Origin of the sequence: Pseudomonas sp. MWU13-3659 (genome assembly GCF_023757525.1) — a bacterium.
Taxonomy (GTDB): Bacteria; Pseudomonadota; Gammaproteobacteria; order Pseudomonadales; family Pseudomonadaceae; genus Aquipseudomonas; species Aquipseudomonas entomophila_E.
The window spans coordinates 1-55,943 of sequence record NZ_JAMSHW010000030.1 but is presented as its reverse complement, the minus strand read 5'-3'; the positions used below and the strand labels follow the sequence as shown (position 1 = coordinate 55,943).

At 64.8% G+C, this 55,943-nt stretch carries 54 protein-coding genes and 1 pseudogene (1 of these 55 running past the window's edge); 34 read left to right on the top strand and 21 right to left on the bottom strand.

The window, feature by feature from the left end:
* Window positions 1-323, bottom strand: the 5' end (the start) of a protein-coding gene (aptA, locus tag NGM28_RS24415; RefSeq protein WP_213659444.1) for an omega-aminotransferase AptA. Its footprint begins 1,024 nt before the window's first position; the window shows 323 of its 1,347 coding nt (coding positions 1-323); it begins with the start codon at window positions 321-323; the stop codon falls past the left edge of the window.
* A gap of 119 nt (window positions 324-442) precedes the next feature.
* Between aptA and NGM28_RS24410 the strand changes: the two genes are divergently transcribed.
* From NGM28_RS24410 to NGM28_RS24385, 6 genes are all read left to right on the top strand, one after another.
* Window positions 443-1,360, top strand: coding sequence for a LysR family transcriptional regulator (locus NGM28_RS24410; RefSeq protein ID WP_011532047.1), 918 nt, complete (start codon window positions 443-445; stop codon window positions 1,358-1,360).
* Window positions 1,361-1,449: 89 nt separating this feature from the next.
* A complete protein-coding gene (locus tag NGM28_RS24405) occupies window positions 1,450-2,112 on the top strand; it encodes a TetR/AcrR family transcriptional regulator (protein WP_240066547.1) in 663 nt (220 codons plus the stop codon).
* A 9-nt stretch (window positions 2,113-2,121) separates the two neighbouring features.
* Window positions 2,122-2,706: an IMPACT family protein gene (locus NGM28_RS24400; protein WP_213659441.1), complete on the top strand. Its 585-nt coding sequence runs from the start codon at window positions 2,122-2,124 to the stop codon at window positions 2,704-2,706.
* A gap of 403 nt (window positions 2,707-3,109) precedes the next feature.
* Window positions 3,110-3,796 carry an SDR family oxidoreductase gene (locus NGM28_RS24395; RefSeq protein ID WP_240066549.1) on the top strand — a complete coding sequence of 229 codons (687 nt, stop codon included), beginning with the start codon at window positions 3,110-3,112 and terminating at the stop codon, window positions 3,794-3,796.
* A gap of 120 nt (window positions 3,797-3,916) precedes the next feature.
* Entirely contained in the window at window positions 3,917-5,272 is a 1,356-nt protein-coding gene (locus NGM28_RS24390) for an 8-oxoguanine deaminase (protein WP_252091863.1), read from the top strand.
* Window positions 5,273-5,354: 82 nt separating this feature from the next.
* On the top strand, window positions 5,355-6,305 hold the full coding sequence (locus tag NGM28_RS24385; protein ID WP_252091861.1) for an adenosine deaminase: 951 nt from the start codon (window positions 5,355-5,357) through the stop codon (window positions 6,303-6,305).
* Here the strand turns inward: NGM28_RS24385 and NGM28_RS24380 are convergent.
* On the bottom strand, window positions 6,302-7,012 hold the full coding sequence (locus NGM28_RS24380) for an ArsR/SmtB family transcription factor (protein WP_240066552.1): 711 nt from the start codon (window positions 7,010-7,012) through the stop codon (window positions 6,302-6,304). The genes NGM28_RS24385 and NGM28_RS24380 overlap by 4 nt on opposite strands.
* A 398-nt stretch (window positions 7,013-7,410) precedes the next feature.
* Between NGM28_RS24380 and NGM28_RS24375 the strand changes: the two genes are divergently transcribed.
* A complete protein-coding gene (locus NGM28_RS24375) occupies window positions 7,411-7,608 on the top strand; it encodes a hypothetical protein (protein WP_213659436.1) in 198 nt (65 codons plus the stop codon).
* Here NGM28_RS24375 and NGM28_RS24370 read toward each other — a convergent pair.
* Window positions 7,559-8,740: a multidrug effflux MFS transporter gene (locus tag NGM28_RS24370; RefSeq protein WP_252091859.1), complete on the bottom strand. Its 1,182-nt coding sequence runs from the start codon at window positions 8,738-8,740 to the stop codon at window positions 7,559-7,561. The two genes, NGM28_RS24375 and NGM28_RS24370, sit on opposite strands and share 50 nt — an antisense overlap.
* A gap of 194 nt (window positions 8,741-8,934) precedes the next feature.
* Entirely contained in the window at window positions 8,935-9,132 is a 198-nt protein-coding gene (locus NGM28_RS24365; protein WP_213659434.1) for a heavy-metal-associated domain-containing protein, read from the bottom strand.
* A 146-nt stretch (window positions 9,133-9,278) separates the two neighbouring features.
* On the opposite strand from NGM28_RS24365, the gene NGM28_RS24360 reads away from it, so the two are divergent.
* From NGM28_RS24360 to NGM28_RS29065, 5 genes and pseudogenes are all read left to right on the top strand, one after another.
* Window positions 9,279-9,665: a hypothetical protein gene (locus NGM28_RS24360; RefSeq protein WP_240066554.1), complete on the top strand. Its 387-nt coding sequence runs from the start codon at window positions 9,279-9,281 to the stop codon at window positions 9,663-9,665.
* A 54-nt stretch (window positions 9,666-9,719) separates the two neighbouring features.
* Window positions 9,720-12,119, top strand: coding sequence for a heavy metal translocating P-type ATPase (locus NGM28_RS24355; RefSeq protein ID WP_252091857.1), 2,400 nt, complete (start codon window positions 9,720-9,722; stop codon window positions 12,117-12,119).
* Window positions 12,116-12,520: a Cu(I)-responsive transcriptional regulator gene (gene cueR / locus NGM28_RS24350; RefSeq protein ID WP_240066556.1), complete on the top strand. Its 405-nt coding sequence runs from the start codon at window positions 12,116-12,118 to the stop codon at window positions 12,518-12,520. The genes NGM28_RS24355 and cueR overlap by 4 nt, the downstream gene beginning before the upstream one ends.
* A 255-nt stretch (window positions 12,521-12,775) precedes the next feature.
* A pseudogene (locus NGM28_RS29070) lies at window positions 12,776-13,864 on the top strand (HAMP domain-containing protein); the annotation flags it as partial.
* 90 nt (window positions 13,865-13,954) lie between these two features.
* The gene (locus NGM28_RS29065) at window positions 13,955-14,722 is read left to right on the top strand and encodes a methyl-accepting chemotaxis protein (protein ID WP_502943892.1); all 768 of its coding nucleotides are present in this window, start codon (window positions 13,955-13,957) and stop codon (window positions 14,720-14,722) included.
* Window positions 14,723-14,847: 125 nt separating this feature from the next.
* Here NGM28_RS29065 and NGM28_RS24340 read toward each other — a convergent pair whose 3' ends face one another.
* Both NGM28_RS24340 and NGM28_RS24335 read right to left on the bottom strand, forming a co-directional pair.
* Window positions 14,848-15,627 (bottom strand): AraC family transcriptional regulator, encoded by a 780-nt coding sequence (locus NGM28_RS24340; RefSeq protein ID WP_252091853.1) that lies wholly within the window; start codon window positions 15,625-15,627, stop codon window positions 14,848-14,850.
* 119 nt (window positions 15,628-15,746) lie between these two features.
* Window positions 15,747-17,024, bottom strand: coding sequence for an acetyl-CoA C-acetyltransferase (locus NGM28_RS24335; RefSeq protein ID WP_252091851.1), 1,278 nt, complete (start codon window positions 17,022-17,024; stop codon window positions 15,747-15,749).
* Between the two features lie 114 nt (window positions 17,025-17,138).
* Between NGM28_RS24335 and NGM28_RS24330 the strand changes: the two genes are divergently transcribed.
* The 7 genes from NGM28_RS24330 to NGM28_RS24300 all read left to right on the top strand — a co-directional run bounded on the left by NGM28_RS24330 (window position 17,139) and on the right by NGM28_RS24300 (window position 23,904).
* Window positions 17,139-18,491: a 3-oxoacyl-ACP reductase gene (locus tag NGM28_RS24330; protein ID WP_252091849.1), complete on the top strand. Its 1,353-nt coding sequence runs from the start codon at window positions 17,139-17,141 to the stop codon at window positions 18,489-18,491.
* 2 nt (window positions 18,492-18,493) lie between these two features.
* Entirely contained in the window at window positions 18,494-19,345 is an 852-nt protein-coding gene (locus tag NGM28_RS24325; RefSeq protein WP_252091847.1) for a MaoC family dehydratase, read from the top strand.
* Between the two features lie 97 nt (window positions 19,346-19,442).
* A complete protein-coding gene (locus tag NGM28_RS24320; RefSeq protein WP_213659425.1) occupies window positions 19,443-19,748 on the top strand; it encodes a MazG-like family protein in 306 nt (101 codons plus the stop codon).
* On the top strand, window positions 19,745-20,494 hold the full coding sequence (locus tag NGM28_RS24315; RefSeq protein WP_252091845.1) for a methyltransferase domain-containing protein: 750 nt from the start codon (window positions 19,745-19,747) through the stop codon (window positions 20,492-20,494). The genes NGM28_RS24320 and NGM28_RS24315 overlap by 4 nt, the downstream gene beginning before the upstream one ends.
* A 20-nt stretch (window positions 20,495-20,514) precedes the next feature.
* A complete protein-coding gene (locus tag NGM28_RS24310; RefSeq protein ID WP_252091843.1) occupies window positions 20,515-21,150 on the top strand; it encodes a DUF4136 domain-containing protein in 636 nt (211 codons plus the stop codon).
* A 20-nt stretch (window positions 21,151-21,170) separates the two neighbouring features.
* Complete coding sequence (locus NGM28_RS24305) at window positions 21,171-21,731, top strand: DUF4136 domain-containing protein (RefSeq protein ID WP_252091841.1); 561 nt, start codon at window positions 21,171-21,173, stop codon at window positions 21,729-21,731.
* 220 nt (window positions 21,732-21,951) lie between these two features.
* Entirely contained in the window at window positions 21,952-23,904 is a 1,953-nt protein-coding gene (locus NGM28_RS24300; protein WP_252091840.1) for a pilus assembly protein TadG-related protein, read from the top strand.
* On the opposite strand, the gene NGM28_RS24295 is transcribed toward NGM28_RS24300, so the two are convergent.
* Window positions 23,889-26,525 carry a PAS domain-containing sensor histidine kinase gene (locus NGM28_RS24295; RefSeq protein ID WP_252091839.1) on the bottom strand — a complete coding sequence of 879 codons (2,637 nt, stop codon included), beginning with the start codon at window positions 26,523-26,525 and terminating at the stop codon, window positions 23,889-23,891. The two genes, NGM28_RS24300 and NGM28_RS24295, sit on opposite strands and share 16 nt — an antisense overlap.
* On the bottom strand, window positions 26,522-26,965 hold the full coding sequence (locus tag NGM28_RS24290) for a TadE/TadG family type IV pilus assembly protein (protein WP_252091838.1): 444 nt from the start codon (window positions 26,963-26,965) through the stop codon (window positions 26,522-26,524). The genes NGM28_RS24295 and NGM28_RS24290 overlap by 4 nt, the downstream gene beginning before the upstream one ends.
* 75 nt (window positions 26,966-27,040) lie before the next feature.
* On the opposite strand from NGM28_RS24290, the gene NGM28_RS24285 reads away from it, so the two are divergent.
* Window positions 27,041-27,511 carry an A24 family peptidase gene (locus NGM28_RS24285; RefSeq protein ID WP_011532023.1) on the top strand — a complete coding sequence of 157 codons (471 nt, stop codon included), beginning with the start codon at window positions 27,041-27,043 and terminating at the stop codon, window positions 27,509-27,511.
* A gap of 145 nt (window positions 27,512-27,656) precedes the next feature.
* Window positions 27,657-28,406, top strand: a complete 750-nt coding sequence (locus tag NGM28_RS24280; RefSeq protein WP_240066595.1) for a response regulator transcription factor — start codon at window positions 27,657-27,659, stop codon at window positions 28,404-28,406.
* 76 nt (window positions 28,407-28,482) lie between these two features.
* Here the strand turns inward: NGM28_RS24280 and NGM28_RS24275 are convergent, their stop codons facing one another.
* The 8 genes from NGM28_RS24275 to cpaB are packed head-to-tail and all read right to left on the bottom strand — an operon-like array spanning window position 28,483 to window position 35,923.
* A complete protein-coding gene (locus NGM28_RS24275) occupies window positions 28,483-28,743 on the bottom strand; it encodes a DUF3613 domain-containing protein (protein ID WP_252091837.1) in 261 nt (86 codons plus the stop codon).
* 12 nt (window positions 28,744-28,755) lie between these two features.
* Window positions 28,756-29,457 carry a tetratricopeptide repeat protein gene (locus NGM28_RS24270; RefSeq protein WP_240066569.1) on the bottom strand — a complete coding sequence of 234 codons (702 nt, stop codon included), beginning with the start codon at window positions 29,455-29,457 and terminating at the stop codon, window positions 28,756-28,758.
* Window positions 29,458-29,468: 11 nt separating this feature from the next.
* Entirely contained in the window at window positions 29,469-30,356 is an 888-nt protein-coding gene (locus NGM28_RS24265) for a type II secretion system F family protein (protein WP_240066570.1), read from the bottom strand.
* Window positions 30,357-30,358: 2 nt separating this feature from the next.
* A complete protein-coding gene (locus tag NGM28_RS24260; protein WP_252091865.1) occupies window positions 30,359-31,240 on the bottom strand; it encodes a type II secretion system F family protein in 882 nt (293 codons plus the stop codon).
* Window positions 31,237-32,493: a TadA family conjugal transfer-associated ATPase gene (locus NGM28_RS24255; RefSeq protein ID WP_240066571.1), complete on the bottom strand. Its 1,257-nt coding sequence runs from the start codon at window positions 32,491-32,493 to the stop codon at window positions 31,237-31,239. The genes NGM28_RS24260 and NGM28_RS24255 overlap by 4 nt, the downstream gene beginning before the upstream one ends.
* Window positions 32,490-33,680 carry a CpaE/TadZ family protein gene (locus NGM28_RS24250; RefSeq protein ID WP_240066572.1) on the bottom strand — a complete coding sequence of 397 codons (1,191 nt, stop codon included), beginning with the start codon at window positions 33,678-33,680 and terminating at the stop codon, window positions 32,490-32,492. The genes NGM28_RS24255 and NGM28_RS24250 overlap by 4 nt, the downstream gene beginning before the upstream one ends.
* On the bottom strand, window positions 33,677-34,957 hold the full coding sequence (locus tag NGM28_RS24245; RefSeq protein ID WP_430624224.1) for a type II and III secretion system protein family protein: 1,281 nt from the start codon (window positions 34,955-34,957) through the stop codon (window positions 33,677-33,679). Before NGM28_RS24245 ends, NGM28_RS24250 begins: the two co-directional genes overlap by 4 nt.
* Before the next feature lie 18 nt (window positions 34,958-34,975).
* Complete coding sequence (cpaB, locus tag NGM28_RS24240; protein WP_240066573.1) at window positions 34,976-35,923, bottom strand: Flp pilus assembly protein CpaB; 948 nt, start codon at window positions 35,921-35,923, stop codon at window positions 34,976-34,978.
* Between the two features lie 287 nt (window positions 35,924-36,210).
* Between cpaB and NGM28_RS24235 the strand changes: the two genes are divergently transcribed.
* The gene (locus tag NGM28_RS24235; RefSeq protein ID WP_240066574.1) at window positions 36,211-36,393 is read left to right on the top strand and encodes a Flp family type IVb pilin; all 183 of its coding nucleotides are present in this window, start codon (window positions 36,211-36,213) and stop codon (window positions 36,391-36,393) included.
* Between the two features lie 41 nt (window positions 36,394-36,434).
* Window positions 36,435-36,842, top strand: a complete 408-nt coding sequence (locus NGM28_RS24230; RefSeq protein WP_240066575.1) for a response regulator — start codon at window positions 36,435-36,437, stop codon at window positions 36,840-36,842.
* A gap of 168 nt (window positions 36,843-37,010) precedes the next feature.
* Here the strand turns inward: NGM28_RS24230 and NGM28_RS24225 are convergent, their stop codons facing one another.
* From NGM28_RS24225 to NGM28_RS24205, 5 genes are all read right to left on the bottom strand, one after another.
* Window positions 37,011-38,675: a ShlB/FhaC/HecB family hemolysin secretion/activation protein gene (locus NGM28_RS24225; RefSeq protein ID WP_252091835.1), complete on the bottom strand. Its 1,665-nt coding sequence runs from the start codon at window positions 38,673-38,675 to the stop codon at window positions 37,011-37,013.
* An 87-nt stretch (window positions 38,676-38,762) separates the two neighbouring features.
* Window positions 38,763-39,050, bottom strand: coding sequence for a YceK/YidQ family lipoprotein (locus NGM28_RS24220; RefSeq protein WP_252091833.1), 288 nt, complete (start codon window positions 39,048-39,050; stop codon window positions 38,763-38,765).
* Entirely contained in the window at window positions 39,047-39,676 is a 630-nt protein-coding gene (gene ubiX, locus NGM28_RS24215) for a flavin prenyltransferase UbiX (protein WP_240066578.1), read from the bottom strand. The genes NGM28_RS24220 and ubiX overlap by 4 nt, the downstream gene beginning before the upstream one ends.
* Entirely contained in the window at window positions 39,673-41,022 is a 1,350-nt protein-coding gene (gene mpl / locus NGM28_RS24210) for a UDP-N-acetylmuramate:L-alanyl-gamma-D-glutamyl-meso-diaminopimelate ligase (protein ID WP_240066579.1), read from the bottom strand. Before mpl ends, ubiX begins: the two co-directional genes overlap by 4 nt.
* 66 nt (window positions 41,023-41,088) lie before the next feature.
* Window positions 41,089-43,065: a sigma-54-dependent Fis family transcriptional regulator gene (locus tag NGM28_RS24205; RefSeq protein WP_252091830.1), complete on the bottom strand. Its 1,977-nt coding sequence runs from the start codon at window positions 43,063-43,065 to the stop codon at window positions 41,089-41,091.
* Between the two features lie 266 nt (window positions 43,066-43,331).
* On the opposite strand from NGM28_RS24205, the gene exaC reads away from it, so the two are divergent.
* The 11 genes from exaC to NGM28_RS24150 all read left to right on the top strand — a co-directional run bounded on the left by exaC (window position 43,332) and on the right by NGM28_RS24150 (window position 55,761).
* Entirely contained in the window at window positions 43,332-44,852 is a 1,521-nt protein-coding gene (gene exaC, locus NGM28_RS24200; RefSeq protein ID WP_240066581.1) for an acetaldehyde dehydrogenase ExaC, read from the top strand.
* A gap of 179 nt (window positions 44,853-45,031) precedes the next feature.
* Window positions 45,032-46,480, top strand: coding sequence for an ethanolamine permease (eat, locus tag NGM28_RS24195; protein WP_252091828.1), 1,449 nt, complete (start codon window positions 45,032-45,034; stop codon window positions 46,478-46,480).
* A gap of 49 nt (window positions 46,481-46,529) precedes the next feature.
* Window positions 46,530-47,924, top strand: a complete 1,395-nt coding sequence (locus NGM28_RS24190) for an ethanolamine ammonia-lyase subunit EutB (protein WP_252091826.1) — start codon at window positions 46,530-46,532, stop codon at window positions 47,922-47,924.
* 8 nt (window positions 47,925-47,932) lie between these two features.
* Window positions 47,933-48,751 (top strand): ethanolamine ammonia-lyase subunit EutC, encoded by an 819-nt coding sequence (eutC, locus tag NGM28_RS24185; RefSeq protein ID WP_240066584.1) that lies wholly within the window; start codon window positions 47,933-47,935, stop codon window positions 48,749-48,751.
* Window positions 48,752-48,859: 108 nt separating this feature from the next.
* The gene (locus tag NGM28_RS24180; protein ID WP_011532002.1) at window positions 48,860-49,318 is read left to right on the top strand and encodes a GNAT family N-acetyltransferase; all 459 of its coding nucleotides are present in this window, start codon (window positions 48,860-48,862) and stop codon (window positions 49,316-49,318) included.
* A gap of 260 nt (window positions 49,319-49,578) precedes the next feature.
* Entirely contained in the window at window positions 49,579-50,226 is a 648-nt protein-coding gene (locus NGM28_RS24175; protein WP_011532001.1) for a DedA family protein, read from the top strand.
* A 7-nt stretch (window positions 50,227-50,233) separates the two neighbouring features.
* A complete protein-coding gene (locus NGM28_RS24170; protein ID WP_252091824.1) occupies window positions 50,234-51,049 on the top strand; it encodes a M90 family metallopeptidase in 816 nt (271 codons plus the stop codon).
* A gap of 93 nt (window positions 51,050-51,142) precedes the next feature.
* Entirely contained in the window at window positions 51,143-51,670 is a 528-nt protein-coding gene (ppa, locus tag NGM28_RS24165) for an inorganic diphosphatase (protein ID WP_003255365.1), read from the top strand.
* Between the two features lie 160 nt (window positions 51,671-51,830).
* Window positions 51,831-52,529: a LexA family transcriptional regulator gene (locus NGM28_RS24160; RefSeq protein ID WP_252091822.1), complete on the top strand. Its 699-nt coding sequence runs from the start codon at window positions 51,831-51,833 to the stop codon at window positions 52,527-52,529.
* A 932-nt stretch (window positions 52,530-53,461) separates the two neighbouring features.
* On the top strand, window positions 53,462-54,418 hold the full coding sequence (locus tag NGM28_RS24155; RefSeq protein WP_252091820.1) for a reverse transcriptase domain-containing protein: 957 nt from the start codon (window positions 53,462-53,464) through the stop codon (window positions 54,416-54,418).
* Complete coding sequence (locus NGM28_RS24150; RefSeq protein WP_252091818.1) at window positions 54,418-55,761, top strand: ATP-dependent nuclease; 1,344 nt, start codon at window positions 54,418-54,420, stop codon at window positions 55,759-55,761. Before NGM28_RS24155 ends, NGM28_RS24150 begins: the two co-directional genes overlap by 1 nt.
* Window positions 55,762-55,943 lie beyond the last annotated feature (182 nt).

The following is a 55,943-nucleotide window of genomic DNA, read 5'->3' as shown; positions in this document are numbered from 1 at the left end:
GGCGCGAGGTTGGCGATCTTCTCGGCCAGCTGGAACGACAGCGGATGACCGAACTGGAAGGCCGGGGAATAGTCGAGGGTGGCGACCTGGCGGGCCACCGCTTCGCTGATTTCCTTGCGGGTATGCCCGGCACCGCAGGTCCACAGGCCCGACAAGGCGTCGAAGATCTTGCGGCCTTTGTCATCGACCAGGTAATTGCCTTCGGCCGCCACGATCAGGCGCGGGTCGCGCTGGAAGTTGCGGTTGGCGGTGTAAGGCATCCAGTGGGCATCCAGCTTGAGCTGGCTGGCCAGGCCGGCCTGGGCGTTTTCGGGCATGTTCATCGGCGGTTCCTCGGAAGACGATTAGGCAACGATGGGGTGTTGTTGCGGCTAAGTTGTCACGGCGATAAAGTTCGAAAAACCCAGCATTTCTAACCTTCAGTCAGCGGACAACTAAACTAATGAGCCGACGCCCCGATCCCCTCGCCCAGGTCAGCGATTTCGACATCCGTCTGTTGAAGATCTACCGCAGCGTCGTCGAATGCGGCGGCTTCTCGGCGGCGGAGAATGTGCTGGGCATCGGCCGTTCGGCGATCAGCCAGCAAATGAACGACCTCGAGCAACGCCTGGGCCTGCGCCTGTGCCAGCGGGGCCGCGCCGGCTTCTCGCTGACCGAGGAGGGTCGCGAGGTCTACCACTCGGCGCTGCAACTGCTCAGCGCCCTGGAGACGTTCCGCACCGAGGTCAATGGCCTGCACCAGCACCTTCGTGGCGAGCTCAACATCGGCCTGACCGACAACCTGGTCACCCTGCCGCACATGCGTATCACCCACGCCCTGGCTGAACTGAAGGACCGTGGCCCCGACGTGCATATCCAGATCCGCATGATCGCACCCAGCCAGGTCGAGCAAGGGGTGCTCGACGGCAGCCTGCATGTGGGGGTGGTACCGCAGACCAGCCCACTGTCCGGGCTCGAATACCAGCCTCTTTATAGCGAGCGCTCACTGCTCTACTGCGCGGTCGGCCATCCGCTGTTCTACGCCGACGACCAACAGATTGATGACGCGCGCCTCAACAGCCAGGACGCCATCGCCCCGACCTTTCGCCTGCCTGCCGATATCCAGGCCCACTACCAGGCGCTGCACTGCACCGCCAGCGCCTCGGACCGCGAAGGCATGGCCTTCCTCATCCTCACCGGGCGCTACATCGGTTACCTGCCTGACCACTACGCCATGTTCTGGGTGCAGCAAGGCCGCCTGCGCGCACTGAAGCCCACGCAACGCTTCTACGACCTGAGCCTGAGCTGGGTGACCCGCAAGGGGCGCAGGCCGAACCTGGTTCTGGAAAGCTTCCTCGAGAGCCTGTCTGCGACACGTTGATGCCTGTGCCTGACGCTAATGCTTGTCACTTCGGCACAGGCAGGTAATCTGTCCAGCATTCGTTGTCACCGACCCGTCCGGAATCGTCCATGACCCTAGAAGTCCCTGCGCATCGCTCCCCCGCCTCGGGCAAGCCCGCCGGCCGCATCCGCCAGAAGAACGAGCAGGCCATCATCCAGGCCGCCGAAGACGAATTCGCCCGCCACGGCTACAAAGGCACGAGCATGAACACCATCGCGCTCAAGGCCGGGCTGCCCAAGGCCAACCTGCACTACTACTTCACCAACAAGCTGGGCCTGTACATCGCGGTGCTGAGCAACATCATCGAACTGTGGGACAGCACCTTCAACGCCCTGAGCGTCGAGGACGACCCGGCCGAGGCACTGAGCCAGTACATTCGCACCAAGATGGAATTCTCCCGGCGCAACCCACAGGCCTCGCGAATCTTCGCCATGGAAGTGATCAGCGGCGGCGAGTGCCTGAGCGAATACTTCAGCGCCGACTACCGCGAATGGTTCCGTGGCCGCGCCGCGGTGTTCCAGGCCTGGATCGACGCCGGCAAGATGGACCCGGTGGACCCGGTTCACCTGATCTTTCTGCTCTGGGGCAGCACCCAGCACTACGCCGACTTCGCCACCCAGATCTGCCAGGTTACCGGCCGCACCCGCCTGACCAAGCAGGATATGGAAGACGCCAGCAACAACCTTATCCACATCATTCTCAAAGGCTGCGGCATCACCACGCACGCCTGACCCGGACCTATGCCTTCTACCCTGCTCGACCTCTGCGAGTTCCGCGAGGACATCCGCAAGAGCCGCTTCATCACCCTCGCCGGCCCGATCAGCAGCGCCGCCGAAGCGATGGCCTTCATCGAACGCCACAGCGACCTGGCGGCCACCCACAACTGCTGGGCCTGGAAGCTGGGCGGCCAATATCGCAGCAGCGACGATGGCGAACCCGGCGGCACCGCCGGGCGGCCGATCCTCGCCGCCATCGAGGCCCAGGACTGCGACCAGGTGGTGGTATTGGTAATACGCTGGTACGGCGGTATCCAACTGGGCACCGGCGGCCTGGCCCGCGCCTATGGCGGTGGCGCCAACAAATGCCTGCAGCAGGCGCCCAAGCGGCTGCTGGTGCAACGCAGCGAGTTCAGTTGCAGTTGCACCTTCAGCGAACTGGCGCTGGTCAAGCTGCGCCTGGCGGAAGTGGACGGCCTGGTGCTGGACGAACAGTTCACCGCCAACGGCGTGGACCTGCGCATCGCTTTTGGCGATACCCACCTGGACACACTGCAACAACAGTATGCGGACATCAGCCGCGGGCGCATCCTGCTGGAACGGCAATGAACGTTGCCCACATCTACTGTGGGCCTGCCTGTGGATAAGCTTGGGGCATTCTTATGTAGCCCTTATGCTTCAAGGCCTCCAGAAGGTTGAGCATATTTTGATCACAATTGCGTGACATTGATCCAAGTGACTGAAAGCCGGCGAGTTATCCCCAATTCAGGCGGCCTGGACACCCAGAAACTGGCATTTCCACGCGACTTGGCTTGCACACAATAACTGTGGAGCAGCTTGTGGATAACCCGTTGACCACCCCGGCAAAGGCCGGTGGCATCGGCTTCCCAGCCAGCCGCTCATTTTTTGATCAGCAGGGGGACGCCTGGGCTATGCTCGTCACCCTGGCTCGCCGCAACCCTGTGAACAGCATTGCCTGTGTATAAGGCTCATCATTGAAAGGAGCATCGAAATGACCCCGAACAAGACCGCCCTGATCATCGGCGCCTCCCGAGGCCTTGGCCTTGGCCTGGTGCAACGCCTGCACGAGGACGGCTGGAACATTGTCGCCACCGTGCGCGACCCGCAGAAACCGGGTGCCCTCGGTGACGTTCCCGGTGTTCGCATCGAGCGCCTGGAGATGAATGACACCGCCCAGCTCGACAGTCTCAAGCAGCGCCTGCACGGTGAAGTGTTCGACCTGGTATTCGTCAACGCCGGGGTGATGGGCCCTCTGCCGCAAGACCTGGAGCGCGTCCAGGTACAGGAAATCGGCGACCTGTTCATGACCAACGCCGTGGCGCCAATCCGTGTCGCCCGCCGCCTGGCCGGCCAGGTTCGCGAAGGTAGCGGCGTGCTGGCATTCATGAGCTCGATCCTGGGTAGCGTGACCATCCCCGACGGTGGCGAGATCTGCCTGTACAAGGCCAGCAAGGCCGCGCTCAACTCGATGATCAACAGCTTCGTGGTCGAGCTGCAACGCCCCGACCTGTGCGTGCTGGCCATGCACCCGGGCTGGGTGAAGACCGACATGGGCGGCGAGAACGCCGAGATCGACGTGGCCACCAGCACCCGCGGCATGCTCGAGCAGGTCAAGGCGCACAGCGGCAAGGGCGGGCTGCGCTTTATCAACTACAAGGGCGAAGCGCTCACCTGGTGAATTGAAAGCCGCGTGGCGAGGCAGTAGACTCGAAACCTCGCCCCCGCGGCGGACCTGGATCAGCAGACAGGGCAACACTGAGCTGGCTAACCTGAACCCACTTTCAGAGGAGCCGGCAACATGCCTGCGACCCGCATCTGGTTGAAATCCCCGCTCGCCATCTTCACCGCCAACAATCAGGACGCCCGTGGCGGCCTGGTGATCGAAGATGGCCGCATTACTGAACTGCTCGCCGCCGGCCAGGCCCCCAGCGCGCCCTGCGACCAGGTCTTCGACGCCCGCGAGCACGTGGTGCTGCCCGGCCTGATCAACACCCACCACCACTTCTACCAGACCCTGACCCGCGCCTGGGCGCCCGTGGTCAACCAGCCCCTGTTCCCCTGGCTCAAGACCCTCTACCCGGTCTGGGCACGCCTCACGCCAGCCAACCTGGAACTGGCCAGCCAGGTCGCCCTGGCCGAGTTGCTGCTGTCGGGCTGCACCACCGCCGCCGACCACCACTACCTGTTCCCCGAAGGCCTGGACAACGCCATCGACGTGCAGGTCGAGGCGGTGCGCAAGCTGGGCATGCGCGCCATGCTCACCCGCGGCTCGATGAGCCTGGGCGAGAAGGACGGTGGCCTGCCGCCGCAGCAGACCGTGCAACAGGGCGAAGTGATCCTCGCCGACAGCCAACGACTTATTCACAGCTACCACGAGCGCGGCGACGGCGCGCGCATCCAGATCGCCCTGGCGCCGTGCTCGCCATTCTCGGTCACCCCCGAAATCATGCGCGCCAGCGCCGAGCTGGCCGAGGAGCTGGATGTGCGCCTGCACACCCACCTGGCCGAGACCCTCGACGAAGAAGACTTCTGCCTGCAACGCTTCGGCCTGCGCACCGTGGACTACCTGGACAGCGTCGGCTGGCTCGGCCCGCGCACCTGGCTGGCCCACGGCATCCACTTCAACCCCGATGAAATCACCCGCCTGGGCGCGGCCGGCACGGGCATCTGCCATTGCCCGAGCTCGAACATGCGCCTGGCCTCGGGCATCTGCCCGACCGTCGACCTGGAAGCGGCCGGCGCACCGGTGGGCCTGGGCGTCGACGGCTCGGCATCCAACGATGCCTCGAACATGATCCTCGAGGCCCGCCAGGCCCTGTACCTGCAACGCCTGCGCTACGGCGCCGAGCTGATCACCCCGGAACGCGCCCTGGGTTGGGCCACCCGTGGATCGGCGCAACTGCTGGGCCGCAGCGACATCGGTGAACTTGCCGTGGGCAAGCAGGCGGACCTGGCGCTGTTCAAGCTCGATGAACTGCGTTTCTCCGGCAGCCACGACCCGCTCTCGGCCTTGCTGCTGTGCGCTGCCGATCGCGCCGACCGGGTGATGGTCGGTGGCCAGTGGCGCGTCATTGACGGCCAGATCGAAGGCCTGGACGTTCAAGGCCTGATCGCCGACCACCGCCAGGCCGCGGCCCATCTGATCGCCGGTTGACCGATCAAGGGCCTGGTCGAGCGCAATGCCCGGCCAGGCCCTGTAGAATGTCGGCCAACCGTACCTGATCGAGACTGCACACATGTATGAATGGCTGAACGCCTTGCCCAAGGCGGAACTGCACATGCACCTTGAGGGCTCGCTGGAGCCCGAACTGCTGTTCGCCTTGGCCGAACGCAACAAGATCGCCCTGCCTTGGGCGGATGTGGAAACCCTGCGTGGCGCCTACGCCTTCAACAACCTGCAGGAATTCCTCGACCTCTATTACCAGGGTGCCGATGTCCTGCGCACCGAGCAGGACTTCTACGACCTGACCTGGGCCTACCTGCAACGTTGCAAGGCGCAGAACGTCATCCACACCGAGCCATTCTTCGACCCGCAGACCCACACCGACCGGGGCATCCCTTTCGAGGTTGTACTGGGCGGCATCACCCAGGCCTTGAAGGATGGTCGTGAACAACTGGGTGTCGGCAGCGGCCTGATCCTCAGCTTCCTGCGCCATCTGAGCGAGGACGAGGCGCAGAAGACCCTCGACCAGGCCCTGCCCTTCCGCGATGCCTTCGTCGCCGTCGGCCTGGACAGCTCGGAAAAAGGCCACCCGCCCAGCAAGTTCCAGCGTGTCTTCGACCGCGCCCGCAGCGAAGGCTTCCTGACCGTGGCCCACGCCGGCGAGGAAGGCCCACCCGAGTACATCTGGGAAGCACTCGACTTGCTGAAGATCCAGCGCATCGACCATGGCGTGCGCGCCATCGAGGACGAGCGCCTGATGCAGCGCATCATCGACGAGCAGATTCCGCTGACCGTCTGCCCGCTGTCCAACACCAAGCTGTGCGTGTTCGACCACATGAGCCAGCACAACATCCTCGACATGCTCGAGCGTGGCGTGAAAGTGACGGTCAACTCGGACGACCCAGCCTATTTCGGTGGCTACGTCACCGAGAACTTCCATGCCTTGTACGAACACCTCGGCATGACCCAGGAGCAGGCTCGACGCCTGGCGCAGAACAGCCTGGACGCCCGCCTGGTGCGCTAACCCACCTGCAGCGCAGGCAGCCGGGCGATGCCGTTGATCTGCTGGATGCCGAGCGCGGTGATCTGCACCGCCCGGCTTCCCTCCTGTTCGCGGATCCAGCCCGACTGCAGGAACAGCGTGAGCAGCGCCTGCCCGAGGCTGCCGCCCAAATGCGGGCCCTGGTCGCTCCATTCGCTGCAGTGGCAGACGACACAACCGCGTTGATGCCCCGGTGCCAACGCATCGATGTAGAGACCCAGCACCCCCAACTGTTCCCTGCCCTGCTGGCTGACACACAGACGCTGTTCGCTGCCCTCCAGCCAACCCGCGCTCAACAGGCGCTGGAACAGATCGGCAGCCATCTCACCGCCCAGATGATCACCACACAAGCGCGCCCTGCGCAGCGAAAGAGGGACCTGGGCCGGTGCTACCCGGGACGCGGGCGAATGCCCGTTCACCTGCACACTGGCCAGCGCCTCTACCGCCGCGCCAACCTGCGGTGTCGCCAACCGAAAGTAACGCTTGCGCCTGCGTATCTCGAGCTTGAGCAAACCGGCCGACGACAGCAGCGACAGGTGCGCGCAGGCCGAAGCAAGGCTCAACCCCGTGGTCAGCGCCAGCTCGTCCGCCGCCCGTGGTGAACCATCTATCAGCGCCCATAGCATGGCGCTGCGCTTGGGGTCGGCCATCAGGCCGGCGACCTGACTGATGGTGCGGACTGCGTTCATGACTGTGGAGCTCCCTGAATGATCTCGTCGGATAGCGACAACCGGCCTCCCCGGGGCGCTGGATTGCGGCGGCAGTATAAGCTGCTCGCCCAACCCGTTAAGTAGGCCGCTCCCGTGGTATCGCGCGGTATGCCTTGCCTGAAAATTCAGGGTGCCAGCCCGCGCGTTGCGCCCGATACTCCCGGAAAACCTTGGCTACCGCCTGACCGGGTGCGGCCACCGTACGCAGGCCGCCCGACAAGACCGACAAGTCGTTACACCAAATTCCTGGGATAAAACAGAAAGCTTCCCGCCACCTCCCCACCATGACCGTCAGTCAGAGTCCTGACCTCAGTCATGCCGGGCGCCCACAGTGGCGCTAAACTTCATCCGCTTTCGCTCACTGGAGGTGGATCGCGATGAAGATTGTCGTCAGTGCGTCGAACCGAAACCCGAACTGCCCCTGGCAGGTCCAGCTCGATCAACATGTGGTGAGTTTCCGCAGCGAAGCCGAAGCGCGGGCGTTCGTCGCCGTGCTGGAAACCCGCCTGAAGGCGCCACACCCCCTCACGCCGGCCGACTGGACTGCCAGCGCCGGGTCAGCATTGCGACACTGACCACCAGTGCGCCGCACAGGCTGATCACCAGGGCCATGGGCACCGCGCTGCCATCGTGCAGCAACCCGACCAGCGCCGCCGCACCGGCGGCGACACTGAACTGCAGGCAGCCCATCAGTGCCGAGGCGCTGCCGGCGCGCGCGCCCTGCCCGCTCATGGCGCAGGCTGATGCGTTGGGGGCAATGCAACCCAGGCTGGCAATGCAGATGAACAGCGGCACCAACAGCGGCCACAACGCGTCCGGGTGCCACGCCGCTACCGCCAGCAGCACCATGGCAGCTGCCAGGTACAGCCACACTGCGCGCGCCAGCAGGAACGCCGGGCCACGTTTGGACAACAGGCGTGCGTTGACCTGGGCCATGAGGATGAACCCAGCGGCATTGGTGCCGAACAGCCAGCCATAGTGCTCGGCCGGCACGCCGTAAAGCTTGATGAAGACGAAAGGTGAACCGGCAATGTAGGCAAACATCCCGGCAATCGCGATGCCCCCGGTCAAGGCATGGCCGATGAACACGCGATCACCCAACAGCCGCAGGTACTGGCGCAGGGCGCCGGACAGTGGCTGGCGCGGTACCGAGGCCGGCAGGCTTTCCGGCAATCCGAGCGCCACGGCCAACAGGCACACGGCGCTGAACAGGCTCAGGGCGAGGAAGATCGATTGCCAGCCGGCCAGGTTCACCAGCACGCCGCCGAGCATCGGCGCAAGAATCGGCGCCAGGCCCATGACCAGCATCAACTGCGAGAACACCTTGGCCGAAGCCACCGCGTCGCATTTGTCGCTGACGATCGCCCGTGACAACACCATGCCGGCGCAACCACCCAGGGCCTGGACGAAGCGCGCCAGGATCAGGCTGTCGAGGTTGGGGGCATAGGCGCACACCAGCGAGGCCAGGGTGAACAGGCCGACGCCGAACAGCAGCGGGATGCGGCGGCCGAAGCGGTCGGCGATCGGGCCATAGGCCAGCTGGCCGAGGGACAGGCCGAGGAAATAGGCAGCCAACGTGGTCTGCACATGCTTCTCGTCGGTGCCGAAGGCATGGGCCATGGCGGGGAAAGCGGGCAGGTAGAAGTCGATCGCCAAGGGCCCGAACGCACTGAGGGCGCCCAGGATCAGCAAGGTTCGCAGGTTCATGGGGAATCCATAGCAGGCTAAGCAAGTGCCGTTAGTCTACCTGCATGGGGGCCTTACGATGAAAACCTTTGTAACAGTTGAGCTGTTATTCCAACGCCACAAGCCCGCTCCCACAGGCACCGTGCAATACCTGTAGGAGCCAGCCTTGCTGGCGATGCCCGGCATAGCCGGGCCAGGGAGCCACGCCACCCAAGTCAGGCCACGTCGGCCTGGTAGCCCTCGTCACGAATCGCGGTAAGGATGCGCTCGGCGTCCAGCGCGCTCTGCACGCGCACCTGACGGGCCGCCAGGTCCACCTCCACCCGCGCCGCCGCGTCCTGCTCCTGCACCGCCCGGGTCACGGCCTTCACGCAGTGGCCGCAGGTCATGCCTTGTACGTTGAACACTTGCATCGAGGTTGCCTCCTTCAGGGTTTGCCGCAGTTTCGACCTTGCCATCGGGGCAAGGTCAAGTTCTGGCTGAAACGGCCGGGCTGGAAATCCGCGCGCGGCTCGGCCAAGCTGCGCCTTTGACGATTTAGCCAAGCAGGAGATTCATCATGATCAGGGCAGCATTGACCCTCGCCGGATTGCTGGGTGCGCTGGCCGTGGTACCACCGGCCAGCGCCGAGGGCAACGCGGACTACAGCGTGCTGATCATTTCCCGGGAGCGCCTGGAAGTGGCCACCAGCTGCGAGATCGGCATCTACCTCAACGATCAGTTGTCCGGCCGCGTGTTTCAGGAACAGTCGACCTCGTTCAACCTGCCGCCAGGCCCGGTCGATGTGCGCCTGCGCCTGCTGCCTGGGCAGATGCCGGGTTGCGCCCCGGGCGTCGAGGATCAGCGCAGCACGCGCCTGACGCTGCAGGCGGGCCAGATCAACAAGTACCGCATTGCCATGGGGCATGATGGCCTGGTGTTGAAGCGAGCCAGCCTGGGCTATTGACCTTGACCGCATGGCAAGGTTGATGCTGGAGGCCAGTCCACGGAGGAGAGAGCCATGCCCACATCCACCACCTTCGACCTGCCGATCGCCGGCATGACCTGCGCCAGTTGCGCCGGTCGCGTCGAGCGCGCCTTGCGCAAGGTCACAGGCACCGAACACGTCAGTGTCAACCTCGCCACCGAACAGGCCCGGGTCCAGGCCCCGGCCGACAGCCTGCCAGCCCTGGTCGGCGCGGTGCGCGAGGCCGGTTACAGCGTTCCCACCCGCACCCTCGAGCTGCAGATCGGCGGCATGACCTGCGCCAGCTGCGCCGGCCGTGTCGAACGCGCCCTCGGCAAGCTGCCGGGCGTGGAGCAGGTCAGCGTCAACCTGGCCAGTGAGCGCGCCCACCTGGAAGTACTGCAGGCAGTCGATGACGGCGTCCTGATCAGCGCGGTGGAAAAGGCCGGCTACAGTGCCAGCCTGCCGCGCACGGCCCACGACGACCACACGCAAGCACAACGGCGGCTGCGCAACGAACGCCTGGCGGTGGCCGCCGCGTTGCTGCTGGCCCTGCCCCTGGTGCTGCCCATGCTGGTGCAACCCTTCGGCCTGCACTGGATGCTGCCGGCCTGGGCCCAGTTCCTGCTGGCCACGCCCGTGCAGTTCATCCTCGGTGCACGCTTCTACGTGGCCGCCTGGAAAGCCGTGCGCGCCGGCGCCGGCAACATGGACCTGCTGGTCGCCCTGGGCACCAGCGCGGGCTACGGCCTGAGCCTCTACCAATGGGCCAATGCCCACACCGGCATGGCGCCGCACCTGTATTTCGAAGCCTCGGCGGTGGTGATCGCCCTGGTGCTGCTGGGCAAGTACCTCGAAAGCCGCGCCAAGCGCCAGACCGCCAGCGCCATCCGCGCCCTGGAGGCCTTGCGCCCCGAGCGGGCGCTGCGCGTCGTCGAGGGCCGCGAGGAAGACGTCGCGATCAGCCAGCTGCGCTTGGGCGACATGGTCCTGGTCAAGCCCGGCGAACGCTTCCCGGTCGACGGCGAAGTGCTCGAAGGCAGCAGCCACGCCGACGAAGCCCTGATCAGCGGCGAGAGCCTGCCGGTGCCCAAGCAACCCGGCGACACTGTCACCGGGGGCGCGATCAATGGTGAAGGCCGCCTGCTGGTCAAGACCCAGGCATTGGGCACCGAGACCGTGCTGGCCCGCATCATTCGCCTGGTCGAGGACGCACAGGCGGCCAAGGCACCGATCCAGAAACTGGTCGACCGGGTCAGCCAGGTATTCGTGCCCGCGGTGCTGGTGCTGGCGTTGATCACCCTGGTCGGCTGGTGGCTGGCGGGGGCGCCGCTGGAAACCGCCTTGATCAATGCCGTGGCCGTGCTGGTGATCGCCTGCCCTTGCGCCCTTGGCTTGGCCACGCCCGCCGCGATCATGGCCGGTACCGGCGTCGCTGCCCGCCACGGCATCCTGATCAAGGACGCCGAAGCTCTAGAGCGTGCCCATGCGGTCAACCGCGTGGTGTTCGACAAGACCGGCACCCTCACCTCGGGCAGCCCGCGGATTGTCCACAGCCAGGCAAGCAACGGCGACGGCAACGAACTGCTGCGCTTGGCTGGTGCCCTGCAACGCGGCAGTGAACACCCCCTGGCCAAGGCCGTACTCGACGCCTGCACCGAACAACATCTGGATGTACCGACGGTGAGCGACAGCCAGTCCCTCACCGGCCGAGGTATCGCCGGCCAGGTGGAGGGCCGGGAACTGGCGCTGGGCAACCGTCGCCTGCTCGATGAAAGCCAGCTTCAACCCGGCGAACTGGCCACCAGCGCCCACGCCTGGGAAGCGCAAGGCCGCACCCTGTCATGGCTGATCGAGCGTGGCGCCCAACCCCGGGTGCTGGGCCTGTTCGCGTTCGGCGACAGCCTCAAACCCGGCGCCAGCCAGGCCATCGATGCACTGCATGCCCGTGGCATCAGCAGCCACCTGCTGACCGGTGACAACCGTGGCAGCGCCAAGGTGGTGGCCGATGCCCTGGGCATCGACGACGTGCACGCCGAAGTGCTGCCGGCCGACAAGGCGGCCACCGTTGCCGCACTCAAGCAGGACGGCGTGGTGGCCATGGTCGGCGACGGCATCAACGATGCCCCGGCCCTGGCCGCCGCCGACATCGGCATCGCCATGGGCGGTGGCACCGACGTGGCCATGCAGGCCGCTGGCATCACCCTGATGCGCGGCGATCCGCGCCTGGTACCGGCCGCCCTGGAGATCAGCCGCAAGACCTACGCGAAGATCCGCCAGAACCTGTTCTGGGCGTTTATCTACAACCTGGTGGGCATCCCCCTGGCGGCCCTGGGCTACCTCAACCCGGTGCTGGCGGGCGCGGCCATGGCCCTGTCCAGCGTCAGCGTGGTGAGCAATGCCTTGTGGCTGAAAACCTGGAAACCCACCACGACCGACCAGGAGGCGCCATGAACATCGGCCAGGCCGCCCGCCGCAGCGGGCTCAGCGCCAAGATGATCCGCTATTACGAGTCCATCGGCCTGCTGCGCCCGGCCAAACGCAGCGACAGCGGCTACCGCCTGTACCAGCAGGAAGACCTGCACAGCCTGGCGTTCATCAAACGCTCCCGTGACCTGGGGTTTTCCCTGGAAGAAGTGGCCAAGTTGCTGACCCTCTGGCAGGACCGCCAACGCGCCAGTGCCGATGTGAAGGCACTGGCCATACAGCATATCGGTGAGTTGAACCGGCGCATCGAGGAGCTGGTGAGCCTGCGCGATACCTTGGGTGAGCTGGTGAGCCACTGCCAAGGCGATGACCGGCCGGATTGCCCGATTCTCAAGGACCTGGCCAATGGCAGCGGCTGCTGCCATTGACCCGGCCCCTGTAGGAGCCAGCCTTGCTGGCGAACCAGGCGACGCGGTGGATGGCACCGGCTGTGCCGGTGTTCGCCGGCAAAGCCGGCTCCTACGAAGGGCAATTGGTATGCCATATTAGCCCCAGGCCGACCGATACCCCCTCAAACCTGACTTTCACCCAATAAATACGGGCATTCCCCTTCAAGAAACCCAGACCGTGCCGATGCCCTGATACCGGCCTCAAGCATCGACAAGAACAATCTGGGAGCGTGGATGAACATCAAACAGAAACTGACCTGGGCCTTCGCCGTCATCGCCGGCCTGCCCATCGTCCTGGTCGCCACCCTGGTGGTGCTCAACCTGCGCGGCGAAGCCCGCGACGATTTCCTCGACAACAGCAGCCGAGAAATCCGCCAGGTCGGCAATGCCATGGACATCTTCTTCCAGGGCATCACCCAGAACGTCGACTACCTGGCTGCGCAACCGCTGGTGGCCACCACGGCCGACAACGTGAAGAAGCACCTCGGCGCGGACGCCGCCACTGTCGTGCCCGGCGAGCAGGACAAGGCACTGTTCGACCTGTTCTCGCGCCTGGCCCAGAGCCATCCGGACTACGCCTACGTCTCCTACGGCCTGAAGGACGGCGGCTACGCGTTCTGGCCCGGCGACCCGAAGATGGCCAACTACGACCCGCGCACCCGCCCGTGGTACCAGGCCGCCATGGCCAACCCCGGCAAGACCCTGCGTACCGCGCCCTACTACTGGGCCGGTGACGACGCGGTGCTGGTCAGCACCGTGCGCGCGGTAGCCAACCAGCTGGGCAACCCGGGCGGGGTGGTCAACATCGACGTGTCGCTCAAGGGCCTGACCGAGATCGTCAAGCAGATCAAGCTGGGTGAGAGCGGCTACCTGATCCTGATGGAGCACAACGGCAACGTGATGGTTGACCCGCGTGATGCCAGCCACAACTTCAAGCAGCTCGCCAGCCTGGGTGGCGGCTACGCCGACCTGGCCAAGGCCGGCAAGGGCCTGGCGGAAGTCGAGATCAACGGCGAGCGCTACATGGCCAACGTCTATCCCGACGAGCAGTTGGGCTGGACCTTCATTGGTCTGATCCAACAGGACGAGGTCATGCAGACCACCACCCGCCTGACCTGGTTGATCGGAGCCGTCGCATTGATCCTGGCAGCGGTGTTCGCCGGCGTCGGCGCGGCCTTCGCCAAGCTCATCGTGCGGCCGATCAACAGCGTCAGCAGTGGCCTGGAAGGCATCGCCCAGGGCGAGGGCGACCTGACCCGCAGCCTGGAGATCCGTGGCCGCGACGAGACCGCCCAGCTGGCCAGCTGGTTCAACCAGTTCCTGGGCGCTATCCGCAGCCTGATCCAGCATATCGGCGCGGCGGCCAACAAGATCCTCAGCACCTCCAGCAGCTCGACCCGGGTCTCTGGCGACATGGCTGAAGCCGCCGGGCGCCAGCGCGAAGCCGTGGACATGGTCTCCACCGCCTTCCACGAAATGGTCGCCACCGCCAACGAAGTGGCCCGCTCCTGCAGCCAGGCGGCGATGTCGGCCGACAGCGGCCAGCAGCAGGCCCGCGAAGGCCAGCAGCAGATCGACGCGGCGGTACAGAGCGTTGATCGCCTGAGCCAGGAAATCGAGCAGTCGGCGCAGTCGATCCAGCAACTGGAGCGCGACAGCAACGCGATCCAGTCGATTCTCGGCACTATCCGCTCGATTGCCGAGCAGACCAACCTGCTGGCGCTCAACGCCGCCATCGAAGCTGCCCGCGCCGGCGAGCAGGGCCGTGGTTTCGCGGTGGTAGCCGACGAGGTGCGTGCCTTGGCCAAGCGCACCGCCGACTCCACCGCCGAGATCGACGGCCTGCTGGGCAACCTGGCCAGCCGCACTGCGCAGGTGGCCGAACAGATGCACGCGAGCATCGAAGTGTCGCAGCAGTCGGTCAGCCGTATCGGCCTGGCCCGCGACAGTTTCGGGCAGATCCGCGAGTCGGTGGACATCATCCGCGACATGAACACCCAGATCGCCACCGCCGCCGAGGAGCAGCACCAGGTGGCGGAGGATATCAACCGGCACATCAGCCAGATCCACGGGGATGCCCAGCTGGTGGCGGAGCTGGCCCAGGCGGCGCGGCAGGACTCCGAGAGTTTGGCGGGGTTGTCCAACGAACTGGATGCGTTGGTGCGGCGGTTCAGGACCTGAGGCGCTTGTACGACGGCTCTCTCTGTAGGAGCCGGCTTGCCGGCGAACCGTTGCACGCCTTGGAATACGGCGTAGTGCGGTTCGCCAGCAAGCTGGCTCCTACGGGTAATTCGCGACAGGCCAGCTCAAAGCTTGAGCTCTCCGGGGGTGGCGCCAAACAACTGCTTGAACGCCGCGATATACGCCGAGGTCGAGTCATACCCGCAGCCCAGCGCCGCCTGGGTCACGCTCTCTCCTGCCTCCAACAGCGCCAGCGACGACAGCAAGCGCATGCGCTGGCGCCAGTTGCGAAAACTCAAGCCCGTCTCACGCTGGAACAGGCGCATCAACGTCTTCTCCGAGACGCCCAGCTGCACCGCCCATTGCTGCAGGGTCTGGGGCTGATCAGGTTCGGCGATCAGGCCATTGCACAACGCCAGCAACCCCGGGTGACGAGGCAACGGCAGGGAAAAACCTACCTGCGGCAAGGTCTGCAACTGGTCCAGTAACACCGCAACCAACCGCGCCTCGGTGCTCTCGCCCTCCGGATAGTCCACTGCAAAGGTACAGAACTGCTTGATCAACTCCCGCGCCAACGGCGTCACTTCCAGCACCCGGCACTCCGCTGGCGCCCAGGTACAGGCATCGCGGCGCACATACAGGCTGCGCATCTCGGCCTGCATCGAGGTCACCACTTCATGCTCGGTGCCGGCCGGAATCCACACGCCCCACTGCGGCGGCGCAAAGTAGCTGCCGTCACTGGTGTAGACGCCGAGCACGCCGCTGATGGCGTAGGAGAACTGCACCCAGTCATGCTGGTGACGAGTGGTCCAGGAACCGGCGCCCAGGCTTTCGGCCCGGGCGTAGAGCGGCCGGGGAAGCCGGTCAAGGGCAGGGATGGGGCGAGGATGTCCGATGCTCGGCATGAAGGCTTCTTATGGTGCTGATCAGACAAGCGTAACAGCGGGCAAGCTCCCACAGGAGCACCGCTAATCCTGTAGGAGCGGATTTATCCGCGATAAGGATCGACTCGGTCCCAGGCCGATCAGCGCTCGACGATCGCCGTCACCCCTTGCCCCCCCGCCGCGCAGATCGAAATCAACCCGCGCCCCTTGCCGCGCCTCGCCAGCAGCTTGGCCATGCTGGCCAGGATCCGCCCACCGGTCGCGGCGAACGGATGCCCTGCCGCCAGCGAGCTGCCATGAACGTTGAGCTTGCTACGGTCGATGGCCCCCAGCGGCGCCTCGAGCCCCAGCCGGGTGCGGCAGTAGTCGGCATCCTCCCAGGCCTTGAGCGTGCACAGCACCTGGGCGGCGAAGGCTTCGTGGATTTCGTAATAGTCGAAATCCTGCAGGGTCAGGCCATTGCGCGCCAGCAGGCGCGGCACCGCGTACACCGGCGCCATCAGCAGCCCCTCCTGGCCATGGACGAAGTCCACTGCGGCGTTCTCGCCATCGACCAGGTAGGCCATGACCTCCAGATCGTGCTCTTCGGCCCATTGCTCGCTACCCAGCAGCACCAGCGAGGCGCCATCGGTGAGCGGCGTGGAGTTGCCCGGGGTCAAGGTGCCCAGGCCGCTGCGGTCGAACACCGGCTTGAGCGCCGCCAGTTGTTCGAACGTGAGATCCGGGCGCAGGTTGTTGTCGCGGGTCAGGCCCAGATACGGCGTGAGCAGGTCGTCGTGCCAGCCTTCGACATAGGACGTCGCCAGGTTCTGGTGGCTGAGCAGGGTCAGCGCGTCCTGCTCGGCGCGCTCGATGTGCCAGGCCTGGGCCATCTGCTCGCAGTGCTCACCCATGGATAAACCGGTGCGCGGTTCGCCGTTACGCGGCAACGTCGGGATCAGGTGCCTGGGCCGCAGCTTGAGAAACGGCTTGAGCCGCTCGCCCAGGTTCCGCCCGCGATGGGCCTGCAGCAGGATCTGGCGCAGGCCTTCGTTGACCGCGATCGGCGCGTCGGAGGTGGTGTCGACACCGCCGGCGATGCCACTGTCGATCTGCCCAAGGGCGATCTTGTTGGCCACCAGCAACGCGGCCTCAAGCCCCGTGCCGCAGGCCTGCTGGATGTCGTAGGCCGGGGTCTGCGGCGCCAGCCGCGAGCCGAGCACGCATTCGCGGGTCAGGTTCATGTCGTGGGAATGCTTGAGCACCGCACCTGCGGCTACTTCGCCCAGGCACAGGCCGTGCAGGCGGTAGCGTTCGATCAGCCCTTCCAGGGTGGCGGTGAGCATCGCCTGGTTGCTGGCCTTGGCATAGGCGCCATTGGAGCGGGCGAAAGGGATCCGGTTTCCACCCAGGATCGCGACCCGGCGAGTTGAACGCATGCCTGTTCCTCCTGAAACAAATTGATCCGTAAGACTAGGTTCTTTTACAGCATTCGAACGCCCCTGCGACAAACTTGGTCCACACTGCATGCTTGCCTTTCAGGGAGAACCCCCATGAGCGATCGCTACATCGGCTTTGCCAACTCCGCCCTCGGCCGCCGCCTGGTCGATGCCCTCGGCCTGCCGCGCCCGGTGCCGCTGGAGCGCTGGCAGGCCGGCCGCCTGCGCCCGGTGGAGGGTGCGCTGGTGCTTGGTGGCGGGCCGCTGGCCAGGCATGTCGAGACGATTGCCCCGCGCCTGACCGCCGATTGCTACAGCTTCAATGATGACAACCTGGTGTCCGCGCCCTGGGTCGCCGGTCTCGGGCCGAAGCTCAAGGCCGTGGTGTTCGACGCCAGCCACCTGTCCGACAGCGACCAGCTCAAGCAGTTGCGCGAATTCTTCCAGCCCTTGCTGCGCAGCCTGGCGCCCTGCGCCCACGTGGTGATCCTCGGCCGCCCGCCGGAGGGCCTCGACGATCCACAGGCCAGCGTCGCCCAGCGCGCGCTCGAAGGTTTCAGCCGCTCGTTGGCCAAGGAACTGCGCAATGGCGCCACGGCCAACCTGCTGTATGTCGGCGCCAGTGCCGAAGACCAACTGGACGGTGCCCTGCGCTTCTTTCTGTCACCCAAGAGCGCGTTCGTTTCCGGGCAGGTACTGCGCCTGAGCGCCTGCGCCGCCCAGGTCGAGGACTGGACACGTCCGCTGGCCGGGCGCCGCGCGCTGGTCACGGGCTCTGCCCGCGGTATCGGCGCGGCCATCGCCGAGACCCTGGCCCGTGATGGCGCCGAGGTCACCCTGCTGGACGTGCCCCAGGCGCAGAAAGACCTCGACGCCCTGGCCGCACGCCTCGGTGGCCGCGCCCTGGCCCTGGACATCTGCGCCGCCGACGCCGCCGCGCAACTGGTCGCGGCCCTGCCCGACGGCCTGGACATCCTGGTGCACAACGCGGGTATTACCCGCGACAAGACCCTGGCCAACATGACCCCGGAGTACTGGGACGCGGTGCTGGCGGTCAACCTCAAGGCACCCCAGGTGCTGACCCAGGCACTGCTGGAGGCCGGTACGCTGCGCGACGACGCGCGCATCACCCTGCTCGCTTCGGTCAGCGGCATCGCTGGCAACCGTGGCCAAAGCAACTATGCCGCGAGCAAGGCCGGGCTGATCGGCTTCGCCCAGGCCTGGGCGACGCCACTGGCCGAGCGCGGCGCCAGCATCAATGCCGTGGCGCCGGGCTTCATCGAGACCCACATGACCGCCGCCATGCCCATGGGCCTGCGCGAGGCCGGGCGGCGCCTGAGCTCGCTGGGCCAGGGCGGCTTGCCGCAGGATGTCGCCGAGGCCATCGCCTGGCTCAGCCAGCCGGGCTCGGGGGCGGTCAATGGCCAGGCGCTGCGAGTTTGTGGCCAGGCATTGATGGGGGCTTGAACATGAACCGACCCTGGCATGAACTGCACAGCCCCGATTCGAGTGCCAACCTGTACCTGCGGGCGTTGGCCAAACGCAAGATCCATGGCAGCACATTGCCCGAGCAGGGCCTGCGCTGCTTCCTGCGGGTCGACCCGCAACAGTTGGCGGCTTACCGTCGCCTTTGCCACTTCGTCGACGACGGCCGCTTGCCGGGCACCTACCCCCATGTCCTGGCGTTCGCCCTGCAGATGCAGCTGCTGACTGCCCATGAGTTCCCCTTCCCGCTGCTGGGCCTGGTGCACCTGCACAACGCCATCCAGGTCCTGCGCCCGCTCGGCGGCATCGACGGCCTGCGTTTTGCGGTGTACGCGGACAACCTTCAACCCCACGAGAAAGGCGGCACCTTCGACCTGATTACCGAGGCCGAAGACGGCCTGGGCCTGCTCTGGCGCGAAACCAGCCGCATGCTGGTACGTGGCCTCAAGCTCGAGCATCAGGGCGTTGAAACGCCCGAAGCCGAGCCCACGCACCTGCCCGAAGCCACCCGCTGGTATGCCGACAGCGACATTGGCAGGCGCTATGCCCGGGTCTGTGGCGACTACAACCCCATCCACCTGAGCAGTGTCACGGCCCGGCTATTTGGTTTTCCCCGGGCCATTGCCCATGGCCTGTGGAGCAAGGCCATGGCGCTGGCAGCGTTGCATGGGCATTTACCCGCAGCGGGATATGAGTTCGCGGTGGATTTCCGCAAACCGGTGCGCCTGCCTTCGGAGGTGGTGCTCAGTGCCAGCGAGGCTGGGGGGGCGGGTGAATTGCGGCTGGATGGCCATGGAGGGTTGGTGCATATGGTTGGGAGATGGGCACCGCTTTGAACGGTGTCACGGCCTTCGCCGGCAAGGCCGGCTCCTGCAGGTGGCACTTGCTTTGCGCCTCCCCTCGCCGGAAGCTATGCGCCACGAGGAGACCCCGATGAACCTGCAAGAACTGACCGAGCGCCTGCACCGCATCCGCGACAACAACGACTGGCGTGGCTTCCACAGCCCGAAGAACCTGGCCATGGCCGCCAGCGTCGAGATGGCCGAACTGGTGGAAATCTTCCAGTGGCTGAGCGAGGACGAATCGCGCCAGCTCCCCGCCGACAAGCTCGCCCACGCAGGCCAGGAGGTCGGCGACATCGTCCTGTACCTGTTGCTGCTGTGCAGTGAACTGGGCCTGGACATGAACGAGGTGGTGCGGGCCAAGCTGGCCGACAGCGAGAGGCGCTTCGCCAAATGAACGACCGTCACTTCGATGAACTGGCCACCCGTTTCGCCGAGAAGATCTACGGCGGCGCCAAGGGCGCCATCCGCCTGGCGGTGCTCCAGGCCGACCTCGCCGAGACGCTGCCCGACCATCCGCTGCGCATTCTCGATATCGGCGCGGGCCTGGGCCACATGGCCCTGTGGCTGGCCCAGCGCGGCCATCACCTGACCCTCGCCGAACCCGCCGCGCCCATGCTCGACGGTGCCCGCGCGCGCTTCAAGGAAGCCGGCCAGGCCGCCGAGTTCATCCAGGCGCCCTGGCAGGACCTGCTGGGCCAGCTCACCGAGCCGTACGACGTGGTGCTGTGCCACGCCGTGCTGGAATGGCTGGCAGAACCCGAGAGCATCCTGCCGGTACTGCACCAGTTGACCGCACCGGGGGGCTGGCTGTCGCTGGCCTTCTACAACCGCGACGCGCTGGTCTACCGCAACCTGCTCAAGGGGCATTTCCGCAAGCTGCGCAGCAACCGCATGGCCGGCGAGAAACAGAGCCTGACCCCGCAAAAACCACTTGATCCACGGGAACTCAAGGCGCAACTTGAACCTCTGTGGCAGGTCGAAAGCGAGAGTGGCGTGCGCGTGTTCCACGACTACATGCCCAAGGAGTTCCAGGAGAAGGCCGAGCTGCTCGACCTGCTGGAAATGGAACTGGCCCACCGTCGCCACCCAGGCTTTGCCGGGCTGGGCCGCTACCTGCACTGGATCTGCCGCCCTCACTGACACTACGGCCAGGAGACACCATGCTGTATCGCTCGCTCTGCCTGGCCCTGCTGCCCCTCGCCCTGGCCGCCTGCCAGGGCAGCAACCCCTACGTGGCCAGCAGCAAGCCCCTGCCACCGGCACCGCCCCAGGCGGCCAGCACCTTCGACGCCAGTGCCTACCCGGCGGTGCCACGCGACTACGGCCGCTACCGCAGTTGGAGCTGGCGCAACAATCAAATGCCCGGCGGCATGGCCAGCGCCGACCCCGCACAGCTCGCCGACGCGGTCAGCAGCGCCCTCGACCAGCATGGCCTGCGTCCGGCCCGCAATGGCCCGGCAGACCTGCTGGTCAGCGCTGACCTGCGCCTGGAACGGCGCCTGCGCCAGGTGCGCGACTACGACTACTACGACCCCTACTACGGCCCATACCCCTACGGCAGCATCGGCTACGGCGGCTACCGCAACGGCTATGGCGCCTATGGCAGCGTACCGATTGTGCGCACCTACGAAGTCGAGGTGCTGGTGGTGCGCATCGACCTGTTCGATGCCCGCAACGGCCAGCCGGTATGGAGCGCCAGCGCCGAGAGTGGCAGTGGCAAGGACTCGCCGCGTGATCGCGAAAGCGCCCTGCGCGAATCGGTGGGCAAGGCGCTGAGCGGCTATCCTCCCAGTTAACTTCGCCCTGGAGAACCATCATGTTGCGCCGCCACGTTCTACTCGCCTTCGCGCTGTTGCTCGCGGCCTGCTCGAGCAACAACGTCCAGCAGGATTTCGATGCCAGTCGCGATTTCGCCGCCTATCGCAGCTGGGCCTGGCAGGAGCCCGGCCTGCAGTATCGCCCGGACGATCCGCGCATCAAGAGCGACCTGACCGAGCAACGCATCCGCCAGGCGGTGGCCGAGCAGCTCGACCAGCGTGGCCTGCGCCCGGCCCAGGCCAACGCCAAGCCTGATGTGAAGGTGCGCGCCTACCTGATCGTGGAGCAGCGCCAGCAGCAGATCACCACCAATTACGGCGGCGCCTGGGGCGGTTACTGGGGTGGCTACTGGGGCGGGCCGATGTACAACGAGACCCGCAGCGTCGACTACAAGGTGGCGACCATCCAGGTCGACCTGTTCGACGGCCGCGACGGCAAGCTGGTGTGGCGCGGCAGCGCCGAGCAGATCATGAACAACTACCCGCCCAGCCCCCAGGAGCGCAACGGGGCGATCCAGAAGACCGTGGCGCAGGTGTTGAGCCAGTATCCGCCGCATTGAGGGCATCAAACCTTGCCCCCCTGTAGGAGCGGCTTTAGCCGCGATCACCCGCTCAGCGAGTGCCAGAAACCGCGGCGCCCGCATCGCGGCTAAAGCCGCTCCTACAGAGGCAAGACAGTCGTTCCACGAGCGCCCAGATCAAGGCAACTTGCCATCACCTTGACTACACTCCTCTGACCGCCGCCGCGCTGCCGGGCCGAAGGCCGGCAAAGGAGTGCCCGTGGTTCCTCGTTCCGCCGCCCGCCAACAGGGCGCGATCGGCCTGATGGCCGCGCTGACCATGGGCCTGGCCCTGCTGTTCATGCTGCTGTCGGTCGACAGCGGCCGCCTATACCTCGAGCAACGCAAGCTCCAGCGCATCGCCGACATGGCCGCGTTGGAGGCCGCCGAGCACTCGGCCAGCTGCAACGGCAGCGGCCCGCAAGCCTTCGCCCTGGCACGCAATGCCGCCACCCGCAATGGCCTGGCCGTCACCGACCCGCTGATCGCCAGTTGCGGCTACCTGCGCACCGGCAACGACAACCTGCGCCGTTTCGTCGCCGACAACACCCGCAACGAGGCGATCAAAGTCGAGGTCAGCAATGTGGTGGTCACCAGCGTCGCCGCCGGGGTGTTCGCCATGGTCCAGGGCAACACCGTGCCGCGCACCACCACCCTGCATGCCAGCGCGGTGGCCGCCAGCCCCATGCCGCCCCTGGCGATGCTGAGCATTCGCAGCAGCCTGGCCACCGTCAATGCCAGCCAGGGCTCGCTGCTCAACGCGCTGACCAAGGCCCTGGGTGGCACATTGCAGCTCGACCTGCTGGGCTGGCAGGGGATCGCCAACACCCAGCTCAACCTGCTGCATTACCTAGACCAGCTGGCCATCGACCTGAACGTCGAAGTGGGCGACTACCAGAAATTGCTCAGCCTCGACACCAGCGCCACGACCTTGCTGCAAGCAGCGGTCAAGGTACTGCAACAGGGCGGCGCCGCCGCCGACGTGGTCACCAACCTGGGCAAGCTTGCCCTCGACCTGCCAATCACCGGCCTGCAACTGGGCGACTTGCTGGACCTGCAGAACGGCACGGCCCAGGCCGGCCTGGATGCGAGCATCCAACTGTTGCAGCTGGTGCAAGGGGTGATCCAGCTGTCGGCCAAGGAGCGTGCGGTCAACGCCGACCTGCCGATCAACCTGCTGGGCGTGGCCAGCGGCCGGGTGCAGGTACGGGTGATCGAGCCGCAACAGCTTTCCGCCATCGGCGACCCACGCACCGACGAACTGCGGGTGCATACCGCACAGGTGCGGGCCCTGGTATCCCTTGACCTGCCCCTTCTAGGCGGCATCGCCGGCCTGGCCAACGCCGTGCTGGACCTGGCTGCGCCACTGACCAACGTGCTCAACAACCTGCTCAGCCTGAACTTGCTGGGCACCTTGCAATCGGTGACCTGCGCCCTCGGTGTGCCGTGCAAGGTCAGCGACATCAAGCTGCTGGAAGACAAGGTCCATATCGATATCGGTGTGGAGGTGGCCGAGGCCACCAGCCGCTTGCGCCCGGCACCACCGGACAACTACACCTGCTCGCCCAAGAGCCTGACCACCCTTACCCAACGTTCGGCGGCGAGGATCGCGGTGGGCAAGTTCGACACCCCGGCCGACTTCCTCAATCAAGGCACCACTGTGGTCAAGGCGCTGCCGCTGATCGACATTGGCACCAATGTCTGTAGCCGCCTGCTGATCCTGCCGCCGTCGTGCGGCACCCGGGTACCCTTCGCGGGGGGGGGTATCGGCCTGCGGGTGGACAGCAAGCTGCTGGGCAACAACCCCACGGAAAAACCCCTGGTGTTCGCCGGCGCCTCCGCCCCCACCGACATTGGCCAGCCGCCCTCCTACCAACCGATGGACAGCGACCAGGCCCAGGTCGTCGCCAGCCTGTCCGACACCCTCGCCGGCATCCGTCTGGAGGCCTACCGGCCGACCGCCAACAGCGGGCTGGGCCAGGTACTGGTGCTGACCGCCGGCCTGCTGGACGGTGTGAAGAACATCCTCGAGCCGCTGATCCGCAACCTGCTCAGCCCAGTGCTCGACCCACTGGTCAATGGCCTGCTCAAGATCCTGGGGGTCGACCTGGCCAATGCCCAGGTCGGCGCCAACCTGAGCTGCTCCAGCGGCCACGCTCAGTTGGTATTGTAGAGCGGCAGCTCGATGCGGAAGCAGGCACCTTCGGCACTGTTGGCCACGCTCAGGCGGCCGCCCATCTGGCTGACAATGCCATGGCTGACCGACAACCCCAGGCCGGTGCCGACGCCCGCCGGCTTGGTGGTGAAGAACGGCTCGAAGATGCGTTCGTGCAACTGCGGCTCGATGCCGCCGCCGTTGTCTTCGACCAGCAGGCACAGGTGCTCGCCCGCCTGCTGCTGGCGCACCCGGATCCATGCGCCCGCACGCCCCTGTTCGAGCAAGGCGTCGCGGGCATTGACCAGCAGGTTGATCAGTACCTGCTCAAGCTGGTCCTGCTGCCCGAGCACCTGCGGCTGTTGTGCCGGCGGCTCGAGGCTCAAGTCCACGCCCTTGCCACGCAGGCCCTCGTCCAGCAGCGCACGGGCCCCCTCCACCGCGCTCCAGGCGGTGAACGGCACAGGCTCAAGCGCCGAGCGCCGGCCATACACCCGCATGTGCTCGACCAGGCGCGAGGCGCGCTCGACCTGGGCCTCGATGCGGCGCAGCTTGTCTTCCAGGTAGGCAGGTTCCGCCGTGCCCATCTCCAGGCGCTTGAGGGCGTTCACCACGGCCATGCGCATCACGTTGAGCGGCTGGTTGATCTCGTGCACCAGGCCGGTGGCCAGTTCGCCGAGGGTGGCCATCTTGGCCCCCTGCAGCAGCTGTCGCTGGCTACGCCGCAGTTCGGTGTTATCGCGGCCCACGGCCTGGATCTCCAACAACTGGCCCTGGGCGTCGAACAGGCCACGGTCGGCCCACTCCCACCAGGCATGTTCGCGGCCCGGCAGCTGCAGGCAGATTTCCGCGCTGCTCAGGGGCTGCTCCGGGGTCAATGCCCGCAGACGCTCGAGGAAGGCTTCACGCTGGGCGTCGGACAACCACTGGCCCAGGTTGACGCCCAGCAGCTGTTCCGGTGTGCATTGCAGGTAGTCGGCCAACGGCCGGTTGCCGAACACCAGGGTCAGGTCCGGACGGTAACGGCAGATCATCGCCGGCGAGTCCTCCACCAGCACGCGGTAGCGCTCCTCGCTCTGGCGCATGCGCTCGGCGGCCTCGGTCGCCTCGCTGACATCCAGCCACAACCCCACCACTTCCACCGGCTGGCCGAGCTCGTCGCGCAGCAGCCGGGCCTCGTCGAGCATCCAGTGGTAGCCACCGAGCTGGTCACGCAACCGGTAGCGGCAGCGTACCTGGCCTTCGTGCAACAGGCTGCGGGTGCGGGCCAGCCAAAGCGAACGGTCGTCGGGGTGCACGGCCAGGCCGGGCTGGCGCGCCAGCTCGCCATCGACGTCCCAGCCCAACAGCGGCGCCAGGCTGGCGCTGAAGAAGTCGCTGTGTAGCGCGCCTTCGGCATAGCGCTGCACATAGATCACCGCGGGGGAACTGGCGATCAGGTTTTCCAGGCGTGCGCGGGCCATTCCGGCCTGCTGCTCCTGGGTCTTGAGCGCGCTGATGTCGAGCAGGAAGCCATGCAACCGCTGCCCCTGCGGCTGGCCCACCCACTGCCACCAGCGCGGGGTTTCCAGATTTCCGTCATCCAGCAGGCGCAGGCTCAGGTTCAGTGCGTGTCCTTCGCGGGCCTGTGCCAGCGCAAGCTGCGCGGGCTCGCGGTCAGCCGGGTGCAGGCGGGCGAGCCATTGCCCAAGGCTGGCCTGGTGCGGCAGGGCGAGCGCCCGGGCCAGCGCCGGATCCAGTTGCAGATCCCCCTGCGCCGGCCATTCCCACCATCCCGCCCCCAACTGCCGCTGCAGTTCGTCGAGATGCGTGGACTGCTGCTGCCACTGCTGGCGCCACAAGCGGGCCAGCAGTGGTTCGACCAGGGTCCGGACCAACGCCAGTGCCATGTCGGCCTCCGGAACCTGCGTGGCACCGGCGCACAGCAACCAGGCTTCGGCATCCTGCCCCTGGCGATAGGGCAGCAGAAGCAGTGAAGCGCCGCCACACAACGCCTGGAATTCCGGATCGTCCCTCACGTCAAGCAGGTTGGCCGCTGGCAAGCAGTCCAACCGGGCCTGCAGGCGGCTGTCCTGCGGCCAAGGCCATGTGCTGTCACTGCTGGCGTAATGGCGCCAGCCATCCGGTTCGCGCAACATCAGGCGCAGCGACGCCGCTTGCCAGTGCTCGGCCAGTACCTGCAATTGAGCGCTGGCGGTCTGGGCCAGGCGCTGCGAGCCACACTCGCGCAGGGCGTGGCCAATTTCGCCAAGCAGTGGCCGCTGGCGGTCCCAGCGCTGCTCGCGCAACAAATCGCCGATATCGAACAGTTGCAGCAACCAGGCCTGCCCGTGACGCTGCAGCCAACCGCGGGTGTGCAATGCATGGCCCACCACGGTGTTGAAATCAAGGTCCAACGGCTGCCCCTGCCAATCGCCAGGCTCGCCCTCGATCACCAGCCAGCTGTGCCGTTGCAGGTAGTCGTGCAGGCGTGCCCCCGGCCGCCCCGGCAAGGCCAGCAAGGTGCGCAACGGCCCGGACAGGCGCAGGACCTGCGCCTGATCGTCAAGCAGCAGTTGCAGGCCCACTGCGGGCAAGGCTTGTGGTTCTGCGGCGGGTGGAGGCGCCGCGCGCCAGCGGTCGAACAGCCCACCACTCATAACTGGAGGCTCGCCTGGGCCTGCAACCGGTCGGGCAGCTTGGGCACCTCGCCGACCACCGGCAGTACCAGGGTGGGCAGCATACGGGTCAGGCGCGCGCGCGGATAGTCGATGACCACGGTGAGCACCTTGTCGGTGCCCACGCTGATGCGTGTGTCGGTGAGCAGGTTGAAGCCAAGCGCATTGGGCATCCACGACAGCTGCTGGCCGATCACCTGGCGGGCCAGGCCCTGCACGTCCAATTCGTAGGTCTGGCTGCTCGGGTCCACCGCCACGCAGCGGCGCACCGCCTCGCTGCTGGCCTGGTTGAACGACTGCAGCATCAGCATCGGCAGGGTGTAGCTCACCAAACCGTAGAACACCGCGAAAAACACCATGAATACCGCGACAAATTCGATGGCTGCCGCGCCTTTTTGCCGTCCCGCCGGGCTTGCTTTCATGATCGCGTCTACCCTGACTGTGAGACCTGTCTGACAGCATAGAACCGTTCAACGAATAGGGATGGCATTCTGCCAATGCAAAGCATTGTTCTCCTGATGTGGCTTGCCTTGTGTACTGAACAAGATGTCCGTGAACGGCAGATTTCCAACACCCTCACCCTGGGTGTCGCGGGCTGCGCCCTGGCCTGGCTGTTCGCCACCGGCCACAGTTGGATCGGCGCCGACGCCAGCGAGGCCGGCTGGGCCCTGGCCATCGTCATGCTGCTCACCTTGCCCGGCTACATGCTCGGCCGCTTTGGTGCCGGCGACGTCAAGCTGATGGGCGCCCTGGCCCTGGCCACCAGCCCGCAATACGTGCTCGGCACCTTCATCGGCGCCGGTATCACGGTGCTGGCCTGGATGTTCGGCAGGCGCCGGCTGTGGACCCTGCTCAACCCGAAAGTGAAGAAACGCCTGCAAAAACTCGCCGAAGAAGTGGGTGACAAGCAGCCCTTTGCGCCTTATGTGCTGGCGGGCTTCCTGCTGACCGCCGTGTGGATCCAATAATCGGCCCAGCGGTCGGAACCGGGCTACAGTCCATATACATAATTGCAAAGTGCGACTACTTTTCTTCCTGCCAGAGCGTCTGGCCCGGGAGCAGGGCCGCATTCACAGGGAGTTGAACGTGAGCAAAACCATCAGTGAGGTGAAGATGCTGGTTGTCGATGACCAGCCGATGATCGTCGAAGAGTTATGTGAATTTCTCGAAAGCGAGGGATATCGCTGCATAGGGGCCCATTCCACGGCCGAGGCCATCGAATGCTACAAGGCCGACGAAGCCATCGGCCTGATTCTTTGCGACCTGCACATGCCTGACCGCGATGGCATCGAGCTGGTCCGTGCGCTGAAACAGATGACTGGGCCGCAGCGCATGTTCGAGGCGATCATGCTGACCGGCCGGGCCGACAAGCAGGATGTGATCCGCGCCCTGCGCGAAGGTTTTGCAGATTATTACCAAAAGCCCATGGACCTGGACGAGTTGCTCGACGGCGTGCGCCGCCAGGAGCAGGCACTGCTGGAGCGGCGCCGCAACTTCCGAGAGTTGGGCAGCCTTAACCAGCGCCTGCAGGAGCTGGCCGAGTCCATCGATGATCTCTACCAGGACCTGGAGAAAGCCCGCGGGCAGGGCACCCACCGCCGTGCCGGCGACACCGAAGAGGGCGAGGCGGAGCTGCCACCGGCGTTCGAGAAGCTGTCACCGCGCCAGCTGGAAGTGGCCAAGCTGGTAAGCAAGGGCAAGACTAACTACCAGATCGCCTGCGAGCTGGGCATCACCGAGAACACCGTGAAGCTCTATGTCTCGCAGGTGCTGCGCCTGACCCACATGCACAACCGCACGCAACTGGCCCTGGCGCTGACGCCAAGGTCGTCGCCGGTGCACCAGCGGTTCACCACGCACTGAGCCTCGACCGCCACAACACCGCGTTTCAGGCATGCAACGGTTCGCCGGCAAGCCGGCTCCTACAGGGGCAGCGCTATCAGTTGTTCGAAGAATTGACCTTGGTCCAGCGGTAGAAGTCCGGGATCGCGTACTTGTAGCTGTCCAGCCAGCGCTGCATGGCCTGATCGCGCTCCTTTTCGGTCTGTACCTGGGGTATCCGTGAGCCCTGACGGTTGCTCGCCTGCACCTGCAACAGTGCTTCCGTGGCGGTCTGCGGGCGTGGCTGCCTGGGCGGCTCCTGCGCCCAGCTGGCCTGCGACAGTACAAGGCAAGCCAGGACGATCCAGGGTTTGCACATGGTCACCTCCGATCAATTGAGCGACGAAGTGGACGGCGCCGTGCTGGCCAGCGGACCGCGCCCGGTGGCCCTGATCTGCTGCGCCCGCGCCTGGGCCTCGGCGAATTGCGCGGGCCCCAGGCGCAGCCGGTTCACCAGGTCCTCGGCCTGGCGCCAGTTGTCCTGCACCAGCGCCAAGGTCACCAGGTTGAGCGCCGGCAGCGGATTGTCATCCTTCAGTTCGATGGCGGTGAGCAGCTCGAAACGGGCCTCCTCGTGATGCCCCAGGTTCATCTGCACCACCCCCAGGTCGTTGCGCACCTTCTCGTCGGTGGGCGCCAGGCGCGCCGCGCGCTGCAGGTGACGCAGGGCCTGCACGTCATCGCCCCGGGCCGACGCCAGCTGGCCCAGGCCATGTTCGCCCTCGGCCGCCAGGCAGCCGCCCAGCAGGCTGCGGTACAGCGGCTCGGCGTCGCTGCGCCCGAGCTGGCGCAGCACCTTGGCCTTGCGCAGGCGCACCGCTTCCAGCGTATCGGGCAATTGCTCCAGATGCGCCAGCCCGGCATGGGGACGGCCCTCGTCGATCATCTGGTCGGCCATGTCCAGGCTCAGTTGCTGGTCGGCATCGGGCTTGCCGCACACGCCGCCACCGAACAACCGGGCCAGGCTGTCGGGCGGCTGCCCGGCACACCCGGTCAGCAGCAACAGGCCGGTGAACACCATGATCGCTCTCATCCGTTTCCCCCTCAGGACCCCAATGCCCGCGCCAAGGCGGAAAAACCCGGTCCGGCCAGGACAATCAGCAAGGCCGGGAACAGGAACACCATCATCACCGCCGACATCTTCGCCGACATCTTCGACACCCGCTCTTGCAGGCCGGTCAGGCGCCGGTCGTCGAGCAATTCCTTGAGCGCCAGCAGCGACTTCATCGAGCCGCTGCCCTGCACCAGCAATTGCTGAAGGATCACGCAGGTGTCGATCAGCTCGTCCACCGCCAGCAGGCGCGCGCTCTTCTCCAGCTCCGGGCCCAAAGCCAGGCCCGAGTCGACCCGCTGCAACACCAGGCGCAGCTCGTCGCTGATGTTCGGTACCAGGCTGCGCCCTTCCTGGGCCAGCACACGCAAGGCCTGCTCCACCGCCAGCCCGGTTTCGAAGAGGATGCGCAACAAGGGGATCAGCACGCTCACCTCCCGGGCGATCCGCCGCTGGCGCCGCGCCGCCGCGGCCGCCAGCAGGCGCTTGGGCAGCAGGTAGCCGGCGCCTAGCGCGCACAGCACCAGCACGACCCAGTGCCCGCGCCGCTCCCCCGGCAGGCCATGCACCATCACCAGCACCACGACCATCGCCAGCAACGGCAACCCCAGTTGCACCGCGGCGAACAGCGCGCGCTGCCGGCTGCGTCGCCAGCCGAGGCGGTCGAGCAGCGCCTGGGTTTCACCATCGAGCCGCTGCAGGCGCCGCCCCAGGGGGCTGCTGCCCAGCCACTGCAGCCAGTCGCCCAGCCGCTCGTCACGGGCCATGCGCCCTTGCAGGCGCCGCGCGACCCGCTGCCGTGCCCGCCACTGCCAGGCCAGTTGCAGCGCCAACAGCACGAAACCGGCGAACAGGCACAGCGCACTGAGCATCAAGGCCATGGTCAGAGGCTCCTCATCATGCGCCACAGCACCAGGCAACCGACGGCCTGCAGGGCAAAGGCGAACAGCAGCATCATCTGCCCATGGCTGTCGCGCCACATGGCCATCAGGTAACCGGGGTTGGCGAACAGGAAGTAGCCGACCATGCCCAAGGGCAAGGCACCGAGGATCCACGCGGTGATGCGCGTCTCGCCGGTCATCGCCCGCAGTTGGCGGTCGCCCTGCTCGTGCTCGCGGATCAGCTTGATCAGGTTCTCCATCAGCTCGCTGGCATTGCCGCCATGACGCTGGTTGATACGCAGGCCCAGGGCGAACATGCGCAACTCGTCCTGGCCGTAGAGTTCGGCCAGCTCGCTGACCGCATCGTCCAGCGGCACGCCCAGCTGTACGTTGCGACGCACCCGCAGCATCGCCGAGCGCAGTGGCTCGCGTGTGGCTTCGACGCCGCCGAGCACCGCGTCGCTGAGCGTGCGCCCGGCCTTGAGGCTGCGCACGCTGTAGTCGAGCAGGCCCGGCAGTTGTTCGATGATCTGGCGCAGTTGGCGCCGGCAGCGCCAGCTCAGGTAGAAGTAGCCCAGCAAGGGCAAGCCGAGCAGCGCCATCAGTGCCGCCACCCAGCCTGCGGCCAGCCCCGCCAGCAAGGTCAACCCGACCCAGGCCAGCAGCCAGTTGCGCGGGGAGAACTCGCCATGGGCCAGGCCCGCCCGTTGCAGCAGCGGGTCGAGCCAGTCGCGTCGGGCACTGCCCAGGCGCACCGCGCGATAGGCTCGCCCCAGGCGCAGGAGAATGCGCTCCTCGCCTCGCTTGTGCAGGCCCAGGCGAAACATCAGCAGTGCCATGCCCAGGCACAGCGGCGACAGGGCCAGCAGCAGCGGGCCCATCAGAGAACCCCCTCGTGGCGCAGCTTGGCCCCCGAAGGGTGCGGCGCGTCGCGCAGGAAGCCATCGCCACTGCGCCGGTCGAGGCGGAACAGCGTGCTGGTGACGTAGACGTCGTCACGCACCCCGACCACTTCCAGCACCTCGCTCACGCAACGCCGGCCATCGGCCAGGCGGGTCAGCTGGATCACCACGTCCAGCGCCGCGCAGATCATCTGCCGCAAGGTCTTCTCGGCCACCTGGCGGCCGGTCAGGCCGACCAGGGTCTCAAGACGCAGCAGGGCGTCCTGCGCGCTGTTGGCATGCACGGTGCTCATCGAGCCGTCGTGGCCGGTGTTCATCGCGGTGAGCACATCGACCACTTCAGCGCCGCGGATCTCGCCGAGGATGATCCGGTCGGGGCGCATGCGCAGAGCGTTGCGGATCAGCTCACTGGCCTTGATCTCGCCATGGCCCTCGGCGTTCGGCGGCCGGGTCTCCAGGCGCACCACATGGGGGTGGTGCATCTGCAGCTCGGCCACGTCCTCGATGGTCACCAGGCGTTCCTGGGGCGCGATCATCTGGCTGAGGATGTTGAGCATCGTGGTCTTGCCGGTGCCGGTGCCACCGCTGACGAGGATGTTGCAACGCCGGCCCACGGCACGTTCGAGAAAGTCGAAGATCGCCTGGTCGATGGCTCGGGTGGCCAGCAGGTCGGCGCTCTTGAGCATGTCCTGACGGAACTTGCGGATCGACAGGCAGGGCCCGTCCAGCGCCACCGGGGGAATGATCGCGTTGACCCGGCTGCCGTCGGGCATGCGCGCGTCGACCATCGGCGAGGACTCGTCCAGGCGCCGCCCCAGCGGCGCGAGGATGCGCTGCATCACCCGCTCCACATGGTGGGCATCGATGAAGCGCAGGTCGGTCTGTTGCAGCAGGCCGCCGCGCTCGACGAACACCCGGTACGGCCCGTTGACCAGGATCTCGGTGACGCTCGGGTCGCGCAGCAGCACCTCGAGCGGGCCGTAGCCGGTCAGCTCGTCGACGATCTCTTCGCCCAGGCGCTCCATCTCGTAGCGCGACAGGGCCAGGCGAAGGCGTGCGACATAGTCGCCGACCTGTTCGAGGACGAACTGCGAAAGCACCGGGCGCGCGCCCTCCAGCAGGTTGCGGCCGCTGTCTTCGATGGCGTCGATCACGTGGCGATGAAGCGCACGCTTGAGCACCTGGGGGTCACTGGCCGCGTGGCGCGGCCCGCCAAAGGGTTCTTCGCTGCTCATCGGCTACCCCATAGGCGGCGCAGCCATGGGTGGCTGGGCGCGGCCAGGTTCTCGGAGCGCTGCGCCAGGCGTTCGCCTAGCCCGCGCAGGGCTTGGGTCAGGCCTTCGCGCGGGGCCAGTTCGAACAGGCTCAGCCCCTGGTTCTTGGCGTTGAGGCGCACCTCCGGGCTGTACGGCATGACCTTGAGCAGCGGCAGCCCATAGCGCTTGGCCAGGGTCTCGGCGTCCGGTGCCACATGGCGCAGGAAGCGGTCGACCAGCAGGCTGGCGTGCTCCAGCTTGATGCCCCGGTCTCGCCATTGCTCGAGCACCTCCAGGTTGCGCCGGCAGTCGAGGATGTTCTGGTCGGTGTAGAAGATCAGCTTGTCGCAGTGGCTGACGATGGTGCGCAGGGCTTCGCTGTCGGCCTGCCCGGTAAGATTGACCACGATGTGCTGGAAATGCTGGCGCAAGGCGCTGAGCAGCATGTACAGCTCGGCGGCGCTGGTCTGCTCGAGGGCGTCGTCGCTGTCGGCGTAGGCGAGGATGCGCAGCCCGCCTTTGTCACGGGTGAAGGCGCTATCGATCAGGGTCGCGTCGAGCCGGCGCAGGTGGCGCAGCGAATCACCGAAGTGGAACGACGCCTCCAGCCCCAGCAGCGCCAGGCTGTCCGCGCGCGGCAAACCGAGGTCGAGCAGCAGGGTCTGCTGGCCGCTGTCCTGCACCACCCGCGCCAGGTGCGTTGTCAGCAGTGCGCCATCGGCGCTGCGCTGGGCCCCATAAAGCACGGTCAGCCCCCCCAGGCTGGGGTTGCTGGCCACCGCAGGCAGGCGCTTGCCCAGGCGTCGTACCAGCCCGGCCACCTCGCTGGCCCGCGAGCCGTAGGCGACGAAGTCGCGGGCACCGGCGCGCATGGCGTGCAGCACCAGCTGGTTGTCCATGCCATCGCCCAGGGCGACGATGGCCAGCATCGGCTTGGCCTCGAGCATGCCCTCGATCAACGCGCACTGGCTGACCAGTTGCTCGCGGTCCAGGCCGATGAACACCAGGTTGCTGAAGGTCATGTCGACCAGCGCCAGCAGCTCGTCGAGGCTGCCGTTGCTGGCGCCGATCACCTGGCCCAGGGGCGCCAGCGCGCCTTGCAACCAGTGCAGGTCGTCCTCGTTGCGGGTCAGCGCGAGGTAGGTCTGGTTCAGGCTCTCGTTCATCGCGACAACCCGCCACGGCCATCGAAGCTGCCGTTTTCCATGAAGAACAGGTGGCCCCAGCTGGGGTCGTAGGTGCGCAGCGCTTCGCCCGGCAGCTCCGGCAGCTTGGCATTGACCGCCAGTGGCTGGACCAAGTGCGGGGTGACGATCATCAGCAGCTCGGTCTCCTCGCGGTTGAGCGCTGTCTGGCGAAAGAACGCGCCAATGATTGGCAGGTTGCCCAGCCCGGGCATCTTGTCCACGCCCGAACGCACGTTGCTGGTGATCAGGCCGCTGATGATGAAGCTCTCGCCATCGGCGAGGGTGATGCTGGTGTCGGTGCGGCGAACGCTCAGGCCCGGCACCCGGGTGCCGGCGATCACCACCGCATTGTTGTAGTCCAGCTCGCTGACCTCCGGCGCCACTTTCAAGTTGATGCGGTTGCCGCTGACCACGGTGGGGGTCAGGGCCAGGCGCACGCCGAACTCCTTGTACTCGATCGAGACGTTGTCGCTGCCGCTGCTGGGCACCGGGATGGGGATCTCGCCGCCGGCCAGGAAACTCGCGGTCAGGCCGCTGAGCACGGTCAGGCTGGGGCGTGCCAGGGTGTAGGCGAAGCCGCTGTTCTCCAGGGCGTTGATCATTGCCAGGAAGCGGCTGCTGCCGCCGCCCCAGACGATGTTGAAGACATCGTTGTCGAGCGGGATGCCGGGGCGCACATCGGCGTAGGTCACCGGGTTGGTGCCGGTCTGGATGCCTGGCACATAGCCAGGCCGGACCACGGTGTTGGGCACCGTGCCGGGCGAACCGAACAGGCTGTTGTTGGAGCCCTTGAAGAACAGCTTGGCGCCGGCCTCCTTGTACTTGAGCCGACGCACCTCGACGAAGCGGATGTCGGCCTGCACCTGGGTCGGCAGTGGCGCCTGCTCGGTGGCGGCCAGCGCCACCTCGGCCATGTCGGCGCTGGCCCGGCCCTTGATGAACACCATGGCCCGGTGCGGCTTCGGCGCGCAGTCGGTCCACAGCATCAGGCTGGTGTTGCCCTGCCCCACCCCGGTCAGCAGCACGGCGCGTTCGCCGCTGGCCTGGACATCGGCCACCTTCGGCTCGCCCACCGCCACCCGGGTGATGGCCACGGGCAGGCGCAGTTCCTGCTGCAGGCCCTGGTCCATCTCGATCACCGTGGGCATCTGGTCAAACGCCGCACACCCCTTGCCCGTCGCCAGCGCCTGCGGCATCAGCAGCATCAGTGGCACAACCAGGCAAAGCCATTTGGAAACCTGCACGGAACTACGCATAGCTGCATCCTTGCCTGGTCAGGGGGTCTTGTTCGAATCGTTGGCCGCCTGGGCGCCACGAATGATCTGCATGCCGGGGGCGCCAGCGGCGGCGGCCGGGTTGGCCAGCGGCACCTGGGACAGCTGGCTGAAGCGGTAGAGGTCGCGGTTGGCGGCGGCCAGCTGAGGGCTGGCGTCTTCGCCGGACCAGTAGCGCGCCAGCAACTGCTCGTCGGCGCTGCGCACGGCCAGGCGCAAGGTGCCGGCCTGGGCGGCGAGCATCAGGCGGCTGGCCAGGGCCTCGGGCACGGCCAGCCCGACGGTGCGGGTAGCATTGCTGTTCAGGGCCTGTTGATCACGGCGGGCCTTCTGTTCTTCGGCGGTCTGTGCCGGGCGGCCATCGTTGGCCAGGCCCGTCTGCTGGTCGACACTGAGCACGCGCAGGGCCGGCAACACCACCTGCGCCGAGGACTGCGGGTTGTTGTTTTCCTCGCGCAGGAACAACAGCACATCGACGAAATCCCCTGGCCGTAACTGCCCGGCGGCGCCACTCACGTCATCCACGGCCACCGCGACGGCACGTTCGTTGGCGCGGATCATCCGCGCCAACGGGCCACCGGCCTGGAAGCTCGACTCATCGAGCCAACTGCCGGCCGCCAACGGCCGCGAGCTGCTGCGCCCGAGCACCTGGTCGAGCTGCTGGAACGCGCCAGCAGGCACGACCTGCAGGCGCTCGACCAGCACATCATCCTCGGTCAGCGGCACGTTGGCTGGCACCGCCTTGCGCAGCACCACGATCGGCGAGCGTGGCGGTTCGGGCGGTTGCGCGGGGACAGAGGCGGGAATCGGCGCCGGCAGGGCGTCGGCGGCGGGCACCAACGGTGCAGGCGGCTCGGGTGGGCGGCTCAAACGCAGCCCCCAGTAGCCCGCCAGCAATGCCGCGAGGAGGAACAGGCCAGCCAGGATCATGGTCAAGCGACTGCTCATTCCCGCCCTCCCTGCGCCCGTGATCGATGCTGGCAAAAAGTAACTATTTCGCTATTGCACGGTAGCCGAGCCCTGCCGATTCGCCATTAACTGGTTAGCGTTTTTCGAGCCATGAAATTGACGCACAGGCAAAACAGAAGCTTAGCCTCGCCGATTACGATCAATACTTTCGGATTAATGCCTTCTTACATTTGCAGCCGGCCATGGCTTGACGATTCTGTGATGGCAAAGGGGTGTCACTTCTCAAGCCCCTCGACCGGCGCCACACGAGCGCAAGGAGACATGCCATGCTGCTGCAACTGATCCTCCTTCATTGCAAAAACTTCCTCCAGCGCAAGGATGGCGCCTCCGGTATCGAATACGCGGTGATCGCCGCCATGGTCGCGGTGGTGCTGGCGGGCTTCGTCACGCCCATCGGCACCGAAGTCAGCGCCATCATGACCAGCATCAAGACCGCCATCACCCAGTGATCGCAGGCCAGGACGTCTGACCGACAGCCCGGGAGCCGAGCATGCCGACCTCTGCATTGCGTCAGCAGATTCTCTTGGTGGACGACGACGAGCAGGCCCTGCTGGAACTGGCCGAGTTACTGGAAAACGAAGGTTTCGCCTGCCACACCGCCAGTTCCGTGCGGGCCGCCCTGCAACAGCTGACCCGCCACCCGGACATGGCGCTGGTCATCACCGACCTGCGCATGCCGGAGGAGAGCGGCATTGGCCTGATCCAGCGCCTGCGCGACCACACCGCCCGCCAGCACCTGCCGGTGATCGTGATGTCCGGGCACGCCGACATGGACGACGTCAGCGACCTGCTGCGCCTGCAGGTGCTCGACCTGTTCCGCAAGCCCATCTACCACGCACGCTTGCTGGAAACCCTGGAGAACCTGTTTCCCAAGCCGCTGTTGCAGGCGGTGAACTAGCGAGGTGTTCAGGACCTACCCATGCCCCTGTAGGAGCGGCCTTGTGCCGCGAATGGGCCGCAAAGCGGCCCCGGCGGTCTTGCTCAGGGCCGAAATCCGGGGGTTGCTACGCAACCCTTTCGCGGCACAAGGCCGCTCCTACAGGGATCGAGGACCATTGCGGCCCCCTCATAGCGGGCAACTGAGACTCAGCGTAACCCTGGGCCGCCGATCGAGGCTGTCCAGGGCGATATCCGCCAGTGGCTTGGCCAGCTCCACGGCGATGCTGAAATCGCGCCCATCCCCCACGCGCAGCCCCAACGCGGCGGACGCCAGTTTCGCCTCGCGCACGTCCACTTCGTTGAACCAGGTCCTGGCGGCGTCGACCGCGACGTAGGGCTGCACCACCTTCAACCACTCGCCGCCGAGCCTGAAGCTGTAGTTGACCTCGTAGGCCACCCCCCATCCCTTGTCGCCGCTCGCCTGATCGCGGGGGTAACCCCGACCGAAGCCCTGGCCCCCGAACAGCACCCGCTCGCTGTCGGGCAGGTTGTCGCCGCTCCAGTAAATGGCGGCTGACGCCACGCCCTGCCAGTGCTCGGTGAAATCGTCGCTCTGCAGGCCGGACAGCCGCAGGCGCAGGAAGTCCAGGTCATAGTCGGCATTGCTGCGCGCCCCGAGGTAGTCCATCCCCTGGTAGACCCCTGCACTGAGCATCCGCAAGCGACCGCCCTCGACCTTGCGCCAGTCGCCTTCGAAGGACAACGCTCGAACATCGGTGGCGGTGTCCGCTTGCTGCGCCGCCCCCTGATAGTCGACCCGGTCCTTGACCACATAGAAGCGCCCCACCACCTCCAGCCACTCGCCTGGCGCAGCGATCAGCGGCTGGCCAAGACCGATTGCATAGCGGTCGCTGTCACGGTGCTGAGTCAGGTCGGAGCCATCGTCCAGCCGCACGCGCGTGCGTGGCTCGCTGCGGTAACGCGAAGCCGAGAGTTGCAGTTGCAACCCTTGGTCATCGATGAACTGGCTGTAGTCGAGACGGGCGTAATGCACCTCGTCGTCGCCGGGAGGCACCAGCACACTGGCGCGCACCTGCTCGGCATGGCGGGTCTGGGCGTTGCTGGCGACACTGACCAAAGCCTGCGGGTCAGCGCGGCTGCCATCGTTCACGATGACGTTGCCGCCAAAGGGCCTGCGCGCTACCTGGACGACCAGCCGGGCGGCGCCATCGTCGATGGCAGCGGCTTCGACCCTGGCCTGCAAGGTCACACCGGGTATATGCCCCATCAGACTGACATAGCGGTCGAGGGTCTGCCGGGTCAGCGGGCGCTCCGCCTTCAGGCGTTCCAGCAGCCTGACCAGGTAGGCACGCGCTGGACCGATCTCACCCTCGATCCGGTAGTCGTGGACATGGCCCTCGACCAGGACCACTTGCACTCGGCCGTCGGCGAAGTCCTGTGGAGGCAGATAGGCGTAGGAAAGCAGGTAGCCGTCCTGCTGATAACGCCGGGTGAGACGTTGGGTGAGCTCGCTCAGCTCGGCCAGGCTGAGTGACTGGCCGATGACGGGCTGGTAGTGATCGCGCAATTCGCTCAACGCATAGACGGTACCGCCCTCGAAACGCACCTTGCGCACTTGTACCCGGGCGTTCATCGCCAAGGGTTGCTGGCGAAGGGGGGCGGGCGCCACTACCTGCACGAAGGGCAGCCCCGGACGGTAGGCATCCACCGACAGGTTCGCCGTGGGCAGGCGGTTTTCGGTTTCATTGCCATCGAGGTAACTGGGCAGGGGCTCGGCGCGAACGCTGGCCCCCCAGGACAACGCCAGCATCGTCAACAGCATCAGGCGCATGCGGACACTCCGTGATCCAGAAGGCCACCGCCCCGTACAGGCAAGCGGCGCGCTTGAGGATCAGCGTAGGTGCAGCCCCCCGAAGGGTCAAAGCCCGCCCGTGGCGTTGAAGCCCACCCCCGCCGCCGTCAGCAAGGACAAGGGCAGCAACAAGGTGTCCAGCAACGCGCTGCCCGGCAGGTCCAGCCCCGGGTAGGCCGGCGCCAGGGCCCCGAAGCGGTCTTCGGGGCAACAGCCGCCGTTCATCACGTACAGGTCCAGCCGCGTGCCGGCGTACACCACCGGTGCCCCGGGCTTGTTGGCGTCCAGGGTGCGCACCGTGGCGCAGCCCGCCAATTGCATCAGCACCAGCAACCCCAGCAGCGCCCGCCTCAATCGTCGACCCCGTGGTGGTGCTCGCCCCAGCGCGGCAGCATGTCCTGGGGAATGTTCAGCAGGTTGAGGATGCGCGCAACGACGAAGTCGACCAGGTCGTCGATGGTTTGCGGCTGGTGGTAGAAGCCCGGCGCCGCCGGCAGGATCACCGCGCCCATCTGCGACAGCTTGAGCATGTTTTCCAGGTGGATGGTCGAAAATGGCGCCTCGCGCGGTACCAGGATCAGCTGACGACGCTCCTTCAACGTCACGTCGGCGGCGCGCTCGATCAGGTTGTTGCAGGCACCGGTGGCGATGGCCGACAACGTGCCGGTGGAGCATGGCACCACCACCATCGCCGCCGGCGCGCCGGAGCCCGAGGCTACCGGCGACATCCAGTCCTCCTTGCCGTACACGCGGATCTGCCCATCGGCAGCCCCGGTGTATTCGGTGAGGAAAGCCTGCATCGCCTGGGGTTTGGCCGGCAGCACCACGTCGGTCTCGGTGGCCATCACCAGTTGCGCGGCCTTGGAGACGAGGAAGTGCACCTCGCGGTCCTCACGCACCAGGCAGTCGAGCAGGCGCAGGCCATACTGCGCCCCCGACGCCCCGGTCATGGCCAGGGTGATGCGCTCCGGCCCGCTCACTTGAGGGCCTCGGCCAGCTTGCCGTGCAGGCCGCCGAAGCCGCCGTTGCTCATGATCACCACGTGGGTGCCCGGGCGGGCCTGGCCCTTGACCCGGTCGATGATCGCCTCGAGGCTGTCGGCCACCACGCTGGGGACCTTGCACTGGGCGGCGGTGCCGGCCAGGTCCCAGCCCAGGTTGGGCGGTGCGTACCAGATCACCTGATCGGCGTCGTTGACACTTTCCGGCAGGCCGTCGCGGTGGGCGCCCAGCTTCATGGAATTGGAGCGCGGCTCGATCACCGCGATCACCGGCGCCTCGCCGACGCGCTTGCGCAGGCCGTCGAGGGTAGTGGCGATGGCGGTCGGGTGATGGGCGAAGTCATCGTAGATGGTCACGCCTTGAACTTCGGCGACCTTTTCCATACGCCGCTTGACGCTCTTGAACGCGCTCAGGCCCTCGATACCCATGGCCGGCGCCACCCCCACATGGCGGGCGGCGGCCAGGGTGGCCAGGGCGTTGGCGACGTTGTGCTGGCCAGTCAGGGCCCAATCCACCACGCCTTGCGCCTCGCCCTCGAACAGCACCTCGAAGCGTGAGCCGTCGGCGCTGAGCAGGCGAGCCTGCCACTGGCCACCAACACCGGTGGTCTGCACCGGGGTCCAGCAGCCCATGCCGATCACCCGCTCCAGCGCCTGCTCGGTGGTCGGGTGGATCACCAGGCCTTCGCTCGGGATGGTCCGCACCAGGTGGTGGAACTGCCGCTCGATGGACGCCAGGTCCGGGAAGATGTCCGCGTGATCGAACTCGAGGTTGTTGAGGATCGCGGTGCGCGGGTGGTAGTGCACGAACTTTGAGCGCTTGTCGAAGAAGGCGCTGTCATATTCGTCGGCCTCGACCACGAAGAACGGCGTGCCGCCCAGGCGCGCCGACACCGAGAAGTTCTGCGGTACGCCGCCGATCAGGAAGCCCGGGCTCATGCCGGCATGCTCCAGGACCCAGGCCAGCATGCTGCTGGTGGTGGTCTTGCCGTGGGTACCGGCCACGGCCAGCACCCAGCGCCCCTGCAGCACATGGTCGGCCAGCCACTGCGGGCCGGACACATAGGGCAGGCCCTTGTTCAGCACGTACTCCACCGCCGGGTTGCCCCGCGACATGGCGTTGCCGATCACCACCAGGTCGGGTGCCGGCTCCAGCTGGGCCGGATCGTAGCCTTGGGTGAGCTCGATGCCCTGGGCTTCGAGCTGCGTGCTCATCGGGGGATAGACATTGGCGTCGGAGCCGGTGACGCGGTGGCCAAGGTCCTTGGCCAGCACGGCCAGCGAACCCATGAAAGTGCCGCAAATACCGAGAATGTGAATGTGCATGATCGACCTCGCAAAACGTCGAGGCAGGGTAGCCCACGGCGAGGGAAATCGCACCCGCTGTTTCGCTCAGCCGGCCCGGGCGATGCCGTGTTTGCGCAGTTTTCGATAGAGGGTGTTGCGGCTGATGCCCAGGTGCTCGGCGACGTGGGTCAGGTGCCAGCGGTTTGCCTCCAGTACGGCGAGCAATGCATCGCGCTCGGCGTGCAGGAGCGGCCTTGTGTCGCGAATGGGCTGCGCAGCAGGCCCGGCAGATTCAGCAGCGCTGCTGGAATCCTGGGGCCGCTCTGCGGCCCTTTCGCGGCGCAAGGCCGCTCCTACAGAGGGCGCGCCATTTTGGACGATGGCGGGGAGATCCGAAAAATCGATATGCGGACCTTCGCACAACGCGACCAAGGTCCGCAGCACATTGCGCATCTGCCGCACGTTACCCGGCCAGGTGAAGTCCAGCAGCGCCTGGCGGGCGGCGGGCTCGAGGCCAATGGCCTGGCCCTCGGCCTCCTGCGTCAGCAGGAAGTCGAGCAACTGCACCTTGTCGCTACGCTCGCGCAGCGCCGGCAACGCCACCTCCAGGCCATTGAGGCGGTAATAGAGGTCTTCGCGGAAACCGCCCTGCTCCACCCGTTCCAGCAGATCGCGGTGAGTGGCGCTGATGATCCGTACATCCACCGCCTGTGGCTCGCCGCCGATCGGTACCACCTGGCGCTCTTCAAGCACCCGCAGCAAGCGGGTCTGCAAGGCCAGCGGCATATCGCCGATCTCGTCCAGCAACAAGGTGCCGCCGTCGGCCTGCAACAGCTTGCCGCGCATGCCTTCCTTGCGTGCACCGGTGAAACTGCCACCGCGATAGCCGAACAGCTCACTCTCGATCAGGCTTTCCGGTATCGAGGCGCAGTTGATCGCCACGAACGGCTTGTGCCGGCGGGCGCTGGCCTGGTGCACAGCCTGGGCGAAGGCCTCCTTCCCGCAACCGGTCTCACCGCGCAGCAGTAACGGCACGTCGCGCTCGAAAACACGCACGGCGCGGCGAAAATCGTTCTGCAAGGCCGGGTCGAGCAGGCAGATGCCGGGCTCGCTGGCCTTGGGCAACGCCACCGGCACCGACCAGACCGGCGTGCGCGCCTGGCCACGCAGGCTGGCGAACACCTGCCGACCATCACGGGTATGCAGCGGCCAGGCTGTACTGCCTTGTGGCGTAGCGCGGCTGAACAGCTCGTCGTGGCTGCACGCAAAGAAGGTGTCCAGCGGTTTGCCCAGCACGCCGCCACGGATGGTGCCCAACAGGTTCAGCGCGCTCTGGTTGGCCGCGCAGATCCGCCCATCGCCATCGAACGCCAGCAGGCCTTCACTGAACAGGCCGACCGACTCGGCTTGCAGGTGGAAGCGCAGCAGCCATTGCTGTTCGAAGTGGCGCAGGAAATAGCAGCTTTCGATCATCTTCGCCGAGAGGTTGACCAGGGCCATGGTGTGGAACTGGCTCTGCCGCGACACGTCCGGCCGCGCCGACGACACGTCGAGCACCGCCAGCAATTCACCATGGGGGTCGAACACCGGGCTGGCCGAACAGGTCAGGCCGGTGTGCCGGCCACGGAAGTGTTCGTCCTGGTGGATGGTCAAGGCCTGCCGCTCGACCAGGCAGGTGCCGATGCCGTTGGTGCCCTCGCGGGCCTCGCTCCAATCGGCGCCCAGCCACAGCCCGGCGCGCTCGAAGATGCGCCGCTCGCTGGGCGTGGTGACGCAATTGAGAATGACGCCACGGGCATCGGTGAGCAGCACCGCGTGACCGGCGCCGGACAGTTGCTGGTGCAGGCTGTTCATCTCGTTGTCGGCGATCTGCAGCACCTGCTGCAGGCGCTCGCGGCTCTCCAGCAGGCGGCCGTGCTCGAGCACGACGGGCGCCTGGGCGCGTGCGGGGTCGAGGTGGTAATCCTCCAGGCAACGTAGCCAGGAACGGGCGATGGACGGGTCGCTGCCCGGCCCGCTGGCCTGCCCGCGGGCGATGGTGAGCACCTGCTGGGCATGGCGGCTGAACGAATTGCTCTGCATGTGTTGTTGTTCTCCGCAGATCGATCGTCCCGCCAGCATCCTCCAGGCGCGAACGCTTTGCAATGCCGCGCTGACCACTGAGTCATAGGCGTGCCAGAAACGGCACAAAGTGTCACCCACCCCGTGCCACGCCTGGCACAAGGCATCGCCACAGCAGCCCGGACACTGACCCAAGTCATTGATTTGCAAAGGCCCCACGGCACTGGCCCGACCTTTGCTCTACGCTTGGTAACTCCGCAACAATCACAACGACCAGGAGACACACCATGCGTTACGCACATCCCGGTACCGAGGGCGCGAAGGTTTCCTTCAAGAGCCGCTACGGCAACTACATCGGTGGTGAGTTCGTTCCTCCGGTAAAGGGTGAGTACTTCACCAACACCTCGCCGGTGAACGGCCAGCCGATCGCCGAGTTCCCCCGCTCCACCGCCGAAGACATCGACAAGGCCCTCGACGCCGCCCATGCCGCCGCCGACGCCTGGGGCCGCACCTCGGTGCAGGACCGCTCCAACGTGCTGCTGCGCATCGCCGACCGCATCGAGCAGCACCTCGAAGTGCTGGCCATCACCGAAACCTGGGACAACGGCAAGCCGATCCGCGAAACCCTCAACGCCGACATCCCGCTGGCGGTCGATCACTTCCGCTACTTCGCCGGCTGCATCCGCGCCCAGGAAGGCGGCGCCGCCGAGATCAACGAAAACACCGTGGCCTACCACATCCACGAACCGCTGGGCGTGGTTGGCCAGATCATCCCGTGGAACTTCCCGCTGCTGATGGCCGCCTGGAAGCTCGCCCCAGCCCTGGCCGCCGGCAACTGCGTGGTGCTCAAACCCGCCGAGCAGACCCCGCTGGGCATCACCGTGCTGCTGGAACTGATCGGCGACCTGCTGCCCAAGGGCGTGCTCAACGTGGTGCAAGGCTACGGTCGCGAGGCCGGCGAGGCCCTGGCCACCAGCAAGCGCATCGCCAAGATCGCCTTCACCGGCTCCACTCCGGTCGGCTCGCACATCATGAAATGCGCCGCCGAGAACATCATCCCGTCCACCGTCGAATTGGGCGGCAAATCGCCCAACGTCTACTTCGAGGACATCATGCAGGCCGAGCCTGCGTTCATCGACAAGGCCGCCGAAGGCATGGTGCTGGCGTTCTTCAACCAGGGCGAGGTGTGCACCTGCCCGTCGCGTGCGCTGGTGCAGGAGTCGATCTACCCGCAGTTCATGGAAGTGGTGATGAAGAAGGTGCTGCAGATCAAGCGCGGCGACCCGCTGGACACCGACACCATGGTCGGTGCCCAGGCCTCGCAGCAGCAGTTCGAAAAGATCCAGTCCTACCTCAAGATTGCCCAGGAAGAAGGCGCCGAGCTGCTCACCGGCGGCAAGGTGGAAAAACTGGAAGGCTCGCTGGCCAGCGGTTACTACATCCAGCCGACCCTGCTCAAGGGCAACAACCGCATGCGCGTGTTCCAGGAAGAAATCTTCGGCCCGGTGGTCAGCGTCACCACCTTCAAGGACGAAGCCGAGGCCCTGGCCATCGCCAACGACACCGAGTTCGGCCTCGGCGCCGGTGTGTGGACCCGCGACATCAACCGCGCCTACCGCATGGGCCGTGGCATCAAGGCCGGTCGCGTGTGGACCAACTGCTACCACCTGTACCCGGCCCATGCCGCGTTCGGTGGCTACAAAAAGTCCGGTGTCGGCCGTGAAACCCACAAGATGATGCTCGACCACTACCAGCAGACCAAGAACCTGCTGGTGAGCTACGACATCAACCCGCTGGGCTTCTTCTAAGCAATCAGCTGCAAGCTGCAAGCCTCAAGCGGCAAGTAAAAGCGGACGGCAAAGCGATCCGCGACCTCTTGAGGCTTGGAGCTTGCGGCTTGCAGCCCAATGGCTCGCTTCCTGCAATAAAAAATCACCAAACGCCGGCAGTCCCTCCGGCAGTCCAAGAAAAACAACAGGTGAACCCTATGCCAAGCGATCACTCCGGCAGCGCGCCGGCGAGTTCTTCCGTCGACTTCGAAAAAGTCGGCTCGGACTATTTCCAGCAACGTGAACTGAAGAAAGGCGCCGCCGGCTGGGTCCTGCTGGTCGGCCTGGGCGTGGCCTACGTGATCTCCGGCGACTACGCCGGCTGGAACTTCGGCCTGGCCCAGGGCGGCTGGGGCGGCATGTTCCTCGCCACCCTGCTGATGGCCACCATGTACCTGTGCATGTGCTTCTCCCTGGCAGAGCTGTCGTCGATGATCCCCACCGCCGGCGGCGGCTACGGCTTCGCTCGCAGCGCCTTCGGCCCCTGGGGCGGCTTCCTCACCGGCACGGCGATCCTCATCGAGTACGCCATCGCCCCCGCGGCCATCGCCGTGTTCATCGGCGCCTACTGCCAGTCGCTGTTCGGCATCGGCGGCTGGATGATCTACCTGGCGTTCTACATCGTGTTCATCGGCATCCACATCTTCGGGGTGGGCGAGGCGCTGAAGCTGATGTTCATCATCACGGCCATCGCCGCCATTGCCCTGGCGGTGTTCCTGATCGGCATGGTGCCCCATTTCGATGCAGCCAACCTGTTCGACATCGCCAAGACCGACGCGGTTGGTGCAAGCAGCTTCCTGCCGTTCGGCTATGTCGGCGTGTGGGCGGCGATCCCCTACGCGATCTGGTTCTTCCTCGCCGTCGAGGGCGTGCCACTGGCCGCCGAAGAAACCAAGAACCCCAAGCGCGACCTGCCCCGCGGCCTGATCGGCGCCATGCTGGTGCTGCTCGCCTTCGCCCTGCTGATCCTGGTGGTTGGCCCTGGCGGTGCCGGTGCCGACGCGCTCAAGGCTTCCGGCAACCCACTGGTCGAAGCGCTGTCCAAAGCCTACGGCGGCTCCACCTGGATGGGCGGCTTCGTCAACCTGGTCGGCCTGGCCGGCCTGATCGCCAGCTTCTTCTCGATCATCTACGCCTATTCACGGCAGATCTTCGCCCTTTCCCGTGCCGGCTACCTGCCACGCAAACTGTCGGAAACCAACAAGAGCAAGGCACCGGTCCTGGCCCTGGTGATCCCTGGAATCATCGGCTTCGCCCTGTCGCTGACCGGCCAGGGCGACCTGCTGATCCTGGTGGCGGTATTCGGCGCCACACTGTCCTACGTGCTGATGATGGCCGCGCACATCACCCTGCGCATCCGCCGGCCGAAGATGGAACGCCCGTACCGCACCCCAGGTGGCATCTTCACCTCGGGCGTGGCCCTGGTGCTGGCCTGCATCGCCGTGGTCGCCGGCTTCCTGGTCGACCCGCGAGTGGTGATCGGCGCCGCCTTGATCTATGCCGTATTGATTGCCTACTTTGCTTTCTACAGCCGCCATCACCTGGTGGCCGGCACGCCCGAAGAGGAATTCGCCGCGATCCAGCAGGCCGAAGAGGCCCTGCACTGAGCGCCGACCCACGCCGCAGGCCAGCCCTGCGGCGCCCTGGAGATTCTGTATGGCAAGTTTCGTGCACACGGTCGGTCACCAGATCTACCGTTTCGACAGCCTCAAAGAGGTAATGGCCAAGGCCAGCCCGGCACGCTCGGGCGACTACCTGGCGGGCGTCGCCGCCAGCAACGATGGTGAGCGGGTCGCAGCGCAGATGGCCCTGGCCGATATCCCGCTGACGCACTTCCTCAACGAAGCGCTGATCCCCTACGAGCAGGACGAAGTCACCCGGCTGATCATCGACACCCACGACAAGCAGGCCTTCGCCCCGGTCAGCCACCTGACCGTCGGCGGCCTGCGCGACTGGCTGCTGGGCGAGCAAGCCGACGAACACAGCCTGCGGGCCCTGGCACCGGGCCTGACGCCGGAAATGGCCGCGGCGGTGTCGAAGATCATGCGCGTGCAGGACCTGGTGCTGGTGGCGCAGAAGATCCGCGTGGTCACGAAGTTCCGCGGCACCATGGGCCTGCGCGGCCGGCTGTCGACCCGCCTGCAACCCAACCACCCCACCGACGAACCGGCCGGCATCGCCGCCAGCATCCTCGACGGCCTGCTCTACGGCAACGGCGACGCCATGATCGGCATCAACCCGGCCACCGACAGCATTGCCTCGATCTGCGCCCTGCTGGAAATGCTCGACGCCATCATCCAGCGCTACGACATTCCCACCCAAGCCTGCGTGCTCACCCACGTCACCACCTCGATCGAGGCGATCAACCGCGGCGTGCCGCTGGACCTGGTGTTCCAGTCCATCGCCGGCACCGAGGCGGCCAACGCCAGCTTCGGCATCAACCTCAATGTATTGCAGGAAGGCTACGAGGCCGGCCTGTCGCTCAAGCGCGGCACGGTGGGGCAGAACCTGATGTACTTCGAGACCGGCCAGGGCAGCGCCCTGTCGGCCAACGCCCACCATGGCGTCGACCAGCAGACCTGCGAAACCCGCGCCTACGCCGTGGCCCGCCACTTCAAGCCATTCCTGGTCAACACCGTGGTCGGCTTCATTGGCCCGGAATACCTGTACAACGGCAAGCAGATCATCCGCGCCGGCCTCGAAGACCACTTCTGCGGCAAGCTGCTGGGCGTACCGATGGGCTGCGACATCTGCTACACCAACCACGCCGAAGCCGACCAGGACGACATGGACACCCTGCTGACCCTGCTGGGCGTGGCCGGGATCAACTTCATCATGGGCATCCCCGGCTCCGACGACATCATGCTCAACTACCAGACCACCTCGTTCCACGATGCGCTCTACGCCCGCCAGACCCTGGGCCTGAAGCCCGGACCGGAATTCGAGGCCTGGCTGGAGCGTACTGGCATCTTCACCCAGGCCGATGGCCGCGTGCGCTTCGGCGACAACCTGCCACCGGCTTTCCGCCATGCACTGGCGCACCTGGCCTAGAGGTGACCATGGATCGACATACTCCCACCCCGGACAACCCCTGGCTGGCGCTGCGCAACCTCACCCCCGCGCGCATCGCCCTCGGGCGCACCGGCATCAGCCTGCCCACCGGCGCCCAACTGGACTTCCAGTACGCCCACGCCCAGGCCCGCGACGCCGTGCACCTGCCCTTCGACCACGCGGGCCTGCGCCAGCAACTCAAAGACCGGGGCCGCGACAGCCTGCTGCTGCACAGCGCCGCCAGCGACCGCCACCAGTACCTGCAACGGCCCGACCTGGGCCGGCGCCTGCACGAAGACTCCGCCCAGCGCCTGCGCGAGCATGCCCAGGCCAACCCGGGCGGGGTGGACCTGGCGATCGTCGTCGCCGACGGGCTCTCCGCCCTGGCCGTGCACCGCCACACGCTCCCCTTCCTGAACCGCTTCGAGGAACAGGCCGCCGCCGACGGCTGGACCAGCGCCCCGGTAGTACTGGTGGAACAGGGCCGCGTGGCGGTGGCCGACGAAGTGGGCGAACTGCTGGGCGCGCGCATGACCGTGATGCTGATCGGCGAACGCCCAGGCCTGAGCTCGCCCGACAGCCTCGGGCTGTACTTCACCTACGCGCCCAAGGTCGGCCTCACCGACGCCTACCGCAACTGCATCTCCAACGTGCGCCTGGAAGGCCTGAGCTATGGCATGGCCGCCCATCGCCTGCTGTACTTGATGCGCGAAGCCTGCCGGCGACAGCTTTCCGGGGTGAACCTCAAGGACGAAGCGGAGGTCCATAGCATCGATAGCGATAACACCGGCACCAAAAGCGGAAATTTCCTACTCGGAGAAGGGTAAGAAACATGTCATGGAAGGCGGATTGCGCTTCTACCCTGCATTAGGCAGCATGCGTACTGACGCAGCTGGCAATCCGCCGTACCCCCACATGGACTCAGAGGCCCGCACATGCGCATTATCAAGGCAACCCTCGAGCACCTCGACCTGCTCACTCCGCTGTTCGTGAAGTACCGTGAGTTCTATGGGCAGCTGCCTTACCCGGACAGCTCGCGCAAGTTCCTGCAAAAGCGCCTCATGCGCAGCGAGTCGATCATCTACCTGGCCCTGCCGGATGACGCCGACGACCGTCTGCTGGGCTTCTGCCAGCTCTATCCGAGCTATTCGTCGCTGTCGCTCAAGCGCGTGTGGATCCTCAACGACATTTACGTGGCCGAAGACTCGCGGCGCATGCTGGTGGCCGACCACCTGATGCGCGAAGCCAAGAAAATGGCCAAAGAGACCAACGCCGTGCGCATGCGCGTGGCCACCAGCAGCGACAACGAGGTAGCGAGGAAGACCTACGAATCCATGGGCTTTCGCAAGGACACCGAGTTCGACAACTACATCCTGCCGATCAGCCAGGACTGATGCCCTGGCACCTCTCGGCCTCGTAGGAGCGGCTTCAGCCGCGATCACCCGCCAAGATCGCGCTGCCTGCATCGCGGCTGAAGCCGCTCCTACACGGTAACCCCCCGCTACAAACTCTCCGGGCATAACCGCGACTTCGCCGTATAATCCCCTTCCTGTCATGTGTGAAAAGTTACCTTCCACAGGTAAATCCACCACGCCCAGAACGCTTTCCGTCATCGCGCGCCCGTAGAAGCGGGTCAAGAACACAGGTGCTGTACATGGACTTCAACCCGCTGGACCTCATCCTGCATCTCGATGCCTACCTCGACCTGCTGGTCACCAACTACGGTCCATGGATCTACGCCATCCTCTTCACCGTGATCTTCTGCGAAACCGGCCTGGTGGTGATGCCCTTCCTGCCCGGCGACTCGCTGCTGTTCATCGCCGGCGCCGTGGCCGCGGGCGGCGGCATGGACCCAGTGCTGCTGGCCGGCCTGCTGATGGCGGCGGCCATACTGGGCGACAGCACCAACTACGTGATCGGGCGCACCGCAGGCGAACGCCTGTTCCGCAACCCCCGGTCGAAGATCTTCCGCCAGGACTACCTGCAACGCACCCACGAGTTCTACGCACGCCACGGCGGCAAGACCGTCACCCTGGCGCGCTTCCTGCCCATCCTGCGCACCTTCGCGCCGTTCGTCGCCGGCATCGCCCACATGCACTACCCGCGCTTCCTGGCCTTCAGCGTGGCCGGTTCGCTGCTGTGGGTCGGCGGCCTGGTGACGCTGGGCTACTTCTTCGGCAACGTGCCGTTCATCAAGCAGCACCTGTCGCTGATGGTGGTCGGCATCATCGTCCTGTCGCTGGTGCCGATGATCCTCGGCCTGCTGCGCGGCCGCTTCAGCCGCGCAGCCAAGGCCCACTGATCGCACCATGTGGTCGTTCAGCGCCTGGCGCCGCCGGCGCACCCTGGCCCGCTACCCGGTCGACAATCAGCTATGGCAGGTGATCCGCGATCGCCTGCCGCTGCTCGACGGTATCAGCGACACGGAAGACCGCTGGCTGCGCGAGGCCTGCGTGCTGTTCCTGCACGACAAACACCTGACCACCCTGCCCGGTGTGGAACTGGACGACGAGCAGCGCCTGTTCCTCGCCGCCCAGGCCCAACTGCCGCTGCTGCACCTGGGCGAGCTGAACTGGTACCAGGGTTTCCACGAGATCATCCTCTACCCCGACGACTTCCTCAGCCCCCAGCGCCATCGCGACGCCAGTGGCGTGGAACATGTGTGGGACGCCGAGCACAGTGGCGAGGCCTGGCAGCAGGGGCCGGTGATCCTGGCCTGGCCCGGGGTGCTTGCCAGTGGGGGTTGGGAGGCCTACAACCTGGTCATCCATGAGCTGGCGCACAAGCTCGACATGCTCAATGGCGACGCCAATGGCCTGCCTCCGCTGCACAACGGCATGCACGTGGAAGCCTGGGCACAGGCCATGCAGCAGGCCTACGACAGCATGAACCGTCAGCTCGACGCGGACCCGGACACGGAAACCGCCATCGACCCCTACGCCGCAGAAAACCCGGCCGAGTTCTTCGCCGTCACCAGCGAGTACTTCTTCAGCGCCCCCGACGTGCTGCACCAGGCTTTCCCGGCGGTCTACCAGCAGTTGGCACTGTTCTACCGCCAGGACCCACTGGCCCGGCTTACCCGGTTGCAGGCCGAACATCCGGATTACCGTGAGCATCACGCCTGATCGCCCCGCACATCAGGCGGGGCGTGGCACCCACTGTGGGAATGTGCCTATAATCGCCGCCACTTTTTTGAACAAACACGGGGGCATTGCCCAATGAGCTACAGCAAGATTCCGGCTGGCAAAGACCTGCCGAACGACATCTACGTCGCCATCGAGATCCCGGCCAACCACGCGCCGATCAAGTACGAAATCGACAAGGACAGCGACACCCTGTTCGTCGACCGCTTCATGGCCACCCCGATGTTCTACCCGGCCAACTACGGTTTCATCCCCAACACCCTGGCCGACGACGGTGATCCGCTGGACGTGCTGGTCGTCACCCCGTACCCGGTAGCGCCAGGCTCGGTGATCCGCGCCCGTCCGGTCGGCGTGCTGAACATGACCGACGACGGCGGCGGCGACGCCAAGGTCATCGCCGTGCCTCACGACAAGCTGAGCCAGCTGTACGTCGACGTGAAGGAATACACCGACCTGCCGGCCCTGCTGATCCAGCAGATCGAGCACTTCTTCGCGAACTACAAGGATCTCGAGAAGGGCAAGTGGGTCAAGATCGAAGGCTGGGAAGGCGCCGACGCCGCCCGTGCCGCGATCACCAAGTCGGTGGCTGCCTACAAAGGCTGAAGCTGACAGAGAAAGCCCTGCTTCGGCAGGGCTTTTTTGTGGGCGCAGGAATCGCCCTACAGCATCCTAGGCAATCTCCTGCAAATTGCGATTTACCCTACAGCCACCTTCGACATCAGGTTCATTTCCACATGTTTATCAGGGCGATAGACTCGCCCGCATGAACACTTCCGGTGACCGCCTCAAAGCCCTCCTGCAGGAGTGCAACCTGACCCCTTCGGACTTTGCCGCCCAACGCAAGGTCACCCCCCAGCATGTCAACAACTGGCTCAAGCGCGGCGTGCCCCAGGCGCGCGTCGAGGAAATCGCCGGGTTGTTCTGTGTACACCCCGGCTGGCTACGTAATGGCGAAGGCCCGAAACACCCGGGCCCCTTTACCCCACCCCGCCCGGCCACGCTCCGCGTGGCACCGCCTGCACCGTTGCTGGCCCTCGCCACCGAAAGCGTCCCACTGCCCTATTACCACGTGCGTGACGAAGGCCTGGAGGCCGCGCCGGGCCTGCACCAACCTATCCCCCGGGAGGCCCTTGACTGCGTCCGCGTAGCCACGCAACACGCGTTCTGTATTGGCATGCCAGCGAACAACATGGCGCCCTACCTGCCACAAGGCGCACTGCTGGCCGTCGACCGCAGCTTCACGCGGGTCGTAGAAGGTGAGTGCTACGCACTGCTGCACAAAGGCAAGCTGCGCGTACACCAGCTCACCCTCGGTCGCCATGGCACCCTGTGCCTGCACAGCCACGACCGCCTCAACCACCCGACCGAGCGCTACACCGCATACCAGCGCCGGGCCCAACGCCTGGAGATCCTTGGCTGGGTGTTCTGGTGGTCGTGCCTGCGCCCGACGCGCCCAACCTGAAACACCTCGCACCATTTTTTGCTGGGCACGGACCCCGAGCCCTAGTATGCTACGCCGCACATCACGCCCCCTGATGGTGCAAGCCGCATTCCAGAGGGCCTGGCGACGCCTCACACAGCCGTCCGCCATCTTTTTCAGGCCATGTTGCCAACCGTTTAAGGCGATCGCGGCCCATCAAAAATGAGCCAAGACCGTCCCCGAGAAGCCGGCCACAAGCCGGCTTTTTATTTCTTCTCCCCCCCGAAAATATAGGTGGTCAGCCCTCGCCTTCGGATCTGACCCACACCTAGACCCACACGGCTGCTTTGGGAAGAGAGTTTAATTTTTTTCTAGGTTGGGTGCGGGGCCTTAGCTTCAGCCCAGGGCCACGCTCAAACCGTCCCACTCGTGCTTTCTTCTGCCCCTGAAGGGGCGGAAGGCTCGCGACGGTCATGAGGATTAGCAGCTGAGCTCGTACCCTCCAGCCTTGCGTGTACGTGAGGCATCGCTTATGATCAGCTCATGCCAGTGACTAGGAGTATCTCCAGTCGGTTTGGAATGCTGGCCTCTACAGGTGTCTAGTCTCCGTCTTACGTTTGTGTAGGTTTATGCTGAAAACAGCATATGCCTACACAGATAGTAAGGAGAAAAAATTAGATTCTCCGTAGCTTTTCCCTCTTCTTCCTTCCGTTTGTCCCCTCAGTAAAACGCAAAACACTCCGGACTCTAGCCTAGATCATGCCTTGCCACTGCAAAAGGCAAAGCGGTCACCACGATTAATTTAGCGTTTCAGCCCCAGCATTGCTAATGCGATCAACAACTGCTTAAAGCGCCTGCCCGTGAAATTTCAAACATGTCGATAATCCACTTGGAATCGACTATCATAATCGTTTGACACGAATTTCAGAAACGAACTGTTGCTGATTTAAGCTGACGAATTGAGCAATTGAGCGATGAACAAAAGACCTTTAGACCAATTGTTTTTTGCAACATTTCGAGGAAATTTGGATTTCTCGGAGTTTGCAAGTCTGAATGTTAGCCAGGCGTACTCCAGGATAGAATTTGAAGGAAGAGCTGTATTCAGCCCTGGCAAAACACTAAAACATTACTTGAGCTTTCTTAGTCGCGTACTGTTTGATCGCCTCCCCGTTGAAAAAGATGTCGTCTACTCATATCGAAAAGGAGTTAACGTTGTTAATGCTGTCGAAAAGCATGCTGACAACAAATTCTTCTTTCAGTCTGATATAGAAAATTTCTTTGGAAATATAACCAAAGAAATCATAAAGAAAACTATCTTATCCGCCATTGATCAGTGCCCCATCGCTGACATCGAGGCTTGGATAGAAAGAATATTAGACTTGGTAACAATTGAAGGCGCGCTCCCGCCAGGCTATCCAACTTCGCCAGCGATAAGCAATGCGTGCTTACTGAGTTTTGACAAACGGTTATTAGCTTGGTGCAACGAGCACTCACTAATCTACACTAGGTATGCTGACGACATAATCGTGTCCGGCACCGACGATACCTGGATGAACTCGTTGAGTTCCAAGGTAACTGAGCTTCTAAATGAAGAACTCAATAACTCCATCAAACTAAATCCGCAAAAGACAAAAATAATTCGCCCAGGCGAAAAAATAAGAATTCTAGGTATTGCAATCTTACCAAACGGCAAAGTATCTGTTGATGGCAAGTTAAAGAAACGAACAGAAACAGCAATGCATCTACTTCTAAAAGACAAGAAAATGTTTCAATCTTTCTTCAAAGAAGCAGACTTGGATAAGGCTCTAAAAAAATTCTCGGGACAATTGAATTACATAAACACTGTAGACCCTAGCTTTCTAGACAAGTTGCGGAAAAAGTACGGGACAGCAACAGTCGATAAAATAATACATATCTCGGTGGCTTCGTGATGCAACTATCCATCGAAGTTAGCAATATCCAGCACATATCCAAGCTTCGCGTTGATCTCAACATTAATGAAAATGGCTTAACCTGCATTGTTGGCAAAAATGGTGTAGGCAAAACTACTCTTATTAAATCGATCAGAAATCTCAAAATTTCCGATACATTCTCGAAAATGGCGCAGGCTGGTGCCATCAAGCCTGGAAGCAAAATAAGCTATATGTGCAATGGGGCCACGTATAACTTTGAGTACGACCATGAGCTTGAAGACCTAAACAGCAAAGATGTGTTCCCTCAAGAATTAAAGAAACAGATTGAGGTTGAACTACCCATACCATGGGGACAAAGATTCAATACATTCCAAAGCATCAGCTCTGCCGATAACGAGATAAGAACCGCTGTAATGCTTGAGGAATATCATATTCCCGAAGAGCTCATACAGTTACTGGCAGGCGTTTATGGAAACAATAAGTTCGCAGAGCTAAAAGAAGTCCGGGTAGGTAAGACATCTTTTTATATAATGCCCTTAAAAGATGATAGATATGTAAGAGAAGATCACCTGAGCTCCGGCGAGTTCTTTTTAATATCACTCTATAGAAAAATAAAAGGCAGCTCCAAACTAATAGTTATCGACGAAATTGACATATCTTTGGACGCTGCTGCTCAAAGCCGTTTGATTAAATGGCTCAGGGACTTCTGCAAAGCAGAAAACGTAAGCATCGTATTTACTACGCACTCAATGGCAATAATGCGAACCATGGAAGATGGCGAGCTTCACTATATGAGTTGCGAGGAAGATGCGATAACAACCAAGCCAGTTTCGTACAATTACGTAAAATCTGTACTGTTTGGCTTTTCTGGATGGGATCGCTACATCCTCACCGAAGATCCTGCGCTAGAAGGTTTTTTCAAATTCCTGATCACCACCCAAAAAATCCCAAGCTTTTACACCTATCAAATTATTCCTGTTGGCGGCGGGGACAATGTGGCTCAACTGCGACAGAAAAATATAGGCGAAGGCTTTTTTGGCCCTGAAAATAACGTCCTTGCTATCCTTGATGGGGATTATGAAGGCACTCGTAACGGCAGAAAGAACCAAACATACTGCATTCCATTTTTAAGTATCGAAAAAAAGATTTTTGAAGACTACCAAAACGGTCTCTTCACCTTGCCAGCTCCTCTAGCTGAGCAACTGCGGGGAGACAAACTTGACAAGAAGTTTATCAAGGCGATAAAGAGAGAGTTCGGAATCTCCTACCAAAACCTGTATTATTATTTAAATGAAAAGTACCCTGACAAGACAAAAGAAATTTGCAAGGTGCTTCAAGATTTTTTGAATATGCCTATCTAATATAATACTAGCAAAGTTTCGCGCCAAGGCGAATGAAGCCCGCCCTTGATTCTCCACCAGCACATATTTCTGAGGGTCAAGGGCACTACCGGAGGCCGCAGCCCGCGCAGCACAGCGAGCAGGAACGGGCGAGGATAGTGGCGTAGCGAACCCTTGAGGCTGTGCTTAATCGCAAACTATGG

Coding starts and splice junctions, on each gene's coding strand:
- NGM28_RS24410 (WP_011532047.1), top strand. CDS start 443: ATGAGCCGACGCCCCGATCCCCTCGCCCAGGTCAGCGATTTCGACATC.
- NGM28_RS24405 (WP_240066547.1), top strand. CDS start 1,450: ATGACCCTAGAAGTCCCTGCGCATCGCTCCCCCGCCTCGGGCAAGCCC.
- NGM28_RS24400 (WP_213659441.1), top strand. CDS start 2,122: ATGCCTTCTACCCTGCTCGACCTCTGCGAGTTCCGCGAGGACATCCGC.
- NGM28_RS24395 (WP_240066549.1), top strand. CDS start 3,110: ATGACCCCGAACAAGACCGCCCTGATCATCGGCGCCTCCCGAGGCCTT.
- NGM28_RS24390 (WP_252091863.1), top strand. CDS start 3,917: ATGCCTGCGACCCGCATCTGGTTGAAATCCCCGCTCGCCATCTTCACC.
- NGM28_RS24385 (WP_252091861.1), top strand. CDS start 5,355: ATGTATGAATGGCTGAACGCCTTGCCCAAGGCGGAACTGCACATGCAC.
- NGM28_RS24380 (WP_240066552.1), bottom strand. CDS start 7,012: ATGAACGCAGTCCGCACCATCAGTCAGGTCGCCGGCCTGATGGCCGAC.
- NGM28_RS24375 (WP_213659436.1), top strand. CDS start 7,411: ATGAAGATTGTCGTCAGTGCGTCGAACCGAAACCCGAACTGCCCCTGG.
- NGM28_RS24370 (WP_252091859.1), bottom strand. CDS start 8,740: ATGAACCTGCGAACCTTGCTGATCCTGGGCGCCCTCAGTGCGTTCGGG.
- NGM28_RS24365 (WP_213659434.1), bottom strand. CDS start 9,132: ATGCAAGTGTTCAACGTACAAGGCATGACCTGCGGCCACTGCGTGAAG.
- NGM28_RS24360 (WP_240066554.1), top strand. CDS start 9,279: ATGATCAGGGCAGCATTGACCCTCGCCGGATTGCTGGGTGCGCTGGCC.
- NGM28_RS24355 (WP_252091857.1), top strand. CDS start 9,720: ATGCCCACATCCACCACCTTCGACCTGCCGATCGCCGGCATGACCTGC.
- cueR (WP_240066556.1), top strand. CDS start 12,116: ATGAACATCGGCCAGGCCGCCCGCCGCAGCGGGCTCAGCGCCAAGATG.
- NGM28_RS29065 (WP_502943892.1), top strand. CDS start 13,955: ATGGCTGAAGCCGCCGGGCGCCAGCGCGAAGCCGTGGACATGGTCTCC.
- NGM28_RS24340 (WP_252091853.1), bottom strand. CDS start 15,627: ATGCCGAGCATCGGACATCCTCGCCCCATCCCTGCCCTTGACCGGCTT.
- NGM28_RS24335 (WP_252091851.1), bottom strand. CDS start 17,024: ATGCGTTCAACTCGCCGGGTCGCGATCCTGGGTGGAAACCGGATCCCT.
- NGM28_RS24330 (WP_252091849.1), top strand. CDS start 17,139: ATGAGCGATCGCTACATCGGCTTTGCCAACTCCGCCCTCGGCCGCCGC.
- NGM28_RS24325 (WP_252091847.1), top strand. CDS start 18,494: ATGAACCGACCCTGGCATGAACTGCACAGCCCCGATTCGAGTGCCAAC.
- NGM28_RS24320 (WP_213659425.1), top strand. CDS start 19,443: ATGAACCTGCAAGAACTGACCGAGCGCCTGCACCGCATCCGCGACAAC.
- NGM28_RS24315 (WP_252091845.1), top strand. CDS start 19,745: ATGAACGACCGTCACTTCGATGAACTGGCCACCCGTTTCGCCGAGAAG.
- NGM28_RS24310 (WP_252091843.1), top strand. CDS start 20,515: ATGCTGTATCGCTCGCTCTGCCTGGCCCTGCTGCCCCTCGCCCTGGCC.
- NGM28_RS24305 (WP_252091841.1), top strand. CDS start 21,171: ATGTTGCGCCGCCACGTTCTACTCGCCTTCGCGCTGTTGCTCGCGGCC.
- NGM28_RS24295 (WP_252091839.1), bottom strand. CDS start 26,525: ATGAGTGGTGGGCTGTTCGACCGCTGGCGCGCGGCGCCTCCACCCGCC.
- NGM28_RS24290 (WP_252091838.1), bottom strand. CDS start 26,965: ATGAAAGCAAGCCCGGCGGGACGGCAAAAAGGCGCGGCAGCCATCGAA.
- NGM28_RS24285 (WP_011532023.1), top strand. CDS start 27,041: ATGCAAAGCATTGTTCTCCTGATGTGGCTTGCCTTGTGTACTGAACAA.
- NGM28_RS24280 (WP_240066595.1), top strand. CDS start 27,657: ATGCTGGTTGTCGATGACCAGCCGATGATCGTCGAAGAGTTATGTGAA.
- NGM28_RS24275 (WP_252091837.1), bottom strand. CDS start 28,743: ATGTGCAAACCCTGGATCGTCCTGGCTTGCCTTGTACTGTCGCAGGCC.
- NGM28_RS24270 (WP_240066569.1), bottom strand. CDS start 29,457: ATGAGAGCGATCATGGTGTTCACCGGCCTGTTGCTGCTGACCGGGTGT.
- NGM28_RS24265 (WP_240066570.1), bottom strand. CDS start 30,356: ATGGCCTTGATGCTCAGTGCGCTGTGCCTGTTCGCCGGTTTCGTGCTG.
- NGM28_RS24255 (WP_240066571.1), bottom strand. CDS start 32,493: ATGAGCAGCGAAGAACCCTTTGGCGGGCCGCGCCACGCGGCCAGTGAC.
- NGM28_RS24250 (WP_240066572.1), bottom strand. CDS start 33,680: ATGAACGAGAGCCTGAACCAGACCTACCTCGCGCTGACCCGCAACGAG.
- NGM28_RS24245 (WP_430624224.1), bottom strand. CDS start 34,957: ATGCGTAGTTCCGTGCAGGTTTCCAAATGGCTTTGCCTGGTTGTGCCA.
- cpaB (WP_240066573.1), bottom strand. CDS start 35,923: ATGAGCAGTCGCTTGACCATGATCCTGGCTGGCCTGTTCCTCCTCGCG.
- NGM28_RS24235 (WP_240066574.1), top strand. CDS start 36,211: ATGCTGCTGCAACTGATCCTCCTTCATTGCAAAAACTTCCTCCAGCGC.
- NGM28_RS24230 (WP_240066575.1), top strand. CDS start 36,435: ATGCCGACCTCTGCATTGCGTCAGCAGATTCTCTTGGTGGACGACGAC.
- NGM28_RS24225 (WP_252091835.1), bottom strand. CDS start 38,675: ATGCGCCTGATGCTGTTGACGATGCTGGCGTTGTCCTGGGGGGCCAGC.
- mpl (WP_240066579.1), bottom strand. CDS start 41,022: ATGCACATTCACATTCTCGGTATTTGCGGCACTTTCATGGGTTCGCTG.
- NGM28_RS24205 (WP_252091830.1), bottom strand. CDS start 43,065: ATGCAGAGCAATTCGTTCAGCCGCCATGCCCAGCAGGTGCTCACCATC.
- exaC (WP_240066581.1), top strand. CDS start 43,332: ATGCGTTACGCACATCCCGGTACCGAGGGCGCGAAGGTTTCCTTCAAG.
- eat (WP_252091828.1), top strand. CDS start 45,032: ATGCCAAGCGATCACTCCGGCAGCGCGCCGGCGAGTTCTTCCGTCGAC.
- NGM28_RS24190 (WP_252091826.1), top strand. CDS start 46,530: ATGGCAAGTTTCGTGCACACGGTCGGTCACCAGATCTACCGTTTCGAC.
- eutC (WP_240066584.1), top strand. CDS start 47,933: ATGGATCGACATACTCCCACCCCGGACAACCCCTGGCTGGCGCTGCGC.
- NGM28_RS24180 (WP_011532002.1), top strand. CDS start 48,860: ATGCGCATTATCAAGGCAACCCTCGAGCACCTCGACCTGCTCACTCCG.
- NGM28_RS24175 (WP_011532001.1), top strand. CDS start 49,579: ATGGACTTCAACCCGCTGGACCTCATCCTGCATCTCGATGCCTACCTC.
- NGM28_RS24170 (WP_252091824.1), top strand. CDS start 50,234: ATGTGGTCGTTCAGCGCCTGGCGCCGCCGGCGCACCCTGGCCCGCTAC.
- ppa (WP_003255365.1), top strand. CDS start 51,143: ATGAGCTACAGCAAGATTCCGGCTGGCAAAGACCTGCCGAACGACATC.
- NGM28_RS24160 (WP_252091822.1), top strand. CDS start 51,831: ATGAACACTTCCGGTGACCGCCTCAAAGCCCTCCTGCAGGAGTGCAAC.
- NGM28_RS24155 (WP_252091820.1), top strand. CDS start 53,462: ATGAACAAAAGACCTTTAGACCAATTGTTTTTTGCAACATTTCGAGGA.
- NGM28_RS24150 (WP_252091818.1), top strand. CDS start 54,418: ATGCAACTATCCATCGAAGTTAGCAATATCCAGCACATATCCAAGCTT.